We start from the raw sequence: 47574 nt of genomic DNA on the forward strand, positions 1-47574 counted from the left end.
AGGACCCGGTACCGGACGGGGCGCACGCGGCCAGCACCGCGATCAGGATCGCCAGGGCGAGCAAGATCGGGGTCCGCCGGGGTGGGCGAGTGTTCATGGGATTCCTCCATACCGACGAGGCGGCAGCGAAGCGGGGTCGAGAAGAAGTGGGGATGCACGCCGCGTGTGTGGCGGCGGAAGGAGGGTGGGACCGCGAGGGGGCGCGGTCCCACCCTCGTGGTGTCAGCCCTGTTGCAGCTGCCCCTGCATGGTGGTGATTTCCGCCTGCTGGGCACTGACGATGTCGGTGGCCAGTTGCTTGGCGCCGGCGTTTTCTCCGTCCGCCAGCTCGGTCTGAGCCATCTCGATGGCACCGGTGTGGTGTTCGATCATCATGTTCAGCCAGGCGGTGTCGAAGTCGGCGCCGCTCTTGCCGGCCAGATCGGTCATCTGCTCCGGCGTCATCATCCCGCTCATGCCACCACCGTCGGCCGTGGCGTTCGTGCCGCCGTGATTCATCCCGCTCATGCCGCCGCCGGCGTCCGTCGAGGGGACAGCCATGCCCCGCCGTGCGAGCAGCGCGCTCATCTGTTCCATTTCCGGACCCTGGGCTGCGGCAATATTTTTGGCCAGGTCGAGAACCTGCGGGTTGGTGCTGCGGCCCTCGACCATGTTCGCCATCTCGACGGCCTGCGCGTGGTGGGGGTACATCATCTGCAGGAACATCACGTCGGCGTTGTTGAAGGCGCTCGTCTCCACCGCGGCGGTGGTGGAGCTGCTCGACGTGGTGCCCGAGGTGTTGTTCGACATCTGGGACATGTCATGTCCGCCGCCGCTGTTGTCGCTACAGCCGGCGAGAACCAGGACTCCGGACACGGCTGCGGCCGACAGGACGACGCGGACACGAGTGGGACGCAAAGACCACATGGATAGGGCTCCTCGAAAGATCGGTGTGTGAAAGGTGAAGCAGGCGTGCACGACACACGCCTACGCAGGCGACCCACCTGAAGTGGGTCACCTGTCACACCCGCAACACCGACAGTTGCGCGAGGGTCGGAGTGGTCCACGGCGGCGCCCGGCCGGCGCGGTGGCGCAGCAGGGCCCGCAGGCTGTGTACCGCGGCCTCGCCGGTGGTGGCGGTGGCGTACCACCGGGCCAGGACCAGCGCCGCGGCGATCGTCATCACGGCCATGCATAGATGCAGGCCCGTGTGGTCGCTGCAGTCCTTGCCCTCACAGCCCGTCTCGGCCAGTACGACGGGGAGATCACCGAGGGTCATCAGCGCCGTGGCCGCGTCGTGGGAGTGCGCGTGCGCACCGGAATCATGCCCCGATGAGGTGGGGTGTGCGGCCGAGTGGTCGAGGAGGGGGGAGGAATGCATGAGGAGGACACCGAACAGCACCGCCACGACAGCGGCCACCCGCAGCAGTTGCTGCATCGTCGGTGTACCCAGCGCTTTCACAGTCATGATGGTACTGACCGGGGTCGGGGTCGACGCGGTGAAGGGCGCGACCGGGTGACGGTGTCGCTGGGGTGCGGCGCCACCGGTCGGTTGTCCGCCCCGGGTAACCCGGAGACGCTGCGATCGCCCGCTGGCCCGTCGCCCGGTCATCGTCTGCCGGGCTCTGGGTAGAGGAATCTGCGGGTGACGAGATGTTTGGTGTCGGTGAGGGTTTCCTCGCTGATCCGTCCGGCGTCGTCGAGGGTGAGCAGCACGTTCATTCCGGCGGCCGGGTAGCCGAGCGCCAGTCGCATGGTCCCGCCCTGGTGCGGCAGCCGGACGGCCAGCGGGGCGGTGCCGTCGGCGTACGGTTCCTGCGCCAGGAAGAAGTCGGCGGGCAGGGCGAGTCGCTGCGGCTCGGGCGCCGCGCCGGTGGTGTCGCTGGTCACCGTCTCGTAGACCGTCAGATCGCCCTCGGCGCGGGTGGCGGCGACGGCGCGGGCGAGGTCGTCGCCGCCGGGGGAGGTGGGCCAGGGCACGAGCAGGCTGACCGTGCCGCCCTGCCAGCCCTGTGCTGCCGCACCGAGGGTGAGCACGTTGTCCCCGCTCTGCCAGGTGGCCGGGGCGACGAAGCAGCCCGGTCCGCATCCGCGCAGGGCCAGTGCGCTGTCGTCGCCTGCCGCCGAGTCGATCCGCCCCGCCAAGGTGAAGTCCTGGCCCGGTTCGGGGGCGTAGTAGTCGCCGCGCCGTGGGGTGGACAGCCGCACCACCAGTTGCCCGTCGCTGGCGGCGACCGATACCCCGACCTGCCCGGCGAGGGTTCCCAGGGGCAGGACCGGACCGACCGGCGGCGGGGGACCGGGTTGCTGCGAGCTGTCGGCGGGTGGGGTGGAGACCAGGGCGGCGCTGGCCGCCAAGACGGCGATCAGCAGCACGCTTTCGGCCCGGATCCGATTCCGCACCGTGGGGAGTCGCTCCGGGGCGCGCAACGACAACCGTGCCGCGAGCGCCACCGCGGCGGCGGCGGTGACCAGCACCAGTTTGACCACCAGCACCTGACCGTAGGTGGTGGTCAGCAGGGCGGAGACCGGGATCAGCAGCAGGGCGGTGGCGGTGCCGGTGGCGACGACGACCAGGAAGGTCCACACCGCGAGCCGGGTGTATCCCGACACCACCCACCGCACGGCGGGCTTCTCGCTCCACCAGGCGAGCACGGCGCGGACCGTGTGCGCCAGGGCGCCGACCCAGATCGCGGCGGCCGCCAGGTGGGTCGCGGTCAGCGCACCGCCCCACCCGGGTGCGGCGACGTTGGCGTGCGAGCGCACCCCCTCCGCGGCGACCACCAGCACCATCGGTATCGCCGCCCACACCCGGCGGCCGGCCGATGCCACCGCGGCGGCCAACGCCAATCCGGCGGCCTCGGTGAGTAATACGAGGCCTGGTTCTTCCTGCCACAGCACGCTCACGGTGCCGGCGGATGCGGCCAGGGCGGCGCCGAGTCCGAGGACTCCGGCCAACCCGATGAGGGCACCGGCCACCACCGGAGACCGCAGCACCGGGAGCGCCGGATTCTCGGTGCGGGCGGTGGCGGTGACGCGTTCGGCGACCAGGCCGCCGAGCGCGAGGGCGAGCCCGAGGAACAGCAGCCACCGCAGCCCGGCATCGATCCAGGACGTCGACTGACCGGCGGCCGCACTGCCGTCGCCGGTCAGGGCGAGTCCGACGGCGAACCGGAAGTCCTGCTCGACCAGGTCCCCGTCGGCGCCGGTCACCTGCCAGCGCACGGTGTAGGTGCCCGGCGCCAAGGTGTCGGCCGGGCGGGCGGTGAGAACACGTCCGTCCCGGGCGGTTTCGGCGCCGCCCATCGGCACTGCGCGGCCGGCGTTGTCGTGCACGAGGATCGCGGGCGCCGCGGGGGTGACCGGCTCGTTGAACATCAACGTGATCGACTGCGGGGGAGCGGAGACCGCGGTGTCGGCTCCGGGGTCGGTGAACAGCAGGGTGGGATGGGCTCCGGCCACCCCCGCTCCGGCGCCCGCGATCGCTATCGAGGCCCACACGAGGACGAGTCCTCGGAACAGGGGGCGGGCGAGGGTGGGCATGGCGGTCAGTTCAGGGTGTAGAGCGACCGGGAGGTGGCGGCGTAGGCGGTGTCGTAGTTGGCTGCGGTCAGCGCTTCGACGGTGCCGACCTGGGAACGCTTCTGCCAGTCCTGCCCTTCTCTGCTTCGCCAGGCGTACCCGTCCTCGTCGATTCCCCACAGGGCATCGCCGGCGCCGGCGATCATCACCAGGCGCGGGGCGCCCGGCACGGGCGAGAACGCGCGGGCGCCGGTGTTGCTGTGTTCCAGACCCGCCGGTGTCACCGCCCACACCCCGGAGTTGGTGATCGCCAGCGCGGCGGCGACCAGCCTCGCGCCCGGTGCCCAGGTGGTGCCGCCGTCGGTCGAGACGAGCAGCCCGTCGGTGCCGTCGAACCCGACGAGGACGCGTCCGTCCGTGGTCAGGGTATGAAAATCGACTTCTCCCGCCAGGGAGCGGTCCACCCAGCTGGTGCCGCCGTCGGTGCTGCTGCGCAGCCCCAGCGGGTTCGCGGCGGAACTGGACGCGCTGGGGTGTCCGGAGGCGAAGACGGTGTCGGTGTTCGGGACGCCGGTCAGGCCCATGAAGTCGTCGTCGGAGGCGCCGACGCGGGACGTGGAGCCGGAGGCGTCGATGGTGAAGATGCCGGTGTGGGTGCCGGCCAGCACGGTGCCGTCGGCATCGACGTGCAGTCCGTGCAGATGGGTCAGTTCGGAACGCAAATCCACCGTCGGCACGGAGGCGTCCGGTGTGGTGGTCTCGTCGGCTTCCGAGGAGCAGCCGGCGAGGACGAGCAGGGCGGCGATGCCGGTGGGCAGCAGGGTGCGGGTGAACCGGTGGGCAGGCATCTTCAAATCTCATTCTGTACTCGACGGGAGGAACGGAAGGTCAGACCGCATCGACGATCCGCCCCAGATGATGGGGTCGGAACCTGTTGCGGCCGAGGTTATTCGGTGTAGGACAGGGTGGTCATCATCCCGGCCTCACCGTGATAGAGGTTGTGGCAGTGCACCAGCCACTGACCGGGGTTGTCCGCGTCGAGGTCCACCTCGACGGTCTGGTTCGGCAGCACCAACGTGGTGTCCTTACGGGCACCGGCGCCGTGGTCGCCGACGACCTGGAAGGTGTGCCCGTGCAGGTGCATGGGGTGAAACATCATGGTCTGGTTGACAAACCGCAACCGCACCCGCTGCCCCTCGGCGATCTCGAGCGGGGTGTGCTGGTCGTAGGTGGCGCCATTGATCGTCCACCGGTACCCGGACATGTCCATGCCCAGCATCAGATCGTGCACCCGGTCGGGGGTACGGCGTTCGAGCCGGACGTCCTCACGCGAGCGCAGCGCCAGGCCGGTGATCGGCGGTGCGTCGAGTTCGGCAGGCCGGACGGCCGCGTCCGGTGTCCGCCCGGCCCCGGTGCGGATCACGGCGAAACCCTGACCCTGCTTGCCCTCGGCCGAGGCGACGATGGGGAAGACCCCGTCGCCGAGCGTGACGATCGCATCGAAGCGTTCGCCCATGCCGATCAGCAGCGACGACCCGGTGACCGGCTGCACCGGATATCCGTCGCTGTGGGTGACGGTCAGTTGATGGCCCCCGACCGCGAGGCGGAACGGGGTGTCTGCCCCGGCGTTGATGATCCGCAACCGCACGCGTTGCCCGGGGCGGGCCCGCACCGAGAACGGGTCGGCGCCGAGGGTGCCGTTGATCAGGTAGTAGGGGTAGTCCACGTCCCCGGTGTCGGTGCCCAGCGGGTTGGCGGGATCGGTCGCGGCGCCCATGCCGGTCATGCCGGACATGCCGCCGTGGTCCATTCCCATGCCGCTCATCGGCATCCCGTCCCGGCGCAGGGTGCCGAGTTGCTGGTCGGGGGTGCGTCCGGCCACCCCGTCGAGCCAGTCGTCGAGGACCAGGACGGCCTCGAGGTCGTAGTCGGCGCCCTCGGCGGGATCTTCGACGATGACCGGGGCGTAGAGGCCCCGGTCCAATTGCATTCCGACATGCGGGTGGAACCAGTGGGTACCGGCGTCGGGGGCGAGGAATTCGTAGGTGAACGGAGCGCTGGGGGCGATGGCGGACTGGGTCAGCCCGGGTACCCCGTCCATGTCATTGCGCAGCGCGAGGCCGTGCCAGTGGATGGTGGACTCGGCGGGCAGGTCGTTGGTCAGCTCGGCGCGCAGCAGATCCCCACGGCGCAGCCGGATTTCCCGGCCGGGTATCCGGTCGTCGTAGGCCCAGGTGTCGACCTGGACACCGCCCAGATCGATCCGGGTAGGGCCGGCTTTCAGCGAGGCCGTGACCGTGTTCCCGGTCCCGATGTTGGTTCGGCGGACCTGCTCCGCCGCCTTCACGGCCGTCGAGTCCGGGCTGACGTACGTGGTCGCCGGTGGGGTGCCGCCGCTGCTGCATGCGGTCACAGTCGCGGCCGCGCCCAGGCCTGCCAGCACCAGAAAATTCCGACGCGACAGGTGGGCGGGGGAGGGGAACTGTTCGATCATGCACAACTCCTGTTCGAGCGCCGACGAGGCATGGGACTCAGCCGAGAGCCCACCCCAATCTACGTAGTTACACAGTAGATGGGTGGGGGTGGGGTCTGACCAGCGCGTTGATGCAGGGATCCGAAGCCCGCGGCGGAATCTCACGGCTAGTGTCGGCCTAGCCGACAAGTGCGGCACATGCCGCGCGGTGACGAGGACGCCACGCCGTCCAGATCATCGCACCGGCGTAGGCGCGGACCGAAGTCGAGGCGAGCCCGACCGCGAACCATAACGCCACCACGGCCGAGCGTGTCGGCGACCGCGGCATGTGCGCGGTGGCGGCAGCCAGCAGCATGTACATCACGATGATCTGGAGATAGCGTTGGAGCCCCGAGTAACGGCCGCTTCGGCGATGCGTGCGGGGCGCTGGACGGAGATCTCTGCCGGCGTCCGGGGTGAGCGGGACGCTCCGAAAGGGTGCGACGACATAATGCCACCACCGCGATCGACGCGACGCGGCCGTTGGCGAATCTTGGGGCCTGCACTCCTGGCAGTGGTACTCGTGGTGAGCGCGAGCGGTTCGTACGTGCTGTGGCGGCATCTTCACCAAGGGCAATTCAACCAAGGCCAGCGCATGAGCATCTCCGGCACGGCGAGCAGTCCACTCGAGCCCTGGCCGACGCCCGCTCCCGGCAGCGAAGCAAGACCGGAAGGACCGCCGTTCGTGACCTCCGTGAGTCCCAGTCGTCGCTACTTCCTCGATCAGTACGGCAACCCGATCCTGCTGCAAGGCGACTCCCCCTGGACTCTGATGACCAGACTGTCGCCGCAGCAGGCCCAGCTGTGGTTCGCGGACCGCCGGAGGCAGGGCTTCAACGCGGCCATCGTCTCGTTGATTGGGGCGACAGGCAACGGCGCGCCCAGCGATGACGGCGCAACGTTCGATGGGTTGGTCCCCTTCGTGAACGGCGACATCCTCCAGTGGCAGGAGCCGTACTGGGAGCGGGTGACCGCGTACCTGCGGATAGCCGCCGACCACGGCATCACGGTCATGCTCTACCCGATCGACGGTTGGACCATCGGACATTCCTTCGTCCCCAAGTCGATCGCGCAATGCCACAGCTATGGCGTCAAGGTGGCACAGCGCTTTCGTGACCTGCCCAACATCGTCTGGATGTCTGGGGGCGACTACGTCTCGTCCAGCGAGGACCCGGCACGCGGCAGCGACGTCGACCACTGCATCGACGCGATGATGCGCGGCGTCCGCGAGGCGGGGGACGGCCGACCGTTCACAATGCAGCTCAATCCCCAGTCGATCTCCACCCAGAACCCCTACTGGGCACGGCGTGTCGACTGGAACTTCGTGTACACCTACCCCCCGACCTATGAAGCAATGCTGGACGCCTACCGACGGCAGCCGGCGATCCCGGCAGTCCTCGGCGAGGCCAACTACGAAGGCGAGAACAACCATCCGCAGACACCACCGACCACGGACGAGACCCTTCGCCGGCAGGTGCTCTGGGCGCTCACCTCCGGCGCGGCCGGCGAGTTCGTCGGCAGTGACGACTGGGAGTTCCACGACGGGTGGGAGCAGCGGTTGTCGACCCGCGCGCTCACCCAGATCACGCAGTTGCGAACCCTGTTCTCGACGCTTGCGTGGTGGCAGCTGGTGCCGGACACCGCGAACGAGCTGGTCACCGCGGGACGCGGCACGGAACTGCAGACCGACGAGGCGAAGGACGTCCTGGAGAACGACTACGTGACAGCCGCAAGGACTCCGGACGGCCACCTGGCAGTCATCTACCTGCCTACCCAACGCACGATCTCGGTGACCACCTCGGCGATGGCCCCCGGGGCTCGCGCAACGTGGATAGATCCGACGTCCGGCGGGAGGCGCCCCGTCCCCATGTCGGCAACCTTCACCACGCCAGGTGCGAATGCCGATGGTCGCAACGATTGGCTCCTCGTCCTGACCTCGTGAGCCGATCCTCGGCCGGTACGACCCGGGCCGAGGATCGGCTACAGCGACAGGACTGTCACCGGTTGTCGTGTGGTCGATCTGGTGGCACGGCTCACGGCGCATCTCCCCGCTCCACTACGGAGATGACGAAGCTGCGGGAGATCGACCCAACCGTCCCGGAGACCACGCGGCACCAGCCGAGCTTCGTCCCCACCGACCCGTCCGGCTCGGCGATGGCCGCACGCTCTCGCTATCAGCTGGCGGCCGGTACCTCGTCGTCCTCGGGCACCGCGGTTTCGGCCGAGGGTGGGGAGAGCCGGTCGGACCGGTCGAGTAGATACAGGGCGGTCACGCACACCGCCCCGACGACGGTCAGGGCAACCCAGATCAGCGCCCCCAGGTTCGCGTCGCGCAGGATCCCGAAGACGGCGCCGGTGCCCAGGTTGCCGAGCAGAATGCCGACCCCGACGACCGTGTTGTAGAAGCCGTAGTGGGTGGCGACCAGCCTGCCACCGGACAGGGCGACAACGGTGTCCATCTCGAACGGAAACACCGCCGCCGTGCCGACGGCCAACAGGGCGGCGGTCAGCACCAGGGCACCGGCGGCGGCCCACCCGCCGAGGGCGGCCGGGCTGGGCAGCAGGATCAGCGGAAGGAAGGCCAGCGCCATGACCGCCATCCCGACGACCAGGCTGCGTCCCGAACCCCACCGGTGAGAGAACCACGAGGTGATCCGTAGCTGCCCGGCGATCGCCACCACCCCCGACACCACGAACAGCGAGGTCACCAGCGCGGTGTCGGACCGGTCGTCACCGACCACCACCGCCGCCTGCAGGGGCAGCGCCAGATAGATCTGGAACGAGAGCACGTAGGACCCGATCATCGCCAGTGCGAACAGCACGAAGGGCCGGTTGGCCACCACCACCCGCCAGTCCTCGAGCACCGAGGTCGTGGCCGCGGCCGTCTCGGCCCGATGCGCGGGCAGCGCCCAGATCTGCACGATCGTCAGCACGGCGAAGACCGCGGCCGCCGCCAGCGAGGTGACCCGGAAATCGAGGGTGGTCAGGGCGAGCCCGACCAGGGGGCCCAGCAGAATGCCGGCCTGATAGAAGACGTTGAAGGTGGCGAACGCCTCGACCCGCCTGGGCCCGGCGTCGGCGGCCAGATAGGCCCGCACGGCCGGGTTGAACAGCGCCCCGGCGAACCCGGTGGCCACCGAGGCCAGCAGGATCGCCGGCAACGATTCCACGGCCGCGAGCAGGACGAAACCGGCGACCCGCAGCAGACAGCCGGCGACGATGAGCGGTTTGTACCCGAGCCGGTCGGCGAGGGTGCCGCCGAGCAGGAACATCCCCTGCTGGGAGAAGTTCCGCATGCCCAGCACCAGCCCGACCGCCCACGCCGCCAGTCCCAGTGGACCGGCCAGGTACCCGGCCAGATACGGCATCAGCATGTAGAAGCCGACGTTGATGGAGAACTGGTTGACCATCAGCACCTGGCTGGGCCGGTCGAAGCTGCGGAACTGAGTCAGAAGGTTCTTCATGAAGCGCTCTCGGTGGGGTCGACCACGGTGGCGCACCGGGTCCAGGACTGGACGACGTGGTCGGTCGGGTGGTCGATGGTCGCCGGTTCGGTGGGCGGGTTGGCGTCGAGCAGGCCGTGCTCGGAGCAGTAGTCGTCGTTGTAGATGGTGTCGAAGTAGCGCTGCGGGCCGTCGGGGAAGATGGCCGCGACCCGGGTCTCCGGCGGGCTGGTGCGGGCGATCCAGCCCGCCGTCAGGGCGACGGCACCGACACTCCAGCCGCCGCTGGCGTGGTGCGTGGCCGCCAGGGTCCGGCAGGACCAGACCGCTTCGTGGGGGGCCACCCAGTGCACCTCGTCGAAGGCGGGGTAGTCGATGTTGTCGGGGTAGATGCTCGAGCCCAGCCCGCGCATGAGCCGGGTACTGGCGGGTTGCCCGAAGATGGTCGATCCGACGGTGTCGACGCCGACCAGTTTCAGGTCGGGGCAGAACTGGCGCAGCACGCGGGCGACGCCGGCGGAGTGTCCGCCGGTGCCCACCGAGCAGACCAGGGTGTCGACCCGGCCGAGCTGGGCGATCAGTTCGAGGGCGAGTGACTCGTACGCGTCGACGTTGTCCGGGTTGGTGTATTGATCCGGGCACCACGACCCCGGATGGGCGCCCAGGAGTTCGCGGACCTTCTCCCGCCGGGCCTGTTGCCAGCCGCCGGTGGGATGCGGTGTGGTGACCAACTCGACGTGGGCGCCGTAGGCGGCGAGCATGTTGTGCACGATCGGCTCCAGGCCGGGGTCGGTGACCAGGGTGACGGGATGGTGATGGGTGATTCCGGCCAGGGCCAGACCCAACCCGAGGGTTCCGCTGGTGGATTCGATGATCATCGCCCCGGGTGCGAGGTCGCCGCGCGCCTTGGCCTTCTCGACCATGTGCAGGGCGGGGCGGTCCTTCATCCCGCCGGGGTTGCTGCCTTCGAGCTTCGCCCAGAAGCCCCGGCCTGTGTCGGCGAACGGTTCCCCGATCCACAGGACGGGAGTGTTGCCGACCATGGTGCTCGGTTGCGGGCAACGGCCGGCGGTGGTCAGCAGGTGGCCGGCGGACGGCGGAACGAGGGTGGAGGGAACAGCACTGTTCATGATGAGTAATCCCTGTATCTGACTGCGACGACGGCAGTAAGTGAGTGATGGGCAGCACGAGCTGGGCCACGAGGACCAAAGTCCTCAGATGGCCTGCGGGCTGCTGATCAGCACCTGTTGATACAGAGTTCGTTCAGAACGGTCCGGCCGTGCCGGATGGGAATGGGTAGATCCGGCGGCGCCCGCGGGGTCAGCGGCACCGACATCAGCACCAGCACCACGGCCAGGGCGATCGCGACGACCGCGGCGACGGTCAGCGGGCGCAGCGGATTGTCGGAGCGGGGCATGGCGACGACGCTGTGCGCCTCGTGCGACAGGTGGGTCGATCCGTCATCGATGTGCGCGTGCCCGGGAGCGGATTCCTCGGCGGGCAACGAGGTCGTGGACGAGGAGACGTGCACGTCCTCACCCTGATGATCGTGCGCCAGAAAGATCCCGCACTGGGCGATCGTGTGGGCGAGCAGATAGAGGGCAGCGGCGACCGCAATAACCGTCCGCATACGCGGGGGGCGTATCGCAAGGGCCGTCACAATTTCCCGACTGTAGCAGCGCGTACCTGGGCGGCGGTCCAGGTGATCGGCGGCCACCAGTGCCTCCCTAGGGTGATATCCACTGGTCAGGAAGCCATCGGCAGGCACCACATGGTTCCGGTCACCTCGAGGACAGCCAACGCGAGCGGGGCGGCGGTCACCATCGCGACCACGGCTGCCGACAGCAGGCACACCCGCACCTTCTCGGCCCGCCGCGGGGGTGACGCCAGTCGTCCGGCCCGGTCCAGCAGGGCGATATTGCCGGCGCCGAGGGCCCCGTCGGGAACCTGGGCCGGAGCGCACAACGCGAGCAGCCCCGAGAGCAGGGCCCGCGAGCCGTGCGCACGGGCGGCACGGTCGTCCGCGCACATCTCCAGCAGGCGGCCGACCTCCACCGCACCGGCGGTGAACAGGGTCATCCCGGGCAACGAGGCGGCGAGCACGCGCAGGACGGCCAGGATCTGAGCGTGGTGCCCGGCCAGATGGGCGCGTTCGTGGGCGAGGACTGCCTGGACCTGCCGGTCATCGAGTGCGGCGAGGGCGGCGGTGGTGATCACCACGGCGTGCGGTCGCCCGGAGGCGCAGTAGGCGACGCGCTCGGGGTTGTCGATGACCACGGCGTCGACACCGCGCACCTGGTGGCCGATGAGGCGGACCCGGCGGGCGTGATCGTGGGTGCGGATACGCAGCCGCATCAGCCCGATAGCGAGTCGGCCGGTGATCCACACGGTGATCGACACCACTGCCGTGGCCGCCGCGACACCGGCCACCTCGAATGCGGTGTCGGCATCGCCGATGCTCTCCTGCAGGCGGGCAAGGCAGGCCCCGAACATCGACTCACCGGGACGAGCCCGATACCGGGAAAGGTCGACCACCACCAGCAGTGCGGCCATCGCCCACGAGAGCACCACGGCGGCGATGGCCGCCGACCAGGCGATCACACCCAGACGCGGCGCGAGGCCACCATGGGTGAGGCGCCGCAACACCGGTGGGCCGAGGACGGCAACGAGCCCGCTGAACAGCAGGAAGCAGGCCGCTGCGCTCATCATTGGGCGGCGTCCTCGTCGGTGGCCATGCGTTGCAACGCCACCCGGAGGCCGGCGGCCTCCTCCTCGCTCATCTGCTCGAAGAAGTGGGTCAAGACCACATCGGACCTGCCGCCGGAGTGGAAGGCCTCACGCATCAACCGGGCACTGTGCTCTTCCCTGGTCAGGGTGGGCCAGTACCGGAAGGCCTTGCCGCTGCGCTCGCGCTCGAGCCATCCCTTGCGGTGCAGGTTGTCCATCGTCGACATCACGGTGGTGTAGGCGATCTCGCGGCCCCGGGCCATGTCGTCGAACACCTCACGAACCGTGGTCGATCCCTCTCGATCCCACAGCCGTTCCATCACTACCGCTTCGAGTTCTCCGAACCCGCGCACCCGCATCGCGCCCTCCCACCGTCTTCGTCGTCCCAGCGTACGACGTCCCGACCCGCTTCCCGCGCCTCGGTCCTGCGCACCCACCTGCGGCGACGTCACAAAACACCCACTATCTACTATCTACGTACGTAGTACGTAGATTGAGGTCGGAAACTGATGTGAATCTCGACGAGGAGGCGGGGAAACGATGCTGGACATGATGAGCAATCTGCAGGCGTGGTGGGACTGTCAGATGATGATGATGAGCGGCCAGATGTGTCAGATGTGTGACATGTGCTCGATGATGATGCCCTCGTAATCGATTGAGAGTCTTCCGGATTCAGAGAACCACGGTATGAGTCGCCCCCTGCCGGTCGGAGTCCGCTGGCTTGTGCCGGTTCTGGCGGTGATCGTTGTGTTGATCGTCGCGCTCTGGCCAGGACAAAACGATGACGACCCCTCCACCGGACCGCCCACCGCAATCGCGACGGGCCGCGGAAGCGACCAGGCCGAACTGGGCCGACTCGCCGCCGCAGCAGCGCTACAGCCGTGTCCGACCGCAAAGGCAGAGACCGTCGACGCCGGAGCGCTGGGAGGAATCACCGCCCGCTGCCTCGGATCGACCACCGAGGTCGATTTCGGTGCCGCCCTGAGCGGTGAGCCGACCCTGATCAACGTGTGGGCCTCCTGGTGTGGGCCCTGCCGGGAGGAGATCCCCGCCCTCGAGGCCTACGCACACACCCCGGACGCGATCCGGGTGGTCGGCATCGATGTCGAAGACAGCTCCACCGCCGCGCTCGCGCTGCTCACCGAATTGGGGGCGCACTATCCCTCCTTCGGTGACACCGATGCCGCCGCCTTCCGCGGCGCCCTCGCCGCACCGCCGGTGCTGCCGCTGAGCTTCCTGCTCCGCCCGGATGGCTCGATTGCGCGCATCATCACGCCCGCGACCTTCGACGACCCCGCCCAGATCCACCGAGCCGTCAGCGACTTGATGCCATGACCACACCGAAGCCGCCGCGGCGCACGGTTCGCCGGAGAGCAGCCCTCGCCACCGTCTGCGCGGCTCTGCTCACCACGGCCGGCTGTAGCACCGGCGCGGACGCCGTCGCCCAGGGCGGCACGTTCGACTTCGTCGCCCCGGGAGGGCAGACGGACATCTTCTACGACCCACCCCAGACCCGGGGCACCATCGGCGCCCTGTCCGGACCGGACCTGATGACCGACCAACCGGTGTCACTGTCCGACTCCACCGGCAAGGTCGTGGTGATCAACCTGTGGGGCCAATGGTGCGCCCCCTGCCGCAGCGAGGCCGACGACCTCGAACGCGCCTACACCGCCACCGCGGGCCTCGGGGTGGCGTTCCTCGGCATCAACGTCCGCGACCCCCAACGCGACAAGGCGCAGGACTTCGTCGTCGACAACGCCGTCACCTACCCCTCGATCTACGACCCACCCATGCGCACCCTGCTGGCCCTGGGCGGCAGCTATCCCACCAGCGTCATCCCCTCCACCCTCGTCCTCGACCGCAACCACCGGGTCGCCGCGGTGTACCTGCGCGCCCTGCTCACCGAGGACCTCCAACCGGTCATCGAACGCGTGGCGGCCGAGACGGGAGCGCCGAGATGACCGTCCTCGCCCAGGAACTCGGATCGAGCTTCCAGACCGCCGCCGCCACCGGACCGATGCTGCTGGCCCTCGGCGCCGCGGCCCTGGCCGGGCTGATCTCGTTCGCCTCCCCGTGCTGCATCCCCCTCGTCCCCGGCTACCTGTCGTATCTGGCCGGGATCACCGGCGCGGAAACCGAGTCCACCCCCGGCGGTGGGGCCGGGGTGCGCACGGCCACCCGCTGGCGGGTCACCGGCGCCGCGATCCTGTTCGTCGCCGGCTTCACCGTCGTGTTCGTCCTCGCCACCGCATCGGTGTTCGGGGCGATCAGCGTGCTGCAACTGAACCGGGAACTGCTCGGGCGGATCGGCGGTGTGGTCACCATCGTGATGGGGATGGCCTTCCTCGGCGCGATTCCGGCCCTGCAGAAAGACACCCGCCCGCATCCGCGGCGGATCTCCCACCTCGCCGGCGCCCCACTGCTCGGGGCCGTGTTCGGGCTTGGGTGGACCCCCTGCCTGGGTCCCACCCTCGCCGGGGTGCTGTCGGTGGCCGCCGGCACCGAGGGCGCCACCGCCGCCCGCGGGGTCACCCTGATCGTCGCCTACTGCCTGGGCCTGGGCCTGCCCTTCATCCTGCTCGCCTTCGGCTCCACCGCGGCCATCCGCGGTGTCGGCTGGCTGCGGCGGCACTCGCGCACCCTCCGGATCCTGGGGGGCCTGACCCTCGTCGTAGTCGGGCTCGCCCTGCTCACCGGCGCCTGGGATGTGTTCGTCGCCTGGATTCGGGACGAGTTCGTCACTGCCGTCGTCCTCCCCATCTGACCCTGGTGGGAACCGTGGGAAACAAGTGAATAGCGGCACAGAAGTGAAGAAAGTGTATTAGCGTTACGGCGTGTCGTCTTGACTTTGTCGCGCCGGTCCATGTGTTTGCTTCGCCGCCGAAACCCCGGCGTGACTGCTCAGAAGGGACCTGCGATGCGCGGAATCACCTCAGCGACGCTGACCGCCTGCACGAGAAGACTGCCCACCCTGTGCCTGGGCGCCTCCACGGCGGCGGCGATGGTGGTCCTTACGGCCCCGCCCGCCTCGGCCGCCCATCCCGGCCACGCGGATTCGTCGTCCGCGCTCGCCGCGGCGCTGGCCGACGCGGTCACCATGGTCGCCGACGCGGCACAGCCGGACGTGGTGGTGGTCGATCCCAGTCGTTGGCAGACCGTCGCGAACATCGCGGCCGCCAGCCTGCGGAACGCCGAGGCCAACGGCTCGCTCGCCGACACGTTCGAGGCCCAGCACCTGCTCGCCGGATGCCTGAGCGGTTTCGCCGCCGGGTCCGCCGCCGCCGAGGTGCTCGGCGCCTGCGCCGATGAACTCGGCGCCGTCGACGGCGGCATCGCGCCGAGGTTGCTCGCCGCACTCGAACTCGGCGACGTCTCCGAATCCTCCGGTCCTGGCACCTTCGACCACGCCACCGACCCGGCCGAGGCTGCGGCGGCACCCGACTCGGCGCTCGCCGAGGCCACCGCTCCGAACCCGGACGAGGAGCAGACCACCGGCACCGGTGCCGGAACGGGTGAGGCCGAGGCCGCCGCCGGTCCGCAGAGCGAGCACCCCGACCCCGAGGGCGCCGAGGACACCGAGGCCCCTTCACCCGAGGCGGACACCGGCGGATCCCACACCCACGACGGCACCGACACCGACGGGACCGCCGACGACGCGACCGGTGACGCGACCGGTGACGCGACCGGTGACGCGACCGGTGCTGACGAGACCGGTGCTGACGAGACCGAGGGCGGCGCGGCGGCTCCGCAGCAGCCGCGCACCTGGAATCGCCCCGGCACCAAAGAATTCGTGGCACCCAGCGCGGGAACCGTCACCGCCACCATGGGGGATGGACGCGGCCACGAAGGCATCGACATCGCCAACACCCTCGGCGCACCGATCGTCGCCGTCGCCGACGGTGAAGTCATCGACGCCGGACCCGCCCAAGGTTTCGGACTGTGGGTCCGGATCCGGCATGATGACGGCACCATCACCACCTACGGCCACAACAACGACAACCTGGTCGAGGTGGGGGAGCGGGTCAAGGCCGGACAGCAGATCGCCACCGTCGGCAACCGCGGCAATTCCACCGGCCCGCACCTGCACTTCGAAATCGAAGACCCGGACGGGGAAATCGTGGACCCCGTCAAGTGGCTGGCCAAGCGCGGCGCCTCCATCGTCGGACTCGACTGAGCTGACCGCTGTTCTTCCTTCTCCGCAACCGGACGGACAATCGGCAGAGCGCGTGCAGCTGCATAGCAGCGGTGGAAAGGGACGGTGGTCACCGATGATCGACGTCGAGGGCAGCATCGTCATCGAACGCCCCATCGGCGAGGTCTTCGCCTTCATTGCCGACCAGACCAACGCACCCCGCTGGCAGAACGGACTCGAGCAGGTCCGGCGGATCACCGACGGACCACCCGGGGTGGGCACCAAACATGTTGTCGTCCGCAAGTTTCTGGGTCGGAAGCTGGACCTGATCAACGAATACGCCCGCTACGAGCCGAACGCGGAGATCACGTTCACCGGTGCGTCCGGACCGAGCCGCTTCGAGGTGTCGTACCGGACCGAGGAGACCGCCGAGGGAACCCGGCTGAGCTGCCACATGCGGATGGAGCAGAAGGGACTGTTCGCCCTCGCTGACCGGGTGGTCGCCGCGAGCCTGCGCAGAGACTTCGCCGCCAACCTCCGAAACCTCAAGGCATTACTCGAAACCCTCGCAGAGTAACCGCCCCCGGTCTCGAGCAGGGCGCGACTTTATGTCGACGTACTGGCCGCCGCCCGGTTCCGCAGCGCCTTCCGGTGCCCGTATGCGGTCATCCCGCGCGGCTTGTACACCGCCAGCACCAGCGCGGCGAGCGCCACGATCAGGGCGGCGGTGGCATGCACGAGGTGGGTCGGGTCCCGCAGCAGATCCCGGTCGGCCTGCGACCAGCTCGGCTGCGCCGCGACGGTCGCGGCGTACTCGATCGAGCGGGTGTAGAGCACCAGGACCACGGTGGCGGCCATGTTCAGCAGCAGCTTGAACAGCACCCAGTAATGGCGCAGCAAGCCCCACGCTGTGCCGAGCGAGCAGATCAACCCGGTGACCAGCGAGGCCAGCGCCAACGGCAGCAGCACCGCGTCGGCGAGCATCGCCATCACCTGATAGCCCCCGCGCACCTGGTCCGGATCGGAGCTGATCAGCGTGGCCGCGGCCACCACCAGGTACGTGACGATGGCACCGAGCCAGCCCGCCGAGGCCCCGATGTGCACGGTCCGCGCGAGCTTGCGCACCGTCGGCGACATCGTCACAGTGCGATCGGCCCGGTCAGCGCCTCCGGCAGGGTGCGGCCGGCGTCGAAGCCGGTCGCCGGGTGCACCACGGTGGCGGGGGCTGACATGTGCCGGCCCGGACCGTGGTTGCCGCTACCGAACAGCATCACGGCGACGACCAGCACGAGCAGCAGGCCGACGACGATGCCGACCACCTTCACCCAGCGCGGCGTCCGGTGCTCGGGGCTGCCGCCGGCTCCGCGGTGCGGGGGCGGCGGGGTGGGAGTGGGATCGGTCATCGGCGGCAGCTCCCTCATACACAAGACAACTTTTGTGATACACACTGTCACATACCAAGGCATGTTGTCGATAGCGCGGCGTTGCGTATACTTCGAGGGTGCCCAAGCTGTGGAACGAGACCATCGCCTCGCATCGCCAGGCGGTGCGAGAGGCGACCATGGACGCCGCCGCGGCAGTGGTGGCCGAATCCGGGCTCGCGGCGGTGACCATGTCGAAGATCGCCGAGCGCACCGGGATTGGGCGAGCCACCCTGTACAAGTACTTCCCCGACGTCGACGCCATCCTCACCGCCTGGCACGAGCGCCAGATCGCCGGCCACCTGCACCATCTCGCCGAGGTCCGCGACCGCACCGCCGGCCCCGGCGCCCGCCTGGCGGCGGTGCTCGAGGCGTACGCGCAGATCCTCGCGCATCACCACACCGGTGCGATCGCGGCGGGGCTGCACCGCGGCGACCACGTGGCCCGCGCACAGCAACATTTGCACGCGTTCGTCCGCGACCTGCTCACCGACGCGGCGGGGGTGGGCGAGGTCCGCGACGACGCCACCGCCGATGAGCTGACCTGGTACGTGCTGCACGCGGTCACCGCGGCCGAAGGACTCGACTCACCCGCCGCCGTGCACCGGCTCGTCGCGATCATCCTGGCCGGACTGCGGCCGCAGCGCTGACCGCGATCTCCGCACCCCCACCGCCGGTGGGGCGCGCGGGTCTCAGGGCCGGTCGGCGTGCGCGAGAAACAGCGGAATCGCCACGAAACCCCGGTCCGCCTGCCCGCGGCGCGTCTGGTCACCGATCCAGTCCTCGGCTTCCTCGGACGTGATCGCGCCGGCCGCGGCGGCGGCGTGGGCGATGCCGGTGAGCATCGGCAGCAGCGTGTGGTCGGTGAACACACCGGTGTGAACTTCGATCTGGGCGTCGGTGAAGCCGGTGTCGAGGAGGAGGTTGCGGTAGCGGCGGGCCGCCCGCGGTGCGGCGACGGTGTCGGCGCGCGCGTGGACGATGGTGCGCGTGAGCTCGGGATGGTCGGAGTCGATGAAGAATCCGTCCCAGTCCTGCCCGATCAGGACGATGCGCCCGCCCGGGGCCAGCACCCGGTGCCCCTCGGTGAGCGCCGAGCTGGGATCGGCGATGTCGTGAAAGACCTTCTCCGCCCGGTATCCCCGCACCGAGTGGTCGGCGAGCGGAAGCGAGGCTGCATCCGCTTTCTCGAATCGGCAGTGTGGCCACCGCCTGCGGGCGATGGCCAGCATGTGCTCGTCCAGGTCGATCCCGAGCGCATCCCATCCCTGCTCGGTCATCTCGGCGACGGCGCGGCCGGCGCCGCAGCCCACGTCGAGGACCGTAGCCCCCGGCGGCGCGGCCAAAAGTTCGATCGATCGTGCTCGCAGCGCCGCGGCACCGGGGTAGTTGTCGATGATGTCGAGGAGCGCGACGAGCGCCTCGGTGTCGGTGTCGGTGGAAGTGTTGGTGGTTGACATGACAGCCAGCGTGCGACTTCATGTTGACATGAAGTCAAGCGAGGATGTCGGCCAGTGGAGTATCGGTGAGGTCGCCGAGCGGTTCGGGCTCGCCACGCACGTACTGCGCCATTGGGAATCGGTGGGGTTGCTGCACCCGGCGAGAGAAGGCGGCTCGCGCCGCCGATACGAGAAGTCGGATGTGTACGCGGTGGCGATGATCTTGCGCGCGAAGGAGGCCGGTTTCGGTCTCGACGACATCCGGGAGATGTTCGACACCGACGACCCGGTGAGGCGCACAGCCATTCTCGGGCGACACCGCGACGCTTTGGCCCGGCGGATCGCCCGCGCGCAGGCCTCGCTCGCCCTGATCGACTGTGCGCTCGACTGCGATCACGACGACATCGCGTCCTGTCCGCACTTTCACGCGGCGATCGAAGCCCAGATCGGCGCACTCGCCCCGCTATGACATCCGTGAGCGGACAGGTTCATCGGCCGACCGGTGGCGTGATGATCGTGCAGCGCTGAACCCGCAACGGTGGGTGGGTGAGTCGGGCGCTATTCGGCGGACACAGTCGATTCGATCAACTGCGATTCAGCGTTCCCTGACACCGCCGACGGTCCACGCCAGGATGGAGGCGCCGGATCGATCGGAACCTGCTCACCTGTTCAGATATCCAGATAGAGATATCGGGGTCAGGTTCCATGAGCGTAGGGGTTCGGTCCACGCGAAATGACAGAACATGCGCGTACCGGCGATGCTGACGGAAACGTACTGACCCGAGGAGCCGTGTCACGTTCCCGAACGCTCCGGTCGTGGCCGTAAAACGATCCACATCGATGCCAGTACGGCGAGCAAACCCGCCGCGGACCATCCCGTAGGCCATTCTCCAAAGAATAAGGATCCCAGGATAATTCCGACAACCGGCGCCAAGAATGTCCACGCGCTCAGCGCGTCCAGCCGGCAGTGCCTGGTTTCGGTGAACCAGGCCACGAATGCGGCGGCCGTACCCACCAACGACAGAAACGCCAGTACCGCAATGAATCGGGGGGTCCAGTTGATTACAGGGGGGCCCTCGACCATTGCCGCCCATACCGCCAACGCAACTCCGCCGATCACGAAATGCCAACCGCTGGCCGCGAGCACATCCAAACCCGCAAGGCGCCGCGACAACAGCGTGCCGCCCGTGATCGCGGCCGCGGCCAGCAGTGACAACAGCGCTCCGCTGCCACCGCCCCCAGGCACCGCCACCACCAACAGGCCAGAGAACCCGATCGCTAACGCCGCTGCCGTCTGGACGGTCACTGCTTCGCCGTACAACCACCACGCCGGCAACAAGATCAGCAATGGTTGGGCGTTGGCGAGCACCGCTGCGGTGCCGGTCGCCAGTCCTGATACTCCGGCGAACATTGCGGCGAACGCGACCGTCACGTTGACCAGGCCCAACACCGTGATTAATAGCCAGGCGTGGAACCCACGCGGCCTGGGCCGACTCTGAACTTCGGCGACCAGTACCAGACACACCCCTGCCACCAAGGCGCGCAGGGCGGCGAACCACAACAGCGACGAGTCCCGAAGCCCCCAGCGAATAGCCACGAAACAGGCTCCCCACGTGGCGGTGATCCACAACAGTCGCCACGGCTTCGGCGCACGCCGAAGCTCCGCAACGCCCGCCGAACCGGTGCCGGCGGTCATCGTGGCCACTGCAGGTGGTGATCAGCCCGATCATGACGAACCAGCACCGAACCTTGGAAATGGAGACCTGGAATGCAAGCCTGTGCCTTCACCGCCTGCCTCCTCACCGTCTTGCCTGATTCGAGACCTTCACGAACGTCCATCACCGTCGGTGTATACAACGAGTCCTGTATCTGGCTGGCCGGTGTAACGATCTCCGTCGAATGCCACGGATTGAGTTCTGGTCGCACCGGTTCGGCCCGGCGCTCGGTCGACGCCGACACCTCGTGCTAGCGGGAACGATGACCCCGGGCGGCAGAAAGTGAGCACCGGCTCGGACTCGTCAAAGAGCTCTTGAGAGCGCAAACAGCACCGCTCGACGTGGTTGCTGTCATTGCGGTGCCTGTTCGCACAGCGTCGCCAAACGGCTGCGGTACTCGGTCTCGTCGAGTTCACCGCGGGCGAATCGTTCGGCGAGCAACTGCTCCGCCGTGTGGAGCACCGGCAGGTGGGTGGGCGACGATGCCTCGCGCCCGACATATCGGACCAGCATTACGATGCCGGTGATCAGTAGCCCCCAGAACAACACCATTCCGATGATCATCAGCGAATAGCCCCAGCCGCCGGGATCACTGCCGTACCAATACATCACGATGACCTCTCCTCATGTACGTGGATGGAAGCGTTGTATGCCCCGGCGACACTCTGTGGGATAGGCGCGTACAGCGGGGGATTGATGCCATGTGCTCCATGGTTTGTGCCGGGTCAGAGCCCGGGCGCGTTGTAGAGCGGGAACCAGCGAGTGAGATCCTTCTCTACCCGCAGATCGTTCTCGATGGCCGAGGTGATCTGTAGCTCGAGGCTGTTGTCGCGTCGATCGGCCTCGGCGGGGGCGAAGGGGTACCAGCTGCCCCGCTTGTAGAGGTAGACGAGGCCGAGCGGTCGGGTGCCGTCGGTGAACGCGATGACGGTACACAGTAGTGTCGGCCCGAACCCGGCGTCGACGAGGGTGCTGTTGACGGTGTGCAGATCGGTCACCAGGCCTTCGAGATCGTCGGGGGCGGTGCGGCGGATGAGCCAGGAGAATCCGTAGGTGTCGGTCTGCTCGCTGTATTTGCCTCCGTCGAGGGCGAGCAGCCCGTCGACCTCCTCCCGTAGTTGGGCGAAGCCGCCGCCTTCGGCGGCCTTGAAGCAGACCGCGCCGGTGCCGGTGGGGTGGAACCGGGTGCCGACCTGCAGGGTGACCGCGGCAGCGGGCAGTGCGAAGAGTTGGTCCAGATTGGGCGGCACCGGTGTGGAGCGGCCGAGGAGCGCATCGAGGAAGCCCATGGGGTCTAGTACTCCTGTCCGAGTTGGCGGGCGATGTCGCCCAGCTGTGCGAGCCGGCGATCGAGCGGCGGGTGGGTGGCGAAGAGCGAGGAGAGGCTGAACCCCTTGGCGAGGGCGGGGGCGAAGAAGAAGGCGTTGAAGGCCTCGGCCTGGCGTAGGTCCCGGGTGGGGATGGCCGCCATCTCGCCGCTGACCTTGGTCAGGGCCGACGCCAACGCCGACGGCTGGCCGGTGAGCAGCGCGCCGGACCGGTCCGCCGACAATTCCCGATACCGAGACAGCGCCCGGGTGAGCAGGAACGAGACGGCGTAGACGACCGCGGAAACCACCACGACTGCCAGCAGGATGAGGCCGGTATTGTCGCCTTCCCCGTTGCTGCGTCCGCGGCCGCCACCGAAGCCGCCGAAGAAGCCGGCGTACAGGGTGAACCGGGTGATCAGCCCGGCCAGCACACCCAGGAAGGAGGCGATGGTCATCACCGCCACGTCACGGTGCGCGACGTGGGAGAGTTCGTGTGCGAGTACCCCTTCGAGTTCCTCGGTGTCGAGGCGACGCAGGATGCCCGTGGTCACGCAGACCACCGCCCGGGTGGGGCTGCGCCCTGTTGCGAATGCGTTGGGCACATCGACCTCGGCGATCGCCACCGCCGGTTTGGGCATGTCCGCCAGCGAACACAACCTGTCGATGACCCCGTGGAGTTCGGGCGCCTGATCGGGGGTCACGATCTTGCCATGCATCGCGTAGAGCGCGATGCGGTCGGAGAACCAGTACTGGGCGAACAACAGTCCGCCGGCGATCACGACCGCCAGAAATGCGCTTCGCAGCAGCGCGATGAGCACGGCGGTGAACACGACATAGATCAGACCCAGCAGGAATGTCGTCCAGAGCATGCGGCGGGTCAGCCCGCGATCGGGCCGGAAACGGCTCTTCATGGTCTCACCCGGGAATCAGACCTTCCTCGCCGAGCAGGGCGCGCACCTCCGCCAGGCTGCTTTCCTGGGCCGGGAGGATGACGTCGGACACGGACAGCGAGTCGTCGGCGACGGGCGTGCCGGCGGCCCGCACCCGGTCCAGCAGGGTGCTCAGGGCGTGCTGGAATCGTTGTTCGTCGCCAGCGGTAACCGCTTCGGACAGGCCGGCGTCCAATTCGTTCAGTTCCGCGAGGTGGTCTTCGGCCACGTCGAGCTGGCCCTCGCCCAGGATGCGCACGATCACGACCGTTCCTCCTTCGGTGATCCGGGGCCGGCCTCGAGCGGCGACGGCGACGGGGTGTCCGCGCTGCTGCCCGGCAGCGCGGCTCGCGAGGCGGGGGGCAATGCTCGTTTCAGGTGCGCCAGTTCCTCGTCGACGTCGGATTGCGAGGACATCTTCTCCAGTTCGGCCGCGATGTCGTCCTTGGCCGGGCCGGTGGCGTCTTCGAGGGCCCCCGAGGCGAGGAGTTCGTCGATGGCCCCGGCGCGGGCCTGCAACTCGGCGGTCTTGTCCTCCGCGCGTTGCATGGCCAGTCCGACGTCGCTCATCTCTTCGCTGATCCCCGAGACCGCCTCCCCGATCCTCGTTTCGGCCTCGGCCGCGGTGTAGCTGGCCTTGATCGTCTCCTTGCGGGTGCGGAACGCTTCCACCTTCGCCTGCAGACGTTGTGAGGCCGCGGCGAGTTTGTCCTGTTCGGCCTGCAGCGCCGCCTGCTGCGGGGCGAGTTCGGCCAGCTGCTGCTGCGCCGCGGACCGGCGGGTCAGAGCCTCCCGGGCCAGATCGTCGCGGCCCGCAGCGACCGCTGCCGTCGCTTGCTGCTGCAAGGTGCCGACCCGGGATTGCAACTGCTGGGCCTGCAGATCCAGGCGTTTGCGGCTGGTCGCCACGTCCGCCAGGCCACGGCGCACCTGCTGCAGCATCTCGAGTTGCTTCTGATACGAATAATCCAGCGTTTCCCGCGGATCCTCGGCACGGTCGAGAGCCTTACTGGCCTTCGCCTTGAAGATCAGCGCGAGACGTTTACCCAGGCTCATTGCGTTCCTTTCCTGCACAGCTCGGTCCCTGGTGGACACCCTCGGTGCCGTGCGCGCGGGGACGTGCACTCGAACGGTCTTGCGCAGTCAGCGTCGGCCGCGACCCTTCCGCGGGCCTAACCCGTTTATGCGTCGGTTCGTTGCCGAGTGTCGGCGGCGAACCCCCGCAAATCGGTGAGGGTTTTGTGAAGATTCGTTGAAGAAGGAGACCGGTCGAGTGCGCCCGGCGCCCGCACAGTATTGAGTTGAGGAATCGGCGGGTCACAACCCGAGGAGAGTGCGATCAGGCGGCGCACTCGTCCGGGTTGATGTCGTGTGACGGAAAGGGGTGGCCACCTCGAACTCGACGTCACGGCGTCTGATTCGACACCCCCACCGCCGCCTTCTGGTGCCGGCCGCCGGTGGTGTGCACAACGCCTGACGCGGTGGCGCTGACGTCCAGCTGATCACCGCACGTGTTCCGAGGAGCGAGATGAACAGTTTGGGATCCGCGGAGCCGACGCCGGTGACCGCGGTGCTGACCGCCGAAGGAATCGAGAAGAGCTTCCGGCAGGGGTGGTGGCCAGCCCGCCGCGATTCCCGGGTACTGCGGGGCGTGGATCTGGTGCTGCAGCCGGGTGAGGTGGTCGGGCTGACCGGGGAGAACGGTTCGGGGAAGTCGACGTTGATGAAGATTCTCGTCGGCGAGTACCGGCCGGACGCCGGCACCGTGACCCGGTCGGGGCGGCTGGGATACTGCCCGCAGCAGCCGGTGGTCTACGAGAGGTTGACCTGCGACGAACACTTCGAGTTGTTCGGCTGCGCCTACCGGATGGCCCCGGCCGAGGAGCGACGCGCCCGCCGGGCGCTCTACAGCGCGCTCGGCTTCGAGCGCTACGCGGACACCCGCGCCGACCGGTTGTCCGGCGGTACCCTCGCGAAACTCAACCTCGGGTTGGCGTTGCTGGCGGACCCGGAGGTGCTGCTGCTCGACGAGCCGTACTCCGGTTTCGACTGGGACACCTACCTGCGGTTCTGGGAACTGGTGGCGCAGCGCCGCCGAACGGGGCGCTCGGTGCTGATCATCAGTCACTTCGTCACCGACGAGCACCGATTCGACCGCATCGTCGACCTGCACAACGGGACGGCGGCGGCGAGATGAAAGCCGGTGATCACCTGCCGAGAGCGCCGGGCGCGGTCTCACTGCTCATCCACCGATTCCTGACCGACTACGCCCGTAACCCCGTCAACGTGCTGGTGCTGGTGCTGGTCCCGGTCGTGTTCGTGATCGTTGCGGCCGGATCGATGGCCGATGCCGCGAAACTGCTCGGCGGGGCGGGCGGGCCCGCGGTGGAAACCGCGACCGCCGGCTGGGCGGCGGGATTCCTCGCCGGTATCGCCATGTTCTTCCAGATCAGCGCGGCTCGCGCCGCCGATCGGCGGCTGGTGTCGGCGGGCCTTGCGCCGATGCGGTTGGTCGCGGCCCGGCTCGGGACCGGACTGGTCCTGGCAGCGTTGGTTTCCCTGACAGCCTTGCTCGCCCTGGCCGCGCGTACCGGCATCGACGACCCCGGCCGGGCGATCGCCGGAACCCTGATGTTCGCCGTGATCTATCTGGCGATCGGCGCCCTGGTCGGGGCGCTGGTGCGCAACCCCGTCAACGGCACCGTCCTCATCTTGTTCGTCTGGATTCTGGACGTGTTCTTCGGCCCCGCCGTCGGCTCCGCCGATCGCATCGAAACCCGGTGGTTCCCGACGCATTTCGTCACGCTGTGGATGGTGGACATTCCGTCCCGGCACGGCGGCCGGATAGGGGACCTCGGCTGGGCACTGGTGTGGATGTTCGCGGCGCTGATCGTCAGCACCGCCGTCATCACCGCGACCGTCGGTGCGGTCCGGTTGACGCGGCGGCGAACCGCCTCCGGTTCCGGGTGGGCTCAGTTTTCGGCCGGGCTGCGGATGGGACTGCGGGACTACCGCCGCAACCCGGTGCTGTGGGTGCTGCTGATCGTCGTGCCGATCGTGTTCATCGTGCTGGCCAAGGCGATGACCGCGCAGGAGTCCGGCATGTTCTCCCTCATCGAGGGCGGCCGAGCGGTGATGCAGGTGTTCTGGCTGCCGGACGTGCATGCCGGGACGATGACCCCGATCGCGGTCTCCTCGCTCGCGGCGTTGGCCGGGCTGTTCATCGGGCTCGACGCCCGCGCCGGCGATCGGCGACTGGCCCTGGCCGGGTTCCCCTTTCCTCTCCTGCTCGGGGTGCGGTTGACGATGATCGGGATCGCCGCCGCCCTGGTGACCGTCTCGTCGTTGATGGTGACCGCGACGGTGTTCGATGCCCGGCAATGGGGTGTCTACGGCGGCGGGAACCTGCTCATGGCCGTGACCTACGGGCTGCTCGGGTTTTGCCTGGGGCCGATCTTCGGGCGCGTGGGTGGGGTGTTCATCGCCTTTCTGGTGCCCTTTCTCGACATCGGGATCGGCCAGAGTCCGATGCTGCGGCCGGAACCGGCGACCTGGGCACACGGCCTACCGGGATACGGTGCGATGCGGGTGTTGCTCGACGGCGGGCTGACCGCACGGTTCGACGAGGTCGGGCCGTTGCTGGCGGCGCTGGCATGGGTGCTCGCGCTCACCGCACTGGCCGGGTGGTTGTTCCACCGGGCCCCCGCCACCCCCGTGCGTGGCGGGTTGGGCATGTGATCGCGTCGATCGCGCCCGGCGTAGCTCGGCGCCGGCGATCGGCACGTGTGTTGTTACCGGGTGGGGGTGAACCGGCGCAGTCGCAGGCTGTTGCTCACCACGAACACCGAGCTGAAGGCCATTGCGGCCCCAGCGATCAGGGGGTTGAGCAGGCCCAGCGCCGCCAGCGGAAGGGCCGCGACGTTGTAGGCGAACGCCCAGAACAGGTTGCCCTTGATCGTGCGCAGGGTGGCGCGCGCCAGACGGATCGCGTCCGGGGCGGCCCGCAGGTCACCGCGCACCAGCGTCAGGTCCGAGGCCTCGATCGCGGCGTCGGTGCCGGTGCCCATGGCCAGGCCGAGGTCGGCCTGGGCGAGGGCGGCGGCGTCGTTGACGCCGTCGCCGACCATCGCCACCACCCGCCCCTGGTCCTGCAGGTTCTTGATCACGTCGACCTTGTCCGCGGGCAGGACCTCGGAGATCACCTCCTCGATCCCGACCTGGTTCGCGACGCTCTGCGCAGCGCGGTGATTGTCCCCGGTGAGCAGCACGGGGGAGAGGCCGAGCTCACGAAGTTCACCGATCGCCGCCGCGGAGGTGTCCTTGACGGTGTCGGAGACGACGATCACCGCGCGGATCGCCCCGTCCCACGCAATCCACACCGGGGTGCGTCCCTGCGTTTCGGCCTCGTCGACAACGAGCTGCAGCGCGGTGGGGGCGGTGAGCGCCCACTCATCGCGCAGCCAGCTGTCCCGGCCGGCCAGCATGGCGTGCCCCTCGACGACACCGGATACCCCACGGCCGCCGTGGTTTTCGAAGCCATCGACCGCCGGCACCGGGCCTGCCTCGGCGGCGCGGGCGGCGACCGCACGGGCGATGGGGTGTTCGGAGGCATGCTCGAGAGCACCCGCCAGACGCAGGACTTCGGTGTCGGACACCCCTTCGGTGGCGTGCACCGAGACGACGGCCATCCGGCCGGTGGTGACGGTGCCCGTCTTGTCCAGGACGATCGTGTCGACGCGGCGGGTCGATTCGAGGATCTGCGGACCCTTGATCAAGATGCCGAGCTGGGCGCCGCGGCCGGTGCCGACGAGCAACGCGGTCGGCGTCGCCAACCCCAGCGCGCACGGGCACGCAATGATCAGCACCGCGACCGCGGCGGTGAACGCCGCCGTCACCGTATTCCCGGTCAGCAGCCATACCGCGAGGGTCAGCAGTGCGAGCCCGATGACGATGGGCACGAACACCGCCGACACCCGGTCGGCGAGGCGCTGGACCTGCGCTTTCCCGTTCTGCGCCTCGGTCACCAGCCGCGCCATCTGCGCCAGTTGGGTGTCGGCGCCGACCCGGGTGGCGCGCACGACCAGCCGCCCGCCCGCGTTGACGGTTGCACCGACGACGCTGTCGCCGGGCCCGACCTCGACGGGGACCGGTTCGCCGGTCAGCATCGACGCGTCGACCGCGGAGGTGCCCGCGGTGACGAATCCGTCGGTGGCGATCTTCTCCCCGGGCCGGACGACGAACACATCGCCGACGGCGAGTTGGCCGATCGGGATGCGGATCTCGGATCCCCCGCGGAGCACGGCGACGTCCTTGGCGCCCATGTCGAGCAGGGCGCGCAGCGCGGCCCCGGACTGCCGTTTCGCGCGGGCCTCGAAGTAGCGGCCGGCGAGGATGAAGGTGGTCACCGCGGAGGCGACCTCGAGGTAGATGTGCGGTTCGGTGCTGCCGGTGGTGAGCAGGTCGAAGTTCATCCGCATGCCGGTCATCCCGGCGTGGGTGAAGAACAGCGCCCACAGCGACCACAGGTAGGCGGCGGTGACACCGACGGAGATGAGGGTGTCCATCGTGGCGGCCCCGTGCCGCAGGTTCGCCCAGGCGGCGCGGTGGAACGGCAGCGCGCCCCACACCACCACCGGGGAGGCGAGGGTCAAGGTCAGCCACTGCCAGTTGTCGAATTGGAGCGCCGGGATCATCGACACCAGCACGACCGGCACGGTCAGCACCGTCGAAACGATCAGCCGCTGCCGCCACTCGGCGGCCTCGTCCGGTTCCGTGGGGGCGGCCGCCGTCCCCCCGGCGGCGTCCGCGGGGGAAACGGGGAGGGTGGCGGTGTATCCGGTCGCCTCCACCGTCGCCACAAGATCTTCGGGGGCCACCCGGTCGGCGAAGGTCACCCTGGCCTTCTCGGTCGCGTAATTGACGGTGGCGGTGACGCCGTCCATCCGGTTGAGCTTCTTCTCGATCCGCGCCGCACACGACGCGCACGTCATTCCCCCGATCGACAGCACGACATCGTGCTGTCGACCACCGGGCTCCGTGATCCGGGTCGTCATGCGTCAATCCCTTCCCAACTCGAATACCACCACCCAACTATACCCCTATGGGGTAGTGCTTCGTCGAATGTGTTCCGCCTTCGGCTGGGTGCGTGACCGCCGCGGCCTCGGCTTGAGTCTTCTGCGCGTGACTTCTTCATTGAATCTTCACCGAACAACTAGCCAAGCCATATCCGGTGGAGGCAGGCTCGGACTCGATCGGACAGTGGCATCGAGTGAACCGGAATTCCGCACCGTCCATCAGGCCTTGAGGAGGAGTGATGACGCAGAGGTGGAGTGTCAACGTCACCCCGGCCGAGCGGATCGCCCGAATCATCATCGGCGGGGTCGGCGTGGCTGGGTGAAGCTCGACAATGCGGCAGGACGGAACAGCGTTTCGATTCAGGAGCTGATCATGGCAACGCCGGCGTCTTCGGATGCAAACATCGCGGCGTTGGAGGCGGTGCCGACGCCGACGGTCGCCCAGCTGCCTCCCGTCGCAGTGATCGAGCTGGATTCCATCGCGGGCGTGCTGTCTAGACGATTTCCGGAGTTCACCCACACCCACGTGCGCGCCGTTGTCTACGCAACTTATCGACGGCTCGCGTCAGCGGCACGAATCCACACGCATCTAATTCCGCTCACCATGAATTGCTCCAGGTCCGAGCTGCAGATGCAGGTTTCCGATCGTGCTCGTCACCCCCTCGCCGAGCGTTAGGCGAGAAATGGGGACGGCCGTTCCGCTGTTGACGATCCAGCCGGACGCGGGGTGGACCGGAAGGGCGCGATGAGCACACGTTGGTCTGAACTTACCAATACACCGTATGGGTATATCCTAAGGTATGGAACGCTCATCGAAGCGTTCGAGAAAGGTGAATATCGATGACTACCACCACATACACAGTCCAGGGAATGACCTGCGGGCACTGCGTGTCGACGGTGAAGGCTGCGGTCGGTTCCGTTCCCGGCGTGACCGGGGTGGCGGTGGACCTGCAGGCGGGCACCGTCACCAGCACCGGTACGCCGACCGATTCTGCTGTCGCGAAGGCTATCTCGGAGGCAGGGTACGAAGTCGTCTCGGCGGAACGCGAGGCGGCGGCCGGTCACGCACTGCCCCTGGTCGGCAATGCCGGCGGCTGCTGCTGCGGCTGACGAACGAGGCGGCGGCGCGGGTGGAGGTACCCGCCCCGCCGGTAGTCGGCTCAACCGCCATGGTGTTGGCCGTGTTTCGCCGGGGCGCAACCAGTCCAAGCGACTTGGCTGTTGGGTCGGCGCCGGGTTGTCGGGAGCGGTGTCGCCGGTGCGCGCGCAGGGCCGATGACGAACGCGGGCAACGAGAACATGACCGCAAAGGACAGGTCCCACACGGAGAATGCGGGAGTCCCGATGACGACGTGGGGTGCCGCCGACGTCGGCGATCTCTGTTCGTAGCAGCGAAGAGACGGCCAGGGTTCGCTCGCTGCATGCGTGGCGAGTGGCTGTCGAGATCCGCGCATGCTGGGGGAATTCGGTCAGTGGTCGGCAGGACGGGCGCTGACAGTTCCGTCGTACATGGAGGCCGTCGCATCGGCGGGAACCTGAGGTCGCCACGTCGACAGGGGCCTCGGCTCGAGTCTCTGCGCGTGGCTTCTTCATCGAATCTTCACCAAACAACCAGCCAAGCCATACCGGGTGGGGGCAGGCTCGGACTTGACCGAACAGTGGCTGGCAGGTGTATCCCGAGCTTCAGCAAGCGTTTGATCAGACATCGAGGAGCAGTGATGACGCAGAGATGGAGTGTCAATGTCACCCCGGCTGAGCGGATCGCCCGAATCCTCGTCGGCGGGGTCGGCGTGGTTGGCGGGGTTTTCCTGATTGCGGGCGGGGCAACGGCCGTGGTCATGGTACTAGCGGTGCTGTTGATCCTGGCCGGACTGGATCTGGTGGTTACCGGGTCGACCGGCCATTGCCCGCTGTATCAGAGGCTGGGGCATGTCCCGGCATCGTTGAAGGGCGGAACGTCATGACCGATGATGATCGGCGTGAGCCCTATATCGGCGACAACAGCGGACATGACGAGCATGGCGAGCGTCACGGCGCAGGTGGTCACAGTCGTCACCGCTGGATGATGGTCGCCTGCTGCGTCCCGATGCTGCTTATCGCCGGTGCGCTGGTGCTCACCGGAACGGTCGGAATCGGCGGCATCGTGTTCGCGTTGGCGTGCGTGGGAATGATGGCGGTGATGATGTTTTCGATGGGCGGAGAACACCGTCCTTGACGCCCCCTCCATCAACCCAGTTGGTCGGTAGATCAACACCATGACCAGCTGAAGTCAGTGCTGCTCGAGCGGGGCGATGACGGCTCGGTGCCGCGACAACGAAAGGTGCCACAGCGAATGAACCGAACCACCGTGCTCGAAGTGGGTGGACTGAACTGGGCGAGCTCGACGGCGTCCGTCGAGGCCACCCTGCGCCGTCGCGCGGGAGTCACCTCCGTCGAGGCGAATGCCGTGAACCAGACCGCCACCGTCACCTACGACCCGGCGAAGACGTCGGTGGTCGAACTGTCGAAGTGGGTGCGTGACTGCGGCTATCACTGCGCGGGACGGTCGGTGCCCGATCACGTGTGCGACCCGATGTCCGAGCCGGCCGCCCTGGCCGCGCACCTCCACCACGCCCCGCCGCCCGGTCCGCCCGCCGCACCGGCGGGCCATGAGGGCCATGAGGGCCATGCTGGACGGTCGCCGCAGGAGACGATGGGCCACGGCGGTGGTCATGCCGGGATGTCGATGGACGACATGGTCCGGGACATGCGCAACCGCTTCCTGGTTGCCGCGGTGCTGTCGATCCCGATCTTGCTGTGGTCCCCGATCGGCCGCGACGTCCTCGGATTCACGGTGGCCGCACCGTTCGGTCTGCGCGACGACGTCTTCTCCTTCATCCTGTCGATCCCGGTGATCTTCTACTCGGCCTGGATCTTCTTCGACGGCGCCTACCGGGCGCTCAAGGCGCGCACCCTCGACATGATGGTGCTGGTGGCGGTGGCCGTCGGGACCGGCTGGCTCTACAGCGCCGTCATTACCCTCACCGGCGGCGGTGAGGTGTTCTACGAGGCCGCCACGGTGCTGACCGCGTTCGTGCTACTCGGGCACTGGTTCGAGATGCGCGCCCGCGGCGGCGCGAACGACGCGATCCGTACCCTACTCGAGCTCGCCCCGCCGATGGCGCTGGTGCTGCGCGACGGGGAACCGGTCGAGATCCCCACCGCCGAGGTCATGGCCGGGGATCTGCTGCTCATCCGCCCGGGCGCGAAGATCCCGGTCGACGGCACGGTCGAGGAGGGAAGCTCGGAGGTCGACGAGTCCATGGTCACCGGCGAGAGTCTGCCGGTGACCAAGACACCCGGATCGCAGGTGATCGGCGCCTCGATCAACACCACCGGCACCCTGCGGGCCCGCGCTACCAAGGTCGGCTCCGACACCGTTCTCGCCCAGATCGTCGCCCTGGTCCAGGAGGCCCAGAACTCCAAGGCGCCCGGGCAGAGACTCGCCGACCGGGCCGCGTTCTGGCTGGTCCTGGTCGCCCTGATCGGCGGCACCGGCACGTTCTTGGTGTGGCTCCTGGCGGGTGAGAGCGTGCAGATGGCACTGCTGTTCGCGATCACCGTCGTGGTCATCACCTGTCCCGACGCGCTGGGCCTGGCCACCCCGACGGCGATCATGGTCGGCACCGGCCTCGGTGCACAGCGGGGGGTGCTGTTCAAGAACGCCACCGCACTGGAAACCTCGGCGCGCATCGACACCGTGGTGATGGACAAGACCGGCACCCTGACCAAGGGCGAGCCGGAGGTCACCGACGTGGTCGCCGACGGTATCGGCGAGGACGAACTCCTCGCCCTCGTCGCCGCGGTCGAACGCGAATCCGAGCACCCGCTGGCCGGCGCGATCGTCCGCTACACCGCCGAACGCGCGATCCCACAACTGCCCTTGGCCGAGTTCTCGAGCGTGCCCGGGCACGGTGCCACCGCCGAGGTGCAGGGCCGCCGGGTCGCGGTCGGCAACCGCAAGCTCATGGTCGCCGAGGACGTCGATTTCGGTGTCCTGATGGACCGGCGAGACTCGCTGGCCTCGACCGGGCGGACCGCGGTGCTGGTGGCCGTCGACGGCCGCGGGGTCGGGGTGATCGCGCTGGCCGATGCCGCCCGGGAAACCTCCGCCGCCGCGGTGTCCGCCCTCCACGACCTGGGCGTCGAGGTGGTCATGCTCAGCGGCGACAACGAGGCCACCGCCGCGCGCATCGCCGGGCAGCTGGGCATCGACACCGTCATCGCCGAGGTGCTGCCCGGCGACAAGGCCGCCAAGATCGCCGAACTGCAGAGTGCCGGCAAGAAGGTCGCCATGGTCGGTGACGGCGTCAACGACGCCCCCGCCCTGGCCCAGGCGGACCTGGGCATCGCGATCGGCGCCGGCACCGACGTCGCGATCGAAACCGCCGACCTGGTGCTGATGCGCTCGGACCCGCTCGACGTGCCGATAGCCCTGCGGATCGGGCGCGGCACCCTCCGCAAGATGCGGCAGAACCTCGGATGGGCGGTCGGCTACAACGTCATCGCCCTGCCGATCGCCGCCGGGGTCTTCGAACCCTCACTCGGGCTGGTGCTGCGCCCGGAGATCGCCGCCCTGTCGATGTCCGGCTCGAGCCTCATCGTCGCGGTCAACGCCCTGATGCTCAAACGACTCAAGCTGCCCGCCCCGCCGGAACCACACCCCGCCGCGCCGCGGCCGGCGCCCGAGCCCACACCAACAGGTCCGCGGTGAGCGGTGACCGCTCGAACGAATTATTCGTCGACGACGAGGAGCGCCATGGACGCCGTACGCGAATCAGCAGCTCCGGCAGACTCCTTGACCGATCAGGAGCTCGGCGACCTCGACGCGTGGTGGCGGGCGGCGAACTACCTGTCGGTGGGTCAGATCTACCTGATGGGCAATCCCCTTCTCCGCGAACCGCTCCGTCCCGAGCACGTCAAGCCCCGGCTTCTCGGCCACTGGGGCACCACGCCGGGACTGAACTTCATCTACGCCCACCTCAACCGGGCGATAACTGCGCGCGATCTGAACATGATGTACGTGATGGGACCCGGTCATGGCGGCCCGGGACCGGTGGCCGCCGCGTGGCTCGAGGGCACCTACAGCGAGGTCTACCCCGACATCACGCAGGACGAGGACGGGATGAAAAGGCTGTTCACCCAGTTCTCCTTCCCCGGCGGCATTCCCAGCCACGTCGCACCGGAGACGCCGGGATCGATTCACGAGGGCGGCGAGCTCGGATACTCCTTGTCCCACGCCTACGGGGCGGCGTTCGACAATCCGGACCTGATCGTCGCCGCGGTGGTCGGGGACGGCGAGGCGGAGACCGGTCCGCTCGCCGCCAGCTGGCATTCCACCAAGTTCGTCGATCCGCGACGTGACGGCGCGGTACTGCCGATCCTGCATCTGAACGGGTACAAGATCGCCAATCCCACCGTGCTCGACCGGATCGACCGCGAAGAACTCGACGAACTGCTCCGCGGATTTGGTCACACACCGATCCTCGTGGAAGGCACCGAACCCGAGTACATGCACCAGGCATTCGCCGCAGCGCTGGACCGCAGCCTCGACGAGATCGCCGAAATCCAGCGGCGCGCCCGACGCGACGGCCACACCGAACGCCCCCGCTGGCCAATGATCGTGCTCCGCTCCCCCAAGGGTTGGACCGGCCCGAAGGAAGTCGACGGACTCGAGGTCGAGGGCTCCTGGCGCGCACACCAGGTCCCGTTCACCAACGCCCGCGACGACGGCCACCGCAAGATCCTCGAGCAGTGGCTACGCAGCTACCGGCCCGAGGAACTGTTCGACACCTCCGGCGCCCCCGCAGCCCACATCCGGGACCTGCACCCGCTCGGCACTCGACGCATGAGCGCCAACCCGCATGCCAACGGCGGGCCACTGATCCGCGACCTCGCGATGCCCGACTTCCGGAACTACGCGGTGCCGGTCGAAGTGCCGGGCACCGGCAATGTCGAGTCCACCCGGATACTGGGCACCTTCCTGCGGGATGTGATGCGTGAGAACATGTCCACCTTCCGGATGTTCGCACCGGACGAGACCAATTCGAATCGGCTCGGTGCCGTGCTCGAGGTCACCGACCGCACCTGGAACGCACGCACCCAACCCGATGACGATCACCTCGCCCCCGACGGACGTGTGATGGAGATCCTGTCCGAGCACACCTGCCAGGGATGGCTCGAAGGGTATCTACTCACCGGCAGGCATGGCGTGTTCTCCTGCTACGAGGCGTTCATCCACATCGTCGACTCGATGTTCAACCAGCACACCAAGTGGCTGCGCACCACCAACGGCATCGTGTGGCGCCGGCCCATCCCCTCGCTGAACTACCTGCTCACCTCGCACGTGTGGCGCCAGGACCACAACGGGTTCTCACACCAGGATCCCGGATTCATCGATCACGTGGTGAACAAGAAGGCCGACGTGATCCGGGTATATCTCCCGCCGGACGCCAACACACTGCTGTCGGTGGCCGACCACTGCCTGCGCAGCCGGCAATACGTCAACGTCATCGTCGCCGGGAAACAGCCGCAGCTGCAGTACCTCGACATGGCCGCGGCGATTACCCACTGCACCAAAGGAATCGGGATCTGGGACTGGGCCAGCACCGACAGCGGTGTGGAACCGGATGTGGTGCTCGGGTGCGCCGGGGACGTGCCCACGATGGAGACGCTCGCCGCCGTCCAGATCCTGCTGGAGTGGTTCCCCGACCTGAGGATCCGGGTGGTCAATGTGGTCGATCTGATGCGGCTGCAGGACCATCGGGAGCACCCGCACGGGCTGATGGAGGCGGACTTCGACGCGCTGTTCACCGTGGACAGGCCGGTGATCTTCGCCTACCACGGGTATCCGTGGTTGATCCACCGACTGACCTACCGCCGCACCAACCATCACAACTTCCATGTGCGCGGCTACAAGGAGGAGGGGACCACGACGACACCGTTCGACATGTGCGTGCTCAACCAGATCGACCGCTTCGATCTGGCGATGGACGTCATCGACCGCGTCCCCCGTCTCCACCGCATCTCGGCGCACCCGCGTGAGCACCTGAAGAACAAGCTGATCGAACATCGCCAGTACATCCGCACCCACGGGGAGGACATGCCCGAGATCACCCACTGGCAATGGGCCCCGGCCGCACCGCCTGCCGGCGGTGGCCCCGGACCGGTCTCCACCGCCGAGCAGTGAGAGGCGACGGAAAGGACCGACCGTGGCGGAAACACGTCGATACCATGGTGCACGAGAGAGAGCCGAACGCCCTGTTCGTTCAGGTGACGAAGAACCCGCTCGAACGCGCACTGAGATGACGGCTCGCAGGCAATCACCATGCTCGAGGACGCGATGCCTAGAACCGAGAGAAAGGCGCAGCGGGTGAGCAGCAACGACATATTTCAAGTCGTGGTCGGCGTGGATGGGTCGACCCAGTCGCTGACCGCCCTCGAATGGGCGGTGACCGAAGCCCGTCTGCACCACGGCCAGGTACGAGTGGTGACCGGGTGGCAGTATCCGACCGCGGCGACCGGCATGGACGGACTGATCTGGGAGCACCAATCGTTCGAGCGCGTCGCACACCAGACCCAGAGCGAAGCATTGAAAGGTGTTCCCACCGAGGGCGTCCACATCAGCGGAGAGGTCCTCCAGGGGCTTCCCGCCTCCGTTCTACTAGAGGCCGCCCAGGATGCGGACCTGCTTGTCGTCGGCTCCCGCGGCCGGGGAGGGTTCACCGGACTGCTTCTCGGGTCGGTGTCCACCCAGATCGTCCACCACGCCACCTGCCCGGTACTGATCGTCCGACCGGGACGGGAAACCCCTGCAGTCAGGTAGAAGTCACGTCGGGCACCCGCCGGCAACAGGTCATCGGAGAACAGCGGCTGGTTCGCTTGCCCGCAGGCATATCGACGAGTGACAGACCACGATCTTCTCGCTCCATGGCGACAGGTGCAGTACTGCCTCCGCAGATCACGGCGCACATCTCGGTGGCATGTCGCACCATCGATAGCATCCCGACTGTCGAACTTTGCCGGCCGCGTACACGTGCCGGCCGTGTCCGCGGTCGCCCGCAGATGTTTCCTGTCGCATCAAACTGGGACTCGGCCACCTCTGATCAGAAAGGGCGACTGTGGAACAGGCTTCGCCAACGCTCGCCAGTCCGCGACCGGACGCGGTGACCACGCCGCGCGTGGTCGTAGTCCACATGCTCCGGGTATCGGCATGACTCGCCGCGACCGATCCCGCGCGGCCGGATCCGGACCGGCAGGGATCGGAAATGGATTCGACCCGGGTGGTGAGCCGTGCACACCGTGCGTGGCTCAACTGCATTCCCCCGCCGAGCGGCTGGCGGCTCTGCGCGAGGCGGTCCACCACGAGCCGGATCCGCTGGTGACGTTGACCCACCTGCTGCACCTGTGTCGTGATGAGCATCGTGTGCTGTGGGCGCAGGCGGGCTCCCCGGGCATCCGGGCGACGGTCGCGAACGTGCTCGCCCCGCTCCGTACGGCAGTCGGGTCCGGCCCGGCTGCCGCGACCTTGGACGCGCCGGTTCGCCAAGCCCTGGCCGAAGCGCTGCGACCGGTCGAAGGGGCGGCACCGGTGGTGATCGCTCACGCGCTCGCGCAGTACCTCGACGACCACTATCGGCAGTGCGTCACCGAGTCGTTCCGCAGACGCAGCCCCTACCAGCCCGGGGTGGGTGATCCAGTTCCTCTGGGCGGCCCCGACATCCGCGCAGTGATGGACATGCGGCCCACCTCGCCACCCTGGCGGCTGGCGAACCGGCTGGATGAGACTCGCCGGGTCCGGCTGGCCGGAGGGTGGGTGACACAGTTTCGGATCGTGTTCGACTACAGCCTCTTCGACGCCCTGCCCGGTCTGGTCACCGCCGACACGATCGTTGCCACCTGCCACCCCAACCGAGCCCTGACCGAATTCACTCTGCCCCGCGACTCGACGCAGCCGACCTTCCCGGTGCAGCCGACAGACCTCGATCGGCAGCGCCGCCACCTCGATCAGCTCATCGGCCGGGCCGCCGCCGCTGGTGCCTCCATCATCGTGCTGCCCGAACTGTGCGTCACCGAGTCGCTGGCCCGACACCTGCAGGACTGGGTCCGCCGCGAGGACGGCCCCCGGCTCCTGGTCGCCGGCAGCTACCATCACGTCGATGGTTCGCCGCCTCGGCGGCGCAATACCGCCATCGCCTGGGTCCGCGGGCACGACCAGCCGTTGACACACGACAAACATTCGCCCGCCGAGCAGCCGATCCTGGAGGACATTCAGCCGCAGGGTTGGCCGGAATTGCGCGTGTACGTCACCGCCGACGGATGGCATCTCGTGATCGCAATCTGCCGGGACCTGCTCAATCCGGAGGCGGTGCACACCCTCGCCGAGACCGGAGCCAACCTGGTGCTGGTGCCGGCGATGAGCGAGAGCCTGGCGCCCTTCACCGGTCAGGTCGCGCACCTGGTCGGCTCGGGACAGGCCATCATCGCCCTGGCGAACAACCCCGCCGACTGGGCCCGAAGCGGCGACCCCGCCCCGCACCGCTCGGCCCGCGCCCTGTTCGGTCACCCCGGTCTGGGGCAGCAGACCCGGGTGGTCGCCTCGCCGGACACCGCTCCCGGTATCGCGACGCTCAACGTGCGGTCCGGGCTGATCGGCTGGACCAGCGCCGACAGCCAGGACTCGCCCGGTGACCCGCCCGGTGACCAACCGTCATCCTCGCAGACCCTCCCGGAGTGGGCCGCCCGGCTTGCGGCAGCAATCCGCCGCTACCGGCAGTACGAGCCACCGCCGCCGAAGCCGATCACGCTCCGGCCCGCTGCGGTGCTCGTGCTGCTCACCGATGGACCTACTGGCCCGCAGATACTGCTCACCACGCGTGCTCCGGACCTGCGGGACTACCCTGGCCGGCGCGTGTTTCCCGGCGGCGTCCGGGACCCGCAGGATGACGGCCCGGTGGCTACCGCCTTGCGGGAAGCCGGCGAGGAGATCGGACTGGACCCGGGCAGCGTGCAGATCCTCGGCGTGCTGCCCGCACTCGCCGAGCCAGAGACCAGGTTCTTGGTCACCCCCGTGCTCGGTTGGTCCGCTCGCCCGGAGTACACCCGACCGGTCAACCTCGCCGAAGTCACCTCGGTCCATGACGTGCCGCTGCGACAGCTCACCCATCCAGGTCATGACCGAGACGGTGTACCGGACCCGCCGAGTCCGGAGCTGACTGGCCTCGGCTCGATGACCGCCATGGTGATCGATATGCTGCTCACCCTGCTCGCCGAGCCGATCCATCCGTCCGGCTCCGGACACGACCGGGCATCCGCAAAGGATCCCGACGCTCCCGGACCACCGTGGTGACGGCCAGGGCGGGGGAGGTAGCCGGCGACGCATGGGTCGGCTCAGTTAGTCCCGCAACATCGGAGCGGTAGGGTCGGCGCCAGGTTCGGGCAGTGCGTGGGCGGCCGCCGCCGACGGCAGGTCTACTTCCCAGACCTCGCCGGGGGTCAGCGTCTTCTCGATTCCTTCGACGCAGAGCCGGACCGGTCCGGCCGAGCAGGGATACAGTCGGATCCGCGCCCGGTCCTGGGTCAGGCCGATGCTGATCGGTTGTCCCCGATAACTGAACCGGAACGTCGCCTCGGTCAGTTCGGCGGGCAGGACCGGATGAAGCCAGAGGGCGTCCTGCCGGGTTTCCACCCCGCCGTAACAACGGATCACCATATCGGCGGTTCCAGCCATGGCTCCGAGGTGGACACCTTCATGAGTGGTCCCGCCCTGGGTGTCGGCCAGATCCGCCTCCAGAGCCTGCTCGAACAGCGACCACGATCGTGGCCGGTCGGTCCGGGCCAGAACCCAGCCGTGGGTCAGTCTGCTCAAGGTCGAGCCGTGGCTGGTGCGCGCGAGATAGTACTGGACCGTACGGGGGATGAGTTCCGGCGGCAGCGTGTACCCGAGGCGTTCGAACACGGTGCGGAGTTCTTCGGCGGAGAACAGGTAGAAAAGCATCAGGACATCGGCCTGTTTGGAGAGCCGGTACCTGTTGGTGGTGTCGTCTTCGGCCTGCAGGATCAGGTCCAGTCGGCCGATATTGCCGTAGCGCGCCCGGTAGGCGTCCCAGTCGAATTCCTCCAGCGCCTCGTAGCCCTCGAACTGGCTGAGGACACCGTCGTGGAAGGGTACGCGCAGTCGCCTGCTGATGCGGTTCCAGTGTGCGGGCTCCTCTGGCTTCAGTTGCAACCGGCGCCAGAGCGGGTCGCAGTCGCGACAGGCCAGCAGGTCCACCGCGTCCTCGGCCCGGGCGAGCACCCAGGCGGCCAGCACGTTGGTGTAGGCGTTGTTGCGCAGACCCTGACCCGGTGCGTCCGGGTACCCGTCGTGGTACTCGTCCGGTCCCATCACGCCACTGATGTCGAATCGGTCATCCGCGGGATTGTGAACGGCCAGGCTGGTGAAAAGTCGGGCGACCTCCACGAGGATTTCGGCACCGTACTCGGCGAGGAACCCGGTGTCGGCCGTGGCCTGAAAGTACTGCCACACGCTGTAGGCCACGGCCAATCCGACGTGCCGCTGCCTGCGGGAGTTGTCCGCCATCCACACCCCGTTGCGGACGTTGAAGAGCTCGGCGGGGGTTTCCTCCCGGCCGTCGCTGCCGGACTGCCAGGGAAACATTGCACCGTTCAGGCCGTCGGCGCGGGCGGCCGCGCGGGCCGCGTCCAGGCGCCGGTACCGGTAGAGCAGGAAGGAGCGCGTCAGTTCGGGCCGGCGCAAGGTCAACATGGGATAGACGAAGAGTTCATCCCAGAAGATGTGGCCGCGGTAGCCCTCACCGTGCAGTCCCCGCGCGGGCAGGCCCGCATCGAGGTCTGTGTCAGCTGCCGCGACGGTTTGCAGTACGTGAAAGATGTGCAGATTCAGCGCCAGCGACTGCCGCGTACCCGTCTCAAGGTCGACCCCGAACCGCTCCCACAGTGCGGCCCAGGCGTTTTCCTGGGCGCCGAGCAGCTCCCCGAATCCGGGTGCCCGGCCGATCCGGTTGCCGACGTCCAGGGCGGCCGTGGAGGCGGCGCGATCCCGGGAAGTCGCCACGGCGACAATCTTTTCCAGCGTGACCGGGATGCCGCGGCCGAGGCTGAGCGTCATGGTGTGCCCTGCGCGGGCCCGTTCGGCGATCAGCCGGCGGTCGACGACCGTGTCTGTGGCGCCCACGCGGGTCCGTGCCGCAGTCGCGATGCTGATCCGGGACTGGTTGGTCACCGCCTCGTACAGCACCGTTTCACCGTCCAGTTCCACGGAGCGAACCGGGACCAGATGTTCGTGGGCGAGCGCACGGTCCGCTGCCACGTTGCGGTTTGCCACCGCTCCGTTCACGGCGGACTCGACGGTCATCTCACCGGACCAGTCTTCGGCTTCGAGGATGAGCTCCAGTGCGGCCAGATGGGTTTCGGTCAGAGACTGAAACTGCCGGGAGGTGACCCGGGTCGTGCGGCCCGCAGTGTCGCGGTACCGGTGGGTGCGAGTCAGCACACCGGTACGCAGATCAAGATCCTGGCGGTAGCTGAGCATCTCTGGCGATCCCGGACACAGAACCGGACCGTCTCCGACGCGGACGGTCAGGAAAGTCCAGTCCGGGGCATTGACCAAATGTTCGGTCTCAACGGTGTTCCCATCGAGGGCGGTGGTGAGTCGATTGTAGATTCCGGCCAGGTAGGTGCCCGGGTAGTGGACTGCGTCGGCGGTGCTTCCGGGTACCGCGCCGCGGGTGGCCCAATACCCGTTCCCCAGCGTGCACAGCGCCTCCCGGGTTGCTTCCTGGGCGAGGTCGAACCGGTCATAGACCAGATTCCAGCTCCCCGGCGGGGTCGGCTGCGCCCCTCCACACCAGGACCGGCCGCTCTGTGCTTGGTCGATGGCCGTCTCGGCTGGCTGCCCGGGGATTCGTCGCGCGGTGGCGTCGTTGTCACCCGTGAGCATCACAACCTCGACGCCGGGTTCGGGCCAGCCGAGACCGGTCGCACCGCGAGAGAACTCCGTCACAGCCGGTAGCCGAGCTGTCCGCAGGACCGGCACGTGCCGCTGCTGTCATAGTGACACTGTAATTGCGTCGACGAGGACAGCGCGGCGAGCTTGCGCGCCCGAACTCACCGCCCAACCGGACTCGTTCGCGCACCACCTCAATAGTCTGGGTCATCGAGTGTTGGTGAAGACGCCGAAACCACTACCGCTTCCTCGGTCGAATTGGGCAGGATTTGCCCGCCCCGACCCGACCTGGAGGTCTGGTCATCTGCACTTCAATCCGGGAGGCACGCGCCAGCCGATTTCGTCGCCCGCGGCCACGTTCTAGGATGGGATCGTGGTCCTCTTCTACGAGGTTTTGTTGGTTTTCGCTGCTTTGCTCATCACGTGGTTCTCGCTGTACGTCATCTATCGTTTGATCACCGAGGAAGATTTGAACCGCCGATTCCGGTGATTACTGGTGACTACCGGGGGTCGTCGGCTGCAGGGATGACCGGGTGATGCTGCCGCGATCGCGGATATTGGCCCCGAATCTCTGTGCCACGACCGTACCGATCCAGGACGGCCGGGCGTCTGCTTACTCACCCGCGGTGTCAGCGAGCTCTGATACCGAACGGCCACCGACATGACGTCGGCCGCAGGAGTCTGCCCGTCGCACTGATCTGCCGCCAATCCGATGAGATTGTCGCCGAACAGCGTTCGGATGAATTTGTCCGAGGTGAGGTGCCAATCCTCGCATCGAACGACGTGACGGTCGGTGCCCAGCCGCTCGTATTTGCGCGTCGCCGCGCCACCACCCGCCATGGAGGTAAAGCTTCTTCAGCGAATCTTCACAGAAATCCTCGGCCTGAACCGGCAATGAACTGACAGTCTTGAACGAGAGACGGGTGCAGGGCGCCGTCGGGTTGATCGAGGTGGGATAAGGCAAGGAGTGGATGTGTCGCAGTGCCGACGAAAACCGACCGGGATTGTGCGCCCGCGGCGTGCGGTGAGCGATCCACCACCGGCGACTCGGCCGCTGAATCGGCCCCTGCGGCCGCAATCACCAATTATACCGGAGGAGGGTATATTGGGAGGTGGAGAACGCGGGCTGGCGAGAGGAGTCGGCAGTGAGCACCGAACCCCCCGAGGCCAGCCATCGCCACATCCAGTCCAAGGGTGCCTACCTCGCGCGCCTGCGGCGCATCGAAGGACAGGCCCGCGGCCTTCAACGGATGGTCGACGAAGAGAAGTATTGCATCGACATCCTCACCCAGATCTCCGCGATGACCAAGGCCCTCCAGGCCGTGGCGCTGGGCCTGCTCGAGGAGCACATCAGCCACTGTGTGGCCGATGCCGCCGCGGCCGGCGATCGCGTCGAGGCCGACGTGAAGATCGCAGAGGCCTCCAACGCCATCGCACGTCTCGTGCGGTCCTGACTGCAAATCTGTCATCGAAGGGCATGGCGCAGAATTGGCGACCCGGCCAGCCCGCCGAGCCGGCGCGCGCCCAGGTGCTTGGAATCTGTCAGGCCGCCAAGGTCATGGAGCTCGACGGCCTCGCGCGATTTCCGGCGGGTGCGGGCGTGAACGCTTGGCCCCCACTGCACAACTGCCCGACGTCTCGCGTGATGAGCATGTGTGTGCACTGTGAGAAAGGAATTCCCCTGTCATGAAGAAGAAGTCCCTCACCGCCAGCGCAGCCACGGTTGCAGCTCTAGTCGCGTTGACCGCCTGTAGCAACTCCAACAACGATCAGGCCACGCAGAGCAATACCGCGGCGAGCGTCACCGCCACGACGGCCTCCGCCGAGACCCACAACCAGGCGGACGTGACGTTCGCGCAGCAGATGATTCCGCATCACGCGCAGGCGATCGAGATGAGCGATGTCGTGCTTGCCAAGGACGGTATCGACCCCCGGGTGACCGATCTGGCGAATCAGATCAAGGCAGCTCAAGGCCCGGAGATCGAGCGGCTGCAGGGCTGGTTGACCGAGTGGGGACAGTCCAGCATGCCGATGTCCACGTCCGGGATGATGACTCCGGGTCAGAGCATGCCGATGTCCACGTCCGGGATGATGACTCCGGGTCAGAGCATGCCGATGTCGATGCCGGGCATGGAGATGCCGGGCGATAGCGGGATGGGAATGAGCGGAATGATGTCCGCCGAGGACATGTCCGCACTGCAGAATGCTCAGGGCGTGGACGCCAGCCGGCTCTTCCTCACACAGATGATCACCCATCACCAGGGCGCGATCGCCATGGCGCAGACCGAAATCGACTCCGGTCAATATCCCGACGCCGTCGCGATGGCACGCACCATCGCCGACACCCAACAGCAGGAAATCACCACGATGCAGAACATCCTGGCCTCGCTGTGACACCCCGGCTTCGTGGAGTCGAACACCCGACGATGACCTCGTCCGAGGAGAACGCAGTGAGCACCACCGCGAGCTACCACATCTCCGGCATGACCTGCGCGCATTGCGTGAAAGCGGTCACCGAGGAACTCGACCGTCTCGATGCAGTGACGAACGTCGACATCGACCTGGTTCCCGGTGGCGACTCACGGGTGAGGGTCACCAGCAGCCGGCCACTGCCGCTCGAGCAGGTACGTCACGCCGTCGACGAGGCCGGATACTCCCTGGCCGACCCACCCACCTGATCCACCCTCAGCGCGCCCTCCCCGGGGCATCAGGAACGTTTCGCGCCGGTGAGCACGAGGACTGACGCGGGTCACCGCCTCGACCTGGGGAGGACGCGCCGCGGTGATCGTCACCAGATCGCCCGCCGCCGCATCGACGTGGCGGACACCGCCGTCAGCCCGGACCCGACCGCACATGATGTACACGGCGGCCTCGCCGCGGATGGGAACATCGGCTAATAGCTAATCGCCGGCCCGGGGTGAGCGCGATGAGAGTCCGGCGCAGCCGGTGCTCGTGACCACATAGACAGTTTCCGCGCTCCGTCCGCTCGGCTCGCGCTGCGGGCGTGCGCGAGCCGGTGCCGGGCGATCGCGGGCACCGAGTATTTCCTCATCGCTGATCCGGGCGGAGGGGGAAGGTGATGGTAAAGGTACTGCCAGTTCCGGGGCCGTCACTGCGGGCGGTGATGTGGCCGCCGTGCGCCTCGACGAGCGCCTTGGCGATCGCCAGTCCGATCCCGGCGCCGCCGTGTTCGCGGTCGCGTGCCGCATCGACACGGTAGAACCGCTCGAACAGGTGCGGAAGGTGCTCGGCGGAGATCCCGTCGCCGGTGTCGGTCACCTCGATCACCAGCAGCTCGGGTCGCTGTTGCGCGGTCACCTCCACCCGGCCGCCCCGGGGGGTGTGCCGCAAGGCGTTGTCGAGCAGGTTGCCCAGCACCTGGCCGAGCCGCTCCGGGTCGGCCCACAGGCGGGGAAGGTGCGCGGGAACCCGAGAGGTCAGTGACACCTGCTTCGCGGTGTAGCGGTCCGCCGCGGCGGCGAGCGCAGTCGAGAGCAGTGCGGCGGGGTCCACCGAGGTGGGCTCGATCGAGGTCCGGCTCTCTTCCGCATGGGAGAGACTGCGGACATCGTCGGAGAAACGGACCAGCCTGCGGGTCTGGTCGCGCAGCATGATGATTGTGTCGGCATCCAAGGTCTCGACCCCGTCCTCGAGTGCCTCCATGTACGCCTCGAGTACCGACACCGGGGTGCGGATTTCGTGGGCGAGGTCCCCGAGGAGTTGGCGACGGGTGGTCTCGACCGATTCGAGCCCGGCGGCCATCCGGTTGAACGCCTCGGCGAGTGCGTCGAAGTCGTCCCCCAGGTGCGGGGGAGTCACCCGAATGGCGTAGCGCCCATTGGCCACCGCGGTCGCCGCGGACGACACCTCGGTCAACGACCGTTGCAGGCGCCGACTGAAATACCAGGTCACCATCAACGCGGCCAGGGAGGCCACTCCGAGGGCGACCGCCAGGGAAATGGCTGTGGCGGAGCGGTACGCCTGCTCGGCGTGGAACTGCTCGTCGGACGAGGCCGGTACCCCGGCGCGGTGCAGGTGCTCGCGGAACAGTGGGGGGCCGGCGAACACCGCGACCACCCAACAGGTGGCGGCGCCCGCAACCAGGACCAGCGATTGCGCCAGCAGCAGCCGCACGCCGAGGCCGGGGCCACGGCTGTGCACCGGACCGAGGCCGACGGTGCCCGGGCGAACCTGACGCGAGGTCATTGCCCGGTCCCCATCCGGTACCCGATGCCGCGGACGGTGGTGACGTACCGGGGCGCGGCGGGGTCGTCTCCCAATTTGCGGCGCAGGTGGCCGACATGCACATCCACGAGGTGCTCGTTACCAACCCAAGACTCCCCCCACACGGCCTCGATCAACTGGCGCCGGCTAAATGCCATACCCGGCCGGGACGACAACGCCGCCAAAACGTCGAACTCGGTGCGGGTCAATACCACCGGGCGGTCGCCGAGATGGACCTCCCGGCCCGCGACGTCGATCCTCATCGCCCCGAATACCCGCGGGGGTGCCTCACTCCCGCCCGGCGCGGTGGGCGGCGTCTCGTATGCCGGGGCCTTCCGGGGCCGTCGCAACATGGCGCGGATGCGGGCCACCAGCTCCCGGGGGCTGAACGGTTTGGTGACGTAGTCGTCGGCGCCGACGGACAATCCGATGATGGTGTCCATTTCGGCGTTGCGGGCGGTCAGCATCACCACGTAGGCATCGGAGAACGTCCGCAGTGCCCGGCACACCTCGATTCCGTCCATGCCCGGCAGCCCGAGGTCGAGGACCACGACGTCGGGGTCGATTTCCCGGGCGCGAGCGAGCGCATCGACGCCGTTGTAGGCGACGGCGACCTCGAAGTTCTCCCGTTCGAGGTAGCTGGCGACGACCGCGGTCAGCGGGCGCTCGTCGTCGACCACCAAGGCCCGATATCCGGCGGCGCTGTCGGGCGGGAGGTGTGGCGTGTGGTTCATGGTCTCCATCGTCGCCGGTGTCCTCCCGGTCCGGTGCGGGTCACCCTGAACTGCCCATATCTTCAGGGAAACTACACAGAACCCTCATCGATTCACCGCGATCCGACACCACGCTGGAGAGCAACGAAAGGTGAACAGCCATGATGTGGTGGAACGACGGAATGGGCTGGGGCGGCTGGGTACTGATGGTCGTGGTTATGGTTGCGTTCTGGGGGTTGGTTGTGGCCGGGGTGTTGGCACTGTTCCGCAGCATGCGCACGGACCGCACCGCGCCCTTCGATCCCGACTCTCGGGCCCGGGAAATTCTCGACGAACGATTCGCTAGAGGTGAGATCGACGCCGGAGAATACCGGGTTACGTCCACGATGATGGTGTACGAGCCGGATCTCGTACCAATGACCGGCGTG

At 68.1% G+C, this 47574-nt stretch carries 48 protein-coding genes (1 of these 48 running past the window's edge); 23 read left to right on the plus strand and 25 right to left on the minus strand.

Features of this window, described 5'->3' with window-relative positions; genetic code table 11:
- The 7 genes from QM806_RS26320 to QM806_RS26350 all read right to left on the minus strand — a co-directional run.
- Window positions 1-97 carry the 5' portion of a L,D-transpeptidase gene (locus QM806_RS26320; protein ID WP_283293320.1) on the minus strand. The gene continues 1136 nt to the left of window position 1, outside the view, so the window shows 97 of its 1233 coding nt (coding positions 1-97); its start codon is at window positions 95-97; its stop codon lies off the left edge, out of view.
- Window positions 98-222: 125 nt separating this feature from the next.
- Window positions 223-906, minus strand: coding sequence for a DUF305 domain-containing protein (locus QM806_RS26325; protein ID WP_283293321.1), 684 nt, complete (start codon window positions 904-906; stop codon window positions 223-225).
- A gap of 94 nt (window positions 907-1000) precedes the next feature.
- Complete coding sequence (locus tag QM806_RS26330; protein ID WP_283293322.1) at window positions 1001-1447, minus strand: DUF6153 family protein; 447 nt, start codon at window positions 1445-1447, stop codon at window positions 1001-1003.
- A gap of 140 nt (window positions 1448-1587) precedes the next feature.
- Window positions 1588-3522 carry a copper resistance CopC/CopD family protein gene (locus tag QM806_RS26335; RefSeq protein WP_283293323.1) on the minus strand — a complete coding sequence of 645 codons (1935 nt, stop codon included), beginning with the start codon at window positions 3520-3522 and terminating at the stop codon, window positions 1588-1590.
- A 5-nt stretch (window positions 3523-3527) separates the two neighbouring features.
- Window positions 3528-4349, minus strand: a complete 822-nt coding sequence (locus QM806_RS26340; protein WP_283293324.1) for a F510_1955 family glycosylhydrolase — start codon at window positions 4347-4349, stop codon at window positions 3528-3530.
- A 98-nt stretch (window positions 4350-4447) separates the two neighbouring features.
- A complete protein-coding gene (locus QM806_RS26345; protein ID WP_283293325.1) occupies window positions 4448-5995 on the minus strand; it encodes a multicopper oxidase family protein in 1548 nt (515 codons plus the stop codon).
- 157 nt (window positions 5996-6152) lie between these two features.
- Window positions 6153-6335, minus strand: coding sequence for a hypothetical protein (locus tag QM806_RS26350; protein ID WP_283293326.1), 183 nt, complete (start codon window positions 6333-6335; stop codon window positions 6153-6155).
- Between the two features lie 273 nt (window positions 6336-6608).
- Between QM806_RS26350 and QM806_RS26355 the strand changes: the two genes are divergently transcribed.
- Window positions 6609-7955: a glycoside hydrolase family 140 protein gene (locus QM806_RS26355; RefSeq protein ID WP_283293327.1), complete on the plus strand. Its 1347-nt coding sequence runs from the start codon at window positions 6609-6611 to the stop codon at window positions 7953-7955.
- A gap of 232 nt (window positions 7956-8187) precedes the next feature.
- On the opposite strand, the gene QM806_RS26360 is transcribed toward QM806_RS26355, so the two are convergent.
- The 5 genes from QM806_RS26360 to QM806_RS26380 form a co-directional block, all read right to left on the minus strand.
- The gene (locus tag QM806_RS26360) at window positions 8188-9477 is read right to left on the minus strand and encodes an MFS transporter (RefSeq protein ID WP_283293328.1); all 1290 of its coding nucleotides are present in this window, start codon (window positions 9475-9477) and stop codon (window positions 8188-8190) included.
- Window positions 9474-10586, minus strand: coding sequence for a PLP-dependent cysteine synthase family protein (locus QM806_RS26365; RefSeq protein ID WP_283293329.1), 1113 nt, complete (start codon window positions 10584-10586; stop codon window positions 9474-9476). The genes QM806_RS26360 and QM806_RS26365 overlap by 4 nt, the downstream gene beginning before the upstream one ends.
- A 107-nt stretch (window positions 10587-10693) precedes the next feature.
- A complete protein-coding gene (gene lpqS / locus QM806_RS26370) occupies window positions 10694-11086 on the minus strand; it encodes a putative copper homeostasis (lipo)protein LpqS (protein WP_283293330.1) in 393 nt (130 codons plus the stop codon).
- Between the two features lie 116 nt (window positions 11087-11202).
- Window positions 11203-12165 carry a M56 family metallopeptidase gene (locus tag QM806_RS26375; protein WP_283293331.1) on the minus strand — a complete coding sequence of 321 codons (963 nt, stop codon included), beginning with the start codon at window positions 12163-12165 and terminating at the stop codon, window positions 11203-11205.
- Window positions 12162-12542 (minus strand): BlaI/MecI/CopY family transcriptional regulator, encoded by a 381-nt coding sequence (locus tag QM806_RS26380; RefSeq protein ID WP_054246277.1) that lies wholly within the window; start codon window positions 12540-12542, stop codon window positions 12162-12164. The genes QM806_RS26375 and QM806_RS26380 overlap by 4 nt, the downstream gene beginning before the upstream one ends.
- A 328-nt stretch (window positions 12543-12870) precedes the next feature.
- On the opposite strand from QM806_RS26380, the gene QM806_RS26385 reads away from it, so the two are divergent.
- From QM806_RS26385 to QM806_RS26405, 5 genes are all read left to right on the plus strand, one after another.
- Window positions 12871-13518, plus strand: a complete 648-nt coding sequence (locus QM806_RS26385) for a TlpA family protein disulfide reductase (protein ID WP_283293332.1) — start codon at window positions 12871-12873, stop codon at window positions 13516-13518.
- Window positions 13515-14144 carry a TlpA disulfide reductase family protein gene (locus tag QM806_RS26390; RefSeq protein ID WP_283293333.1) on the plus strand — a complete coding sequence of 210 codons (630 nt, stop codon included), beginning with the start codon at window positions 13515-13517 and terminating at the stop codon, window positions 14142-14144. Before QM806_RS26385 ends, QM806_RS26390 begins: the two co-directional genes overlap by 4 nt.
- Window positions 14141-14947 (plus strand): cytochrome c biogenesis CcdA family protein, encoded by an 807-nt coding sequence (locus tag QM806_RS26395; RefSeq protein ID WP_283293334.1) that lies wholly within the window; start codon window positions 14141-14143, stop codon window positions 14945-14947. The genes QM806_RS26390 and QM806_RS26395 overlap by 4 nt, the downstream gene beginning before the upstream one ends.
- A 153-nt stretch (window positions 14948-15100) precedes the next feature.
- The gene (locus tag QM806_RS26400; RefSeq protein ID WP_283293335.1) at window positions 15101-16357 is read left to right on the plus strand and encodes a M23 family metallopeptidase; all 1257 of its coding nucleotides are present in this window, start codon (window positions 15101-15103) and stop codon (window positions 16355-16357) included.
- A gap of 94 nt (window positions 16358-16451) precedes the next feature.
- The gene (locus QM806_RS26405) at window positions 16452-16892 is read left to right on the plus strand and encodes an SRPBCC family protein (protein WP_283293336.1); all 441 of its coding nucleotides are present in this window, start codon (window positions 16452-16454) and stop codon (window positions 16890-16892) included.
- 29 nt (window positions 16893-16921) lie between these two features.
- On the opposite strand, the gene QM806_RS26410 is transcribed toward QM806_RS26405, so the two are convergent.
- Both QM806_RS26410 and QM806_RS26415 read right to left on the minus strand, forming a co-directional pair.
- Window positions 16922-17452, minus strand: coding sequence for a DUF2269 domain-containing protein (locus QM806_RS26410; protein WP_283293354.1), 531 nt, complete (start codon window positions 17450-17452; stop codon window positions 16922-16924).
- 2 nt (window positions 17453-17454) lie between these two features.
- Entirely contained in the window at window positions 17455-17718 is a 264-nt protein-coding gene (locus tag QM806_RS26415; RefSeq protein WP_095866246.1) for a hypothetical protein, read from the minus strand.
- Between the two features lie 98 nt (window positions 17719-17816).
- Between QM806_RS26415 and QM806_RS26420 the strand changes: the two genes are divergently transcribed.
- Window positions 17817-18386 (plus strand): TetR/AcrR family transcriptional regulator, encoded by a 570-nt coding sequence (locus tag QM806_RS26420; RefSeq protein WP_159929630.1) that lies wholly within the window; start codon window positions 17817-17819, stop codon window positions 18384-18386.
- A 42-nt stretch (window positions 18387-18428) separates the two neighbouring features.
- On the opposite strand, the gene QM806_RS26425 is transcribed toward QM806_RS26420, so the two are convergent.
- Entirely contained in the window at window positions 18429-19196 is a 768-nt protein-coding gene (locus QM806_RS26425; RefSeq protein ID WP_283293337.1) for a methyltransferase domain-containing protein, read from the minus strand.
- A 28-nt stretch (window positions 19197-19224) separates the two neighbouring features.
- Here QM806_RS26425 and QM806_RS26430 point away from each other — a divergent pair, with 28 nt between their 5' ends.
- Window positions 19225-19644, plus strand: coding sequence for a helix-turn-helix domain-containing protein (locus QM806_RS26430; protein ID WP_283293338.1), 420 nt, complete (start codon window positions 19225-19227; stop codon window positions 19642-19644).
- Window positions 19645-19968: 324 nt separating this feature from the next.
- Here the strand turns inward: QM806_RS26430 and QM806_RS26435 are convergent, their stop codons facing one another.
- From QM806_RS26435 to QM806_RS26460, 6 genes are all read right to left on the minus strand, one after another.
- Window positions 19969-20871 carry a DMT family transporter gene (locus QM806_RS26435; RefSeq protein ID WP_283293339.1) on the minus strand — a complete coding sequence of 301 codons (903 nt, stop codon included), beginning with the start codon at window positions 20869-20871 and terminating at the stop codon, window positions 19969-19971.
- A gap of 370 nt (window positions 20872-21241) precedes the next feature.
- Complete coding sequence (locus tag QM806_RS26440) at window positions 21242-21499, minus strand: SHOCT domain-containing protein (RefSeq protein WP_283293355.1); 258 nt, start codon at window positions 21497-21499, stop codon at window positions 21242-21244.
- Between the two features lie 116 nt (window positions 21500-21615).
- Window positions 21616-22179 (minus strand): PspA-associated protein PspAB, encoded by a 564-nt coding sequence (gene pspAB, locus QM806_RS26445; protein WP_054246287.1) that lies wholly within the window; start codon window positions 22177-22179, stop codon window positions 21616-21618.
- Window positions 22180-22184: 5 nt separating this feature from the next.
- Entirely contained in the window at window positions 22185-23111 is a 927-nt protein-coding gene (gene htpX, locus QM806_RS26450) for a zinc metalloprotease HtpX (RefSeq protein ID WP_054246288.1), read from the minus strand.
- Between the two features lie 4 nt (window positions 23112-23115).
- Window positions 23116-23394: a PspA-associated protein PspAA gene (pspAA, locus tag QM806_RS26455; protein WP_054246289.1), complete on the minus strand. Its 279-nt coding sequence runs from the start codon at window positions 23392-23394 to the stop codon at window positions 23116-23118.
- Entirely contained in the window at window positions 23391-24185 is a 795-nt protein-coding gene (locus tag QM806_RS26460) for a PspA/IM30 family protein (RefSeq protein ID WP_054246290.1), read from the minus strand. Before QM806_RS26460 ends, pspAA begins: the two co-directional genes overlap by 4 nt.
- 472 nt (window positions 24186-24657) lie before the next feature.
- Between QM806_RS26460 and QM806_RS26465 the strand changes: the two genes are divergently transcribed.
- Both QM806_RS26465 and QM806_RS26470 read left to right on the plus strand, forming a co-directional pair.
- Window positions 24658-25326: an ATP-binding cassette domain-containing protein gene (locus tag QM806_RS26465; protein ID WP_054246291.1), complete on the plus strand. Its 669-nt coding sequence runs from the start codon at window positions 24658-24660 to the stop codon at window positions 25324-25326.
- The gene (locus QM806_RS26470; RefSeq protein WP_054246292.1) at window positions 25323-26867 is read left to right on the plus strand and encodes an ABC transporter permease; all 1545 of its coding nucleotides are present in this window, start codon (window positions 25323-25325) and stop codon (window positions 26865-26867) included. Before QM806_RS26465 ends, QM806_RS26470 begins: the two co-directional genes overlap by 4 nt.
- Before the next feature lie 53 nt (window positions 26868-26920).
- Here QM806_RS26470 and QM806_RS26475 read toward each other — a convergent pair whose 3' ends face one another.
- Complete coding sequence (locus tag QM806_RS26475; protein WP_283293340.1) at window positions 26921-29182, minus strand: heavy metal translocating P-type ATPase; 2262 nt, start codon at window positions 29180-29182, stop codon at window positions 26921-26923.
- A 340-nt stretch (window positions 29183-29522) separates the two neighbouring features.
- Here QM806_RS26475 and QM806_RS26480 point away from each other — a divergent pair, with 340 nt between their 5' ends.
- From QM806_RS26480 to QM806_RS26515, 8 genes are all read left to right on the plus strand, one after another.
- Complete coding sequence (locus tag QM806_RS26480; protein WP_095866240.1) at window positions 29523-29879, plus strand: three-helix bundle dimerization domain-containing protein; 357 nt, start codon at window positions 29523-29525, stop codon at window positions 29877-29879.
- A gap of 164 nt (window positions 29880-30043) precedes the next feature.
- Entirely contained in the window at window positions 30044-30313 is a 270-nt protein-coding gene (locus QM806_RS26485) for a heavy-metal-associated domain-containing protein (protein WP_179377961.1), read from the plus strand.
- A 608-nt stretch (window positions 30314-30921) separates the two neighbouring features.
- A complete protein-coding gene (locus QM806_RS26490) occupies window positions 30922-31167 on the plus strand; it encodes a YgaP family membrane protein (protein WP_054246295.1) in 246 nt (81 codons plus the stop codon).
- Entirely contained in the window at window positions 31164-31418 is a 255-nt protein-coding gene (locus QM806_RS26495; RefSeq protein WP_082359745.1) for a hypothetical protein, read from the plus strand. Before QM806_RS26490 ends, QM806_RS26495 begins: the two co-directional genes overlap by 4 nt.
- Before the next feature lie 117 nt (window positions 31419-31535).
- Window positions 31536-33956, plus strand: a complete 2421-nt coding sequence (locus QM806_RS26500; RefSeq protein WP_283293341.1) for a heavy metal translocating P-type ATPase — start codon at window positions 31536-31538, stop codon at window positions 33954-33956.
- A 45-nt stretch (window positions 33957-34001) separates the two neighbouring features.
- Window positions 34002-36431, plus strand: coding sequence for a phosphoketolase family protein (locus tag QM806_RS26505; RefSeq protein WP_054246297.1), 2430 nt, complete (start codon window positions 34002-34004; stop codon window positions 36429-36431).
- A gap of 183 nt (window positions 36432-36614) precedes the next feature.
- Window positions 36615-37067 (plus strand): universal stress protein, encoded by a 453-nt coding sequence (locus QM806_RS26510; protein WP_063786598.1) that lies wholly within the window; start codon window positions 36615-36617, stop codon window positions 37065-37067.
- 480 nt (window positions 37068-37547) lie between these two features.
- The gene (locus QM806_RS26515) at window positions 37548-39590 is read left to right on the plus strand and encodes an NUDIX domain-containing protein (RefSeq protein ID WP_283293342.1); all 2043 of its coding nucleotides are present in this window, start codon (window positions 37548-37550) and stop codon (window positions 39588-39590) included.
- Between the two features lie 45 nt (window positions 39591-39635).
- On the opposite strand, the gene QM806_RS26520 is transcribed toward QM806_RS26515, so the two are convergent.
- Window positions 39636-42266 carry a glycoside hydrolase family 65 protein gene (locus QM806_RS26520; protein ID WP_240482803.1) on the minus strand — a complete coding sequence of 877 codons (2631 nt, stop codon included), beginning with the start codon at window positions 42264-42266 and terminating at the stop codon, window positions 39636-39638.
- A gap of 1088 nt (window positions 42267-43354) precedes the next feature.
- On the opposite strand from QM806_RS26520, the gene QM806_RS26525 reads away from it, so the two are divergent.
- The 4 genes from QM806_RS26525 (at window position 43355) to QM806_RS26540 (ending at window position 45106) form a co-directional block, all read left to right on the plus strand.
- Window positions 43355-43663 (plus strand): metal-sensitive transcriptional regulator, encoded by a 309-nt coding sequence (locus QM806_RS26525; protein WP_283293343.1) that lies wholly within the window; start codon window positions 43355-43357, stop codon window positions 43661-43663.
- Between the two features lie 232 nt (window positions 43664-43895).
- Entirely contained in the window at window positions 43896-44603 is a 708-nt protein-coding gene (locus tag QM806_RS26530) for a DUF305 domain-containing protein (protein WP_095866236.1), read from the plus strand.
- Between the two features lie 56 nt (window positions 44604-44659).
- On the plus strand, window positions 44660-44887 hold the full coding sequence (locus tag QM806_RS26535; RefSeq protein WP_373560200.1) for a heavy-metal-associated domain-containing protein: 228 nt from the start codon (window positions 44660-44662) through the stop codon (window positions 44885-44887).
- A gap of 48 nt (window positions 44888-44935) precedes the next feature.
- Window positions 44936-45106, plus strand: a complete 171-nt coding sequence (locus QM806_RS26540) for a hypothetical protein (protein WP_164709518.1) — start codon at window positions 44936-44938, stop codon at window positions 45104-45106.
- A 151-nt stretch (window positions 45107-45257) separates the two neighbouring features.
- On the opposite strand, the gene QM806_RS26545 is transcribed toward QM806_RS26540, so the two are convergent.
- Both QM806_RS26545 and QM806_RS26550 read right to left on the minus strand, forming a co-directional pair.
- The gene (locus QM806_RS26545; protein WP_095866235.1) at window positions 45258-46415 is read right to left on the minus strand and encodes a sensor histidine kinase; all 1158 of its coding nucleotides are present in this window, start codon (window positions 46413-46415) and stop codon (window positions 45258-45260) included.
- Entirely contained in the window at window positions 46412-47176 is a 765-nt protein-coding gene (locus tag QM806_RS26550) for a response regulator (protein ID WP_054246302.1), read from the minus strand. Before QM806_RS26550 ends, QM806_RS26545 begins: the two co-directional genes overlap by 4 nt.
- A 131-nt stretch (window positions 47177-47307) precedes the next feature.
- Between QM806_RS26550 and QM806_RS26555 the strand changes: the two genes are divergently transcribed.
- Window positions 47308-47574 (plus strand): SHOCT domain-containing protein (locus tag QM806_RS26555; protein WP_283293344.1); only part of this gene is annotated, 267 nt, incomplete at its 3' end.

Source organism: Rhodococcus sp. IEGM 1351 (assembly GCF_030056875.1).
GTDB classification, from domain to species: Bacteria; Actinomycetota; Actinomycetes; order Mycobacteriales; family Mycobacteriaceae; genus Rhodococcus_F; species Rhodococcus_F opacus.

Coding starts and splice junctions, on each gene's coding strand:
- QM806_RS26325 (WP_283293321.1), bottom strand. CDS start 906: ATGTGGTCTTTGCGTCCCACTCGTGTCCGCGTCGTCCTGTCGGCCGCA.
- QM806_RS26330 (WP_283293322.1), bottom strand. CDS start 1,447: ATGACTGTGAAAGCGCTGGGTACACCGACGATGCAGCAACTGCTGCGG.
- QM806_RS26335 (WP_283293323.1), bottom strand. CDS start 3,522: ATGCCCACCCTCGCCCGCCCCCTGTTCCGAGGACTCGTCCTCGTGTGG.
- QM806_RS26340 (WP_283293324.1), bottom strand. CDS start 4,349: ATGCCTGCCCACCGGTTCACCCGCACCCTGCTGCCCACCGGCATCGCC.
- QM806_RS26345 (WP_283293325.1), bottom strand. CDS start 5,995: ATGATCGAACAGTTCCCCTCCCCCGCCCACCTGTCGCGTCGGAATTTT.
- QM806_RS26350 (WP_283293326.1), bottom strand. CDS start 6,335: ATGTACATGCTGCTGGCTGCCGCCACCGCGCACATGCCGCGGTCGCCG.
- QM806_RS26355 (WP_283293327.1), top strand. CDS start 6,609: ATGAGCATCTCCGGCACGGCGAGCAGTCCACTCGAGCCCTGGCCGACG.
- QM806_RS26360 (WP_283293328.1), bottom strand. CDS start 9,477: ATGAAGAACCTTCTGACTCAGTTCCGCAGCTTCGACCGGCCCAGCCAG.
- QM806_RS26365 (WP_283293329.1), bottom strand. CDS start 10,586: ATGAACAGTGCTGTTCCCTCCACCCTCGTTCCGCCGTCCGCCGGCCAC.
- lpqS (WP_283293330.1), bottom strand. CDS start 11,086: ATGCGGACGGTTATTGCGGTCGCCGCTGCCCTCTATCTGCTCGCCCAC.
- QM806_RS26375 (WP_283293331.1), bottom strand. CDS start 12,165: ATGATGAGCGCAGCGGCCTGCTTCCTGCTGTTCAGCGGGCTCGTTGCC.
- QM806_RS26380 (WP_054246277.1), bottom strand. CDS start 12,542: ATGCGGGTGCGCGGGTTCGGAGAACTCGAAGCGGTAGTGATGGAACGG.
- QM806_RS26385 (WP_283293332.1), top strand. CDS start 12,871: ATGAGTCGCCCCCTGCCGGTCGGAGTCCGCTGGCTTGTGCCGGTTCTG.
- QM806_RS26390 (WP_283293333.1), top strand. CDS start 13,515: ATGACCACACCGAAGCCGCCGCGGCGCACGGTTCGCCGGAGAGCAGCC.
- QM806_RS26395 (WP_283293334.1), top strand. CDS start 14,141: ATGACCGTCCTCGCCCAGGAACTCGGATCGAGCTTCCAGACCGCCGCC.
- QM806_RS26400 (WP_283293335.1), top strand. CDS start 15,101: ATGCGCGGAATCACCTCAGCGACGCTGACCGCCTGCACGAGAAGACTG.
- QM806_RS26405 (WP_283293336.1), top strand. CDS start 16,452: ATGATCGACGTCGAGGGCAGCATCGTCATCGAACGCCCCATCGGCGAG.
- QM806_RS26410 (WP_283293354.1), bottom strand. CDS start 17,452: ATGTCGCCGACGGTGCGCAAGCTCGCGCGGACCGTGCACATCGGGGCC.
- QM806_RS26415 (WP_095866246.1), bottom strand. CDS start 17,718: ATGACCGATCCCACTCCCACCCCGCCGCCCCCGCACCGCGGAGCCGGC.
- QM806_RS26425 (WP_283293337.1), bottom strand. CDS start 19,196: ATGTCAACCACCAACACTTCCACCGACACCGACACCGAGGCGCTCGTC.
- QM806_RS26430 (WP_283293338.1), top strand. CDS start 19,225: ATGAAGTCAAGCGAGGATGTCGGCCAGTGGAGTATCGGTGAGGTCGCC.
- QM806_RS26435 (WP_283293339.1), bottom strand. CDS start 20,871: ATGACCGCCGGCACCGGTTCGGCGGGCGTTGCGGAGCTTCGGCGTGCG.
- QM806_RS26440 (WP_283293355.1), bottom strand. CDS start 21,499: ATGTATTGGTACGGCAGTGATCCCGGCGGCTGGGGCTATTCGCTGATG.
- pspAB (WP_054246287.1), bottom strand. CDS start 22,179: ATGGGCTTCCTCGATGCGCTCCTCGGCCGCTCCACACCGGTGCCGCCC.
- htpX (WP_054246288.1), bottom strand. CDS start 23,111: ATGAAGAGCCGTTTCCGGCCCGATCGCGGGCTGACCCGCCGCATGCTC.
- QM806_RS26460 (WP_054246290.1), bottom strand. CDS start 24,185: ATGAGCCTGGGTAAACGTCTCGCGCTGATCTTCAAGGCGAAGGCCAGT.
- QM806_RS26465 (WP_054246291.1), top strand. CDS start 24,658: ATGAACAGTTTGGGATCCGCGGAGCCGACGCCGGTGACCGCGGTGCTG.
- QM806_RS26470 (WP_054246292.1), top strand. CDS start 25,323: ATGAAAGCCGGTGATCACCTGCCGAGAGCGCCGGGCGCGGTCTCACTG.
- QM806_RS26475 (WP_283293340.1), bottom strand. CDS start 29,182: ATGACGACCCGGATCACGGAGCCCGGTGGTCGACAGCACGATGTCGTG.
- QM806_RS26485 (WP_179377961.1), top strand. CDS start 30,044: ATGACTACCACCACATACACAGTCCAGGGAATGACCTGCGGGCACTGC.
- QM806_RS26490 (WP_054246295.1), top strand. CDS start 30,922: ATGACGCAGAGATGGAGTGTCAATGTCACCCCGGCTGAGCGGATCGCC.
- QM806_RS26495 (WP_082359745.1), top strand. CDS start 31,164: ATGACCGATGATGATCGGCGTGAGCCCTATATCGGCGACAACAGCGGA.
- QM806_RS26500 (WP_283293341.1), top strand. CDS start 31,536: ATGAACCGAACCACCGTGCTCGAAGTGGGTGGACTGAACTGGGCGAGC.
- QM806_RS26505 (WP_054246297.1), top strand. CDS start 34,002: ATGGACGCCGTACGCGAATCAGCAGCTCCGGCAGACTCCTTGACCGAT.
- QM806_RS26530 (WP_095866236.1), top strand. CDS start 43,896: ATGAAGAAGAAGTCCCTCACCGCCAGCGCAGCCACGGTTGCAGCTCTA.
- QM806_RS26545 (WP_095866235.1), bottom strand. CDS start 46,415: ATGACCTCGCGTCAGGTTCGCCCGGGCACCGTCGGCCTCGGTCCGGTG.
- QM806_RS26550 (WP_054246302.1), bottom strand. CDS start 47,176: ATGGAGACCATGAACCACACGCCACACCTCCCGCCCGACAGCGCCGCC.